The 56994-nt window shown below is 72.9% G+C and carries 51 protein-coding genes (2 of these 51 only partly in view); 25 read left to right on the forward strand and 26 right to left on the reverse strand.

Going from position 1 to position 56994, the window contains the following annotated elements; genetic code table 11:
- Positions 1–125: the start of a hypothetical protein gene (locus tag AB0Q99_RS14555; protein WP_363571532.1), read on the reverse strand. The gene continues 1090 nt to the left of window position 1, outside the view; 125 of the gene's 1215 nt are visible here — the first part of the coding sequence; the start codon lies at positions 123–125; the stop codon falls past the left edge of the window.
- The gene (locus AB0Q99_RS14560; protein ID WP_363571534.1) at positions 118–699 is read right to left on the reverse strand and encodes a DUF4365 domain-containing protein; all 582 of its coding nucleotides are present in this window, start codon (positions 697–699) and stop codon (positions 118–120) included. The genes AB0Q99_RS14555 and AB0Q99_RS14560 overlap by 8 nt, the downstream gene beginning before the upstream one ends.
- Before the next feature lie 314 nt (positions 700–1013).
- On the opposite strand from AB0Q99_RS14560, the gene AB0Q99_RS14565 reads away from it, so the two are divergent.
- Entirely contained in the window at positions 1014–1214 is a 201-nt protein-coding gene (locus AB0Q99_RS14565) for a hypothetical protein (RefSeq protein WP_363571536.1), read from the forward strand.
- A gap of 309 nt (positions 1215–1523) precedes the next feature.
- On the opposite strand, the gene AB0Q99_RS14570 is transcribed toward AB0Q99_RS14565, so the two are convergent.
- Positions 1524–2246, reverse strand: a complete 723-nt coding sequence (locus AB0Q99_RS14570; protein ID WP_363571538.1) for an aquaporin — start codon at positions 2244–2246, stop codon at positions 1524–1526.
- Between the two features lie 186 nt (positions 2247–2432).
- On the opposite strand from AB0Q99_RS14570, the gene AB0Q99_RS14575 reads away from it, so the two are divergent.
- The 6 genes from AB0Q99_RS14575 to AB0Q99_RS14600 all read left to right on the forward strand — a co-directional run bounded on the left by AB0Q99_RS14575 (position 2433) and on the right by AB0Q99_RS14600 (position 9426).
- Positions 2433–3014 carry a hypothetical protein gene (locus AB0Q99_RS14575; protein ID WP_363571681.1) on the forward strand — a complete coding sequence of 194 codons (582 nt, stop codon included), beginning with the start codon at positions 2433–2435 and terminating at the stop codon, positions 3012–3014.
- Between the two features lie 184 nt (positions 3015–3198).
- Positions 3199–3432 (forward strand): hypothetical protein, encoded by a 234-nt coding sequence (locus tag AB0Q99_RS14580; protein ID WP_363571540.1) that lies wholly within the window; start codon positions 3199–3201, stop codon positions 3430–3432.
- Positions 3433–3626: 194 nt separating this feature from the next.
- Positions 3627–4172 (forward strand): methylated-DNA--[protein]-cysteine S-methyltransferase, encoded by a 546-nt coding sequence (locus AB0Q99_RS14585; RefSeq protein ID WP_363571542.1) that lies wholly within the window; start codon positions 3627–3629, stop codon positions 4170–4172.
- Positions 4173–4498: 326 nt separating this feature from the next.
- The gene (locus tag AB0Q99_RS14590) at positions 4499–5920 is read left to right on the forward strand and encodes a family 2B encapsulin nanocompartment shell protein (RefSeq protein WP_363571544.1); all 1422 of its coding nucleotides are present in this window, start codon (positions 4499–4501) and stop codon (positions 5918–5920) included.
- A gap of 199 nt (positions 5921–6119) precedes the next feature.
- Entirely contained in the window at positions 6120–7169 is a 1050-nt protein-coding gene (locus AB0Q99_RS14595; protein WP_363571546.1) for a family 2 encapsulin nanocompartment cargo protein polyprenyl transferase, read from the forward strand.
- Between the two features lie 922 nt (positions 7170–8091).
- Entirely contained in the window at positions 8092–9426 is a 1335-nt protein-coding gene (locus AB0Q99_RS14600; protein ID WP_363571548.1) for a DUF1254 domain-containing protein, read from the forward strand.
- A gap of 42 nt (positions 9427–9468) precedes the next feature.
- On the opposite strand, the gene AB0Q99_RS14605 is transcribed toward AB0Q99_RS14600, so the two are convergent.
- A complete protein-coding gene (locus tag AB0Q99_RS14605) occupies positions 9469–11376 on the reverse strand; it encodes a hypothetical protein (protein WP_363571550.1) in 1908 nt (635 codons plus the stop codon).
- A 150-nt stretch (positions 11377–11526) separates the two neighbouring features.
- Here AB0Q99_RS14605 and radA point away from each other — a divergent pair, with 150 nt between their 5' ends.
- On the forward strand, positions 11527–13038 hold the full coding sequence (gene radA, locus AB0Q99_RS14610; protein ID WP_363571552.1) for a DNA repair protein RadA: 1512 nt from the start codon (positions 11527–11529) through the stop codon (positions 13036–13038).
- 201 nt (positions 13039–13239) lie between these two features.
- Positions 13240–14298: a DNA integrity scanning diadenylate cyclase DisA gene (gene disA / locus AB0Q99_RS14615; RefSeq protein WP_360253112.1), complete on the forward strand. Its 1059-nt coding sequence runs from the start codon at positions 13240–13242 to the stop codon at positions 14296–14298.
- Between the two features lie 197 nt (positions 14299–14495).
- Here the strand turns inward: disA and AB0Q99_RS14620 are convergent, their stop codons facing one another.
- Positions 14496–15380, reverse strand: coding sequence for a hypothetical protein (locus tag AB0Q99_RS14620; protein ID WP_363571554.1), 885 nt, complete (start codon positions 15378–15380; stop codon positions 14496–14498).
- Positions 15381–15648: 268 nt separating this feature from the next.
- Between AB0Q99_RS14620 and AB0Q99_RS14625 the strand changes: the two genes are divergently transcribed.
- Positions 15649–16524, forward strand: coding sequence for an A/G-specific adenine glycosylase (locus AB0Q99_RS14625; RefSeq protein ID WP_363571683.1), 876 nt, complete (start codon positions 15649–15651; stop codon positions 16522–16524).
- Positions 16525–16700: 176 nt separating this feature from the next.
- On the opposite strand, the gene AB0Q99_RS14630 is transcribed toward AB0Q99_RS14625, so the two are convergent.
- Positions 16701–18296: an MDR family MFS transporter gene (locus tag AB0Q99_RS14630; protein WP_363571556.1), complete on the reverse strand. Its 1596-nt coding sequence runs from the start codon at positions 18294–18296 to the stop codon at positions 16701–16703.
- Positions 18297–18519: 223 nt separating this feature from the next.
- Between AB0Q99_RS14630 and AB0Q99_RS14635 the strand changes: the two genes are divergently transcribed.
- Complete coding sequence (locus AB0Q99_RS14635) at positions 18520–19248, forward strand: helix-turn-helix domain-containing protein (RefSeq protein ID WP_363571558.1); 729 nt, start codon at positions 18520–18522, stop codon at positions 19246–19248.
- A gap of 7 nt (positions 19249–19255) precedes the next feature.
- On the opposite strand, the gene AB0Q99_RS14640 is transcribed toward AB0Q99_RS14635, so the two are convergent.
- The 16 genes from AB0Q99_RS14640 to AB0Q99_RS14715 all read right to left on the reverse strand — a co-directional run bounded on the left by AB0Q99_RS14640 (position 19256) and on the right by AB0Q99_RS14715 (position 38807).
- Positions 19256–20188, reverse strand: coding sequence for a M23 family metallopeptidase (locus AB0Q99_RS14640; protein ID WP_363571560.1), 933 nt, complete (start codon positions 20186–20188; stop codon positions 19256–19258).
- A gap of 456 nt (positions 20189–20644) precedes the next feature.
- A complete protein-coding gene (locus tag AB0Q99_RS14645) occupies positions 20645–22993 on the reverse strand; it encodes an immune inhibitor A domain-containing protein (protein ID WP_363571562.1) in 2349 nt (782 codons plus the stop codon).
- A 343-nt stretch (positions 22994–23336) separates the two neighbouring features.
- Positions 23337–25856, reverse strand: coding sequence for an ATP-dependent Clp protease ATP-binding subunit (locus tag AB0Q99_RS14650; protein ID WP_363571564.1), 2520 nt, complete (start codon positions 25854–25856; stop codon positions 23337–23339).
- Between the two features lie 652 nt (positions 25857–26508).
- Positions 26509–26859, reverse strand: coding sequence for an Lsr2 family protein (locus AB0Q99_RS14655; RefSeq protein ID WP_363571566.1), 351 nt, complete (start codon positions 26857–26859; stop codon positions 26509–26511).
- 92 nt (positions 26860–26951) lie between these two features.
- Positions 26952–27488 (reverse strand): amino-acid N-acetyltransferase, encoded by a 537-nt coding sequence (locus tag AB0Q99_RS14660; RefSeq protein WP_363571568.1) that lies wholly within the window; start codon positions 27486–27488, stop codon positions 26952–26954.
- A 9-nt stretch (positions 27489–27497) separates the two neighbouring features.
- Complete coding sequence (locus tag AB0Q99_RS14665) at positions 27498–28013, reverse strand: BlaI/MecI/CopY family transcriptional regulator (protein WP_363571570.1); 516 nt, start codon at positions 28011–28013, stop codon at positions 27498–27500.
- A 303-nt stretch (positions 28014–28316) separates the two neighbouring features.
- Positions 28317–29873 (reverse strand): bifunctional lysylphosphatidylglycerol synthetase/lysine--tRNA ligase LysX, encoded by a 1557-nt coding sequence (lysX, locus tag AB0Q99_RS14670; RefSeq protein ID WP_363571572.1) that lies wholly within the window; start codon positions 29871–29873, stop codon positions 28317–28319.
- Between the two features lie 106 nt (positions 29874–29979).
- Positions 29980–30729 (reverse strand): hypothetical protein, encoded by a 750-nt coding sequence (locus AB0Q99_RS14675; protein ID WP_363571574.1) that lies wholly within the window; start codon positions 30727–30729, stop codon positions 29980–29982.
- A 121-nt stretch (positions 30730–30850) separates the two neighbouring features.
- Positions 30851–31636, reverse strand: a complete 786-nt coding sequence (locus tag AB0Q99_RS14680) for a type III pantothenate kinase (RefSeq protein WP_363571576.1) — start codon at positions 31634–31636, stop codon at positions 30851–30853.
- 46 nt (positions 31637–31682) lie between these two features.
- Positions 31683–32651 (reverse strand): carboxylating nicotinate-nucleotide diphosphorylase, encoded by a 969-nt coding sequence (gene nadC / locus AB0Q99_RS14685; protein WP_363571578.1) that lies wholly within the window; start codon positions 32649–32651, stop codon positions 31683–31685.
- A 4-nt stretch (positions 32652–32655) separates the two neighbouring features.
- Entirely contained in the window at positions 32656–34326 is a 1671-nt protein-coding gene (locus AB0Q99_RS14690) for an L-aspartate oxidase (protein ID WP_363571580.1), read from the reverse strand.
- A 15-nt stretch (positions 34327–34341) separates the two neighbouring features.
- Positions 34342–34791: an aspartate 1-decarboxylase gene (gene panD, locus AB0Q99_RS14695; RefSeq protein ID WP_363571582.1), complete on the reverse strand. Its 450-nt coding sequence runs from the start codon at positions 34789–34791 to the stop codon at positions 34342–34344.
- Positions 34792–34887: 96 nt separating this feature from the next.
- Positions 34888–35793, reverse strand: coding sequence for a pantoate--beta-alanine ligase (gene panC, locus AB0Q99_RS14700; RefSeq protein ID WP_363571584.1), 906 nt, complete (start codon positions 35791–35793; stop codon positions 34888–34890).
- On the reverse strand, positions 35793–36764 hold the full coding sequence (locus AB0Q99_RS14705; protein WP_363571587.1) for a DUF2520 domain-containing protein: 972 nt from the start codon (positions 36762–36764) through the stop codon (positions 35793–35795). Before AB0Q99_RS14705 ends, panC begins: the two co-directional genes overlap by 1 nt.
- Positions 36765–36860: 96 nt before the next feature.
- Entirely contained in the window at positions 36861–37550 is a 690-nt protein-coding gene (locus tag AB0Q99_RS14710; RefSeq protein WP_363571589.1) for a response regulator transcription factor, read from the reverse strand.
- Between the two features lie 27 nt (positions 37551–37577).
- Entirely contained in the window at positions 37578–38807 is a 1230-nt protein-coding gene (locus AB0Q99_RS14715; protein ID WP_363571591.1) for a sensor histidine kinase, read from the reverse strand.
- Between the two features lie 129 nt (positions 38808–38936).
- On the opposite strand from AB0Q99_RS14715, the gene AB0Q99_RS14720 reads away from it, so the two are divergent.
- Both AB0Q99_RS14720 and AB0Q99_RS14725 read left to right on the forward strand, forming a co-directional pair.
- A complete protein-coding gene (locus AB0Q99_RS14720) occupies positions 38937–39929 on the forward strand; it encodes an SAM-dependent methyltransferase (RefSeq protein ID WP_363571593.1) in 993 nt (330 codons plus the stop codon).
- Between the two features lie 37 nt (positions 39930–39966).
- Complete coding sequence (locus AB0Q99_RS14725) at positions 39967–41136, forward strand: NADH-quinone oxidoreductase subunit D (RefSeq protein WP_363571595.1); 1170 nt, start codon at positions 39967–39969, stop codon at positions 41134–41136.
- A 41-nt stretch (positions 41137–41177) separates the two neighbouring features.
- Here the strand turns inward: AB0Q99_RS14725 and AB0Q99_RS14730 are convergent, their stop codons facing one another.
- The gene (locus tag AB0Q99_RS14730; RefSeq protein WP_363571685.1) at positions 41178–42017 is read right to left on the reverse strand and encodes a hypothetical protein; all 840 of its coding nucleotides are present in this window, start codon (positions 42015–42017) and stop codon (positions 41178–41180) included.
- 599 nt (positions 42018–42616) lie between these two features.
- On the opposite strand from AB0Q99_RS14730, the gene AB0Q99_RS14735 reads away from it, so the two are divergent.
- The 5 genes from AB0Q99_RS14735 (at position 42617) to AB0Q99_RS14755 (ending at position 48457) form a co-directional block, all read left to right on the forward strand.
- Positions 42617–43579, forward strand: a complete 963-nt coding sequence (locus AB0Q99_RS14735; RefSeq protein WP_363571597.1) for a Ppx/GppA phosphatase family protein — start codon at positions 42617–42619, stop codon at positions 43577–43579.
- Positions 43580–44162: 583 nt separating this feature from the next.
- Entirely contained in the window at positions 44163–44966 is an 804-nt protein-coding gene (locus tag AB0Q99_RS14740; RefSeq protein ID WP_363571687.1) for a sugar phosphate isomerase/epimerase, read from the forward strand.
- 48 nt (positions 44967–45014) lie between these two features.
- On the forward strand, positions 45015–45788 hold the full coding sequence (locus AB0Q99_RS14745; RefSeq protein WP_363571599.1) for a methyltransferase domain-containing protein: 774 nt from the start codon (positions 45015–45017) through the stop codon (positions 45786–45788).
- A gap of 163 nt (positions 45789–45951) precedes the next feature.
- Positions 45952–47796: a dihydroxy-acid dehydratase gene (gene ilvD, locus AB0Q99_RS14750; protein ID WP_363571601.1), complete on the forward strand. Its 1845-nt coding sequence runs from the start codon at positions 45952–45954 to the stop codon at positions 47794–47796.
- A 100-nt stretch (positions 47797–47896) separates the two neighbouring features.
- Entirely contained in the window at positions 47897–48457 is a 561-nt protein-coding gene (locus tag AB0Q99_RS14755; protein ID WP_363571603.1) for a hypothetical protein, read from the forward strand.
- Between the two features lie 4 nt (positions 48458–48461).
- Here AB0Q99_RS14755 and AB0Q99_RS14760 read toward each other — a convergent pair whose 3' ends face one another.
- Positions 48462–49808: a hypothetical protein gene (locus tag AB0Q99_RS14760; RefSeq protein WP_363571605.1), complete on the reverse strand. Its 1347-nt coding sequence runs from the start codon at positions 49806–49808 to the stop codon at positions 48462–48464.
- Between the two features lie 114 nt (positions 49809–49922).
- On the reverse strand, positions 49923–50372 hold the full coding sequence (locus tag AB0Q99_RS14765) for a hypothetical protein (protein ID WP_363571607.1): 450 nt from the start codon (positions 50370–50372) through the stop codon (positions 49923–49925).
- Positions 50373–50633: 261 nt separating this feature from the next.
- Here AB0Q99_RS14765 and proC point away from each other — a divergent pair, with 261 nt between their 5' ends.
- Complete coding sequence (proC, locus tag AB0Q99_RS14770; protein WP_363571608.1) at positions 50634–51461, forward strand: pyrroline-5-carboxylate reductase; 828 nt, start codon at positions 50634–50636, stop codon at positions 51459–51461.
- A gap of 121 nt (positions 51462–51582) precedes the next feature.
- A complete protein-coding gene (locus AB0Q99_RS14775) occupies positions 51583–52785 on the forward strand; it encodes an MFS transporter (RefSeq protein ID WP_363571610.1) in 1203 nt (400 codons plus the stop codon).
- A 29-nt stretch (positions 52786–52814) separates the two neighbouring features.
- Here AB0Q99_RS14775 and AB0Q99_RS14780 read toward each other — a convergent pair whose 3' ends face one another.
- A complete protein-coding gene (locus AB0Q99_RS14780) occupies positions 52815–53336 on the reverse strand; it encodes a hypothetical protein (RefSeq protein ID WP_363571612.1) in 522 nt (173 codons plus the stop codon).
- Between the two features lie 179 nt (positions 53337–53515).
- On the opposite strand from AB0Q99_RS14780, the gene AB0Q99_RS14785 reads away from it, so the two are divergent.
- The 5 genes from AB0Q99_RS14785 to AB0Q99_RS14805 form a co-directional block, all read left to right on the forward strand.
- Positions 53516–54712, forward strand: coding sequence for an acetoin utilization protein AcuC (locus AB0Q99_RS14785; RefSeq protein ID WP_363571614.1), 1197 nt, complete (start codon positions 53516–53518; stop codon positions 54710–54712).
- Between the two features lie 224 nt (positions 54713–54936).
- Positions 54937–55146 carry a helix-turn-helix domain-containing protein gene (locus tag AB0Q99_RS14790; protein WP_045699258.1) on the forward strand — a complete coding sequence of 70 codons (210 nt, stop codon included), beginning with the start codon at positions 54937–54939 and terminating at the stop codon, positions 55144–55146.
- 190 nt (positions 55147–55336) lie between these two features.
- On the forward strand, positions 55337–55435 hold the full coding sequence (locus AB0Q99_RS14795) for an AURKAIP1/COX24 domain-containing protein (protein ID WP_003948845.1): 99 nt from the start codon (positions 55337–55339) through the stop codon (positions 55433–55435).
- Between the two features lie 150 nt (positions 55436–55585).
- The gene (locus AB0Q99_RS14800; RefSeq protein ID WP_363571689.1) at positions 55586–56698 is read left to right on the forward strand and encodes an NAD-dependent epimerase/dehydratase family protein; all 1113 of its coding nucleotides are present in this window, start codon (positions 55586–55588) and stop codon (positions 56696–56698) included.
- 8 nt (positions 56699–56706) lie between these two features.
- Positions 56707–56994, forward strand: the start of a protein-coding gene (locus AB0Q99_RS14805) for a lysophospholipid acyltransferase family protein (RefSeq protein WP_363571616.1). 720 nt of this gene lie beyond the right edge of the window; only the first 288 of its 1008 coding nucleotides appear in the window; its start codon is at positions 56707–56709; the stop codon falls past the right edge of the window.

Below are 56994 nucleotides of genomic sequence, written 5' to 3' on the forward strand. Positions count from 1 at the left end.
GGCGACAGTCGGAGGAAGATGCCCCGCCGGCCTCCGGCAAGCTTCCAGCCAGAGTCTTCGAGCAGGACGGCGAGCTTCGCTGGGTCAACCCGCTCTACTAGGGCAGAGGAACTGGGCTCAGTCATGAAGCTTCTCCTCTCTATCGACCCGGTCCATGAGCTTGATCAGAGTCGGCGCGTCAAAGATGTCGCTGGTTGACAGTCTGACACTCGGCTTGTCCACCGTCGGGCTGACTGCCACGCCCTCAAGGTGTCTCCAATAGGATGCTCGTCGGATCAGCAGACCCTCGTGAGTAGCCTCGGTCCACTCCGCCTGGTTCTGCGGCATGGTCATCACGATCAAGATCGACTTGTAGTTGCGGCGCGGCTTCGCCAGCTGCTCAAGGTATGCGCGCTTGGAGAACTGGTAGCTGAACCAGCCCTTCGCGGGATCAGGGACCGTCTGGGTAGTGCTCTTGAGCTGGGCCAGGAGGTGTACCTCCTCCTCCAGCGGGGTCATCGGCGGCCGGATGAACCTCACATCCATGCCGAACAGGTCCTTGCCCACCCGCTCAACCAAGCAACCCGCCGTCGCAGCCACGCTAGTGACTAGGCCGATCTGGAGCTCCTCCATCATGCTGGTGAGCGTGCGATCGTCTACGGCCTGGACGTGGCGCTGGCGCGGTTTGGAACCGTTGCTCGCCTCGCTCCCAGCCACCATGGGCACACCTCCAGGCGGCAGCGTAGATCACTGAGGGTCGGCGGCGTGAGCGGTCCGTAGTTTTGGCCATGGTCGAACCGTAGTGCGAGGGACTGACGGAGGTTAGAGTCCCAGGGCGGCCCGTTTCGCATCGCGACCAGTGACCGACCCTGGGACAGCTGCGTGACTACCTGCGCTACGGCCCCGCATGTCGGCGGACAACCACGGACGTCTGGAGACTTTGCTTGGAGGTCAGCGACCGTCTGAGCCCAGACAAAGGGCATTCCCGGTTGCTTCGGGACGAAGAGGCCAGGTCTGATCTGTAGTGTGCGGCCATGATGAGCGAGATGGAGCCGGACGGGCCGTTGAGCGACGCAGAGGCTGAGCAGTTTCGGCAGCTGCTGAAGCGGTACCTGTCCCACGAGCTTGATCAGTGGGAGACCTCGAAGAGCGAAACGCCCTATGGGCCGGCCTACGTGGTTCTGACTCGCGCGCTGCCCGAGGCAGCTCTGCCGGAGCACTTCCTCGACCTGTGAGCGTGCCATAGGCGTGCCAGATCGGGCGGTACGTGGCGGTCAGTTGCGGGCGCTGGCAGCGCGATGGCCGGGAACCGACAGGCCAGCTGAGCCGCAGGTCACGCCGGGTCTCGAACGCCTGTCCTTGTAAAGCGGGGGTCGTCGGTTCGAACCCGACAGGGGGCTCAGGATTCCGGCCCAGGTCAACGGGCCCAGAACGCATGGAGGGCCCCGGACTGATCTCGGTCCGGGGCCCGCTGCATCACCGGGTGACATCAGCCGGTCGTGCGGCGCCGCCTTCCGGAGGTGCAGTCACGCAGTCGCTGCGGCTTACTGGACGGGCGAAGGGGTGGTCCTCGGGAGGACCAGTAGGTGAAGGCCGGCCGCCAGGATGCCGCCCACGAGGGGGGCGACGATGAAAAGCCACACCTGGGTAAGGGCCGTCCCGCCGACGATGAGGGCAGGACCGAGACTGCGGGCAGGGTTCACCGACGTTCCGGTGACCGGAATCCCGATGAGGTGGCACATGGCGAGGGACAACCCGATGGTCAGTCCTGCCACCGTGGCATTCGAGGTCTTGCTCGTCGCGCCGAGGACGACGAAGACGAAGAGAGTGGTCAACACCACCTCGATCAGGAAAGCACCGCCTGCGTTGATGTGAATGCGGCTGGCGGCACCCCAGCCGTCGGCCCCAAGGCCGGTGGTCGAACGGCTGTAGAGGGGTGAGCAGGCGAACGTGCCCCAAAGGAGCAAGGCCCCGAGCATCCCGCCGATGAACTGTGCAGCCCAGTAGCCAGCCGCCTCGAGCAGCTTGATTCGGCCGGTCAACAAGGCTCCGACGGTGACGGCTGGGTTGACGTGACAGCCGGAGATCGGCCCGAGCACGTACGCCAGGGCGAGTAGGACGAGGCCGAACGCGAGTGCGGTGGCGACCACGCCGGCGGCGTAACTGCTCCCCGTTGTGCCGAAGCCGAACGACAGGGTTGCCACCCCGACCGCGACATACACGAGCAGTCCTGTTCCCAACAGTTCTGCAGCCAGCTTCCGGATCATGTTGTCCCTTTCCCGGGCAGCACCAACGACCGCTGCGGTCTGTGAAGTCATGGGCTCGAACCGGCGCCTCTTGTATACGTATGGTTACTCAAACACGGCGGAGAGTAGTCGGCAAGTGCTCTCCCGAGTCGGGAGCATGCTCGGATCTTCTGCTCGGCGACCCGCTACCTGCACGGACAGGGCCTGCTGCACCTCGACCTCAAGCCCTCCAACATCGTGATCGACTGCCGCCGCGCCAAGGTGCTCGACCTCAGCATCGCCCGCCCCCCGGGCCCGGGCACCCCCGGCATCGGCACCGAGGGCTACCTCGCCCCCGAACAGCCACCGGCGGCCCGCTCACGGCGGCCACCGATGTCTGGGGCATCGGCATCACCCTCTACGAGGCCGCGACCGGCGAACTCCCCTTCGGCGGACAGCCGTCGAGCCCCGCACCACCGGTGTCCGCACGCCGCCGCCTGCCCCGCCCGTTCGCCGAGGCGATCGACGCCTGCCTGCACCTCGACCCGGACGCCCGGCCCGAGCTGCCCCACCTGGCGGCGCTACTGGACGGCCTGCTCCCGCTCGGCCGCCGCGCGGTCCCGTCGGGCCCGGGGAATCCACTCCGCGGGGGAGCGACTCCACCGGTGGTGGCGGCCGTCCGTGACCGGCCGGTTCGGGACGGACACCGTGCTGCTGCTCGGGTCGCTCCGGCAATTGGCATCCGGAGCCGTAGTGTTGGGCATACCGGCCGTACGGAACCGCCGCTGGGAGGAGGACCGGGAGACCTGACCAATCCCCTCGGACGGCTCCGGGGCGCACCCCCGGCCTCCGGTGCGGCCCACCGCGCACCGTGCCCGGCCGGCCCCGGAGCGCAACCGGCTGCCCCACCCGCGCACGCATGCCTCCGCGGCGGGCGGGGCGGCCGACCCGGTCGTACCGTGGAGGTGCGGGGGGTGACGGAGGAGGTTGACCAATGCCCGGTTCGCTCACCATCAGCCACCACGAGTCCGCGGTCACCCTGGACCACACGGACGCCGCCCGGCTCGCCACCGTGCTGGCCGAACTGGCGTACCTGCTGGAGATCCCGGGCCCGAACCGGATCAACGACGCGCAGCTCGCCCTCCTCTGCGAGGGCCGCGTCCCGGACCGCGCCGAACTGGCGCACTGGTCCGGGGCACTCGCCACCGAGCTGAAGGGGCGGCTCTGACCGAGTCCGACCCAGCCCGGACCGGGGCCGGCGCCGACCGGCTCAGGTCCGGGGTGCGGCACGCCCCGACCGGGGTCCACCGCGCCCGCGCCCGGGCCCCCGACCGCCCGCCGTACGATGGCGCGCGGGGCGGGGACGTCCTCCGGGTGCCGGGGTGGTCGGCGGCCGGTCCGGCGGAGGGTGGGGGCCCGAGCGTGCCGCAGTCCTGGTCGATGTCCTGGCTGACCGTGCCGACGCCGCTGCCCAGCGGCCCGATGCACATCGCGGTGACGTCGCTCGGGGTGGCGGCGGCGGGTTACGGCGGACGCGACGGTGAGGCGCCGCCGTGCGCCGACGAGTCGAAGATCACCGCCGTCACCGAGCGGATCGGCGCCTACCTGGCGGGCCGCAGCCGCGAGTTGGGCCTGCCGATCGACTGGAGCCTGAGCTCCGGGCCGCACCGCGCCGTCCTGCAGACGCTCTGGCGCGAGGTGCCGTACGGGCGGACCGTCACGTACGGCGAACTGGCCGCCCGCAGCGGGGTGTTCGAGGACGTCACGGAGCCCGGCCTGGCCGCTCGGACGGTCGGGCAGATGATGGCCGCCAACCCCGTCGCCCTGCTGGTGCCCTGCCACCGGGTGGTGGCGGCGGACGGGATCGGCGGCTTCGGCGGCGGTCGGGTCGGGATCGAGGTGAAGCGCTGGCTGCTCACCCTGGAAGGGGTGTTGGAGCCGAGGCTCGACTGGGACGGGCCGCTGTAGTCGCTGCCGCGGCTGCTGTCGCCGGACGTGGCCGGACATCCCGGCCGTCGCCAGTCCCGGCCGGACCGACCGGGTGCGGCCTTGTCAAGGGGAGGCGCGGGCGAGGGGGGCGATGGGGGAAGATGGGGTGCCGGATTTCCGATCCGTTCGAATGGGTAGTCGAATGAATATCGATCAGGTGCTCTATTCGTACTATTTGTTCGGTTATTCCAAACCACTCGAATGAGTGATTGCGGGCTGTCCTCGAATGGGCCCACCATGAAGCTGCAACACGAATGCGCAAGGCGACACTTCATCGGGTACCGGGTATGCGAAGGGCTCCCCTCATGTCGACCGAAACCAATGCCGGTATTCCTGCGCCCGGCGCGCAGGCGGAGATCCGGCAGCAGCAGAGTCTGAGCACGGCGGGCGCGCGGAACCTCGCCACGACCACCAAGTCCGCGCCGCAGATGCAGGGCATCAGCCCGCGCTGGCTGCTCAGGAAACTGCCCTGGGTGCAGGTGTCCGGCGGCACGTACCGGGTCAACCGCCGACTGCGCTACTCGGTCGGCCGCGGCCGGGTGAGCTTCGTCAAGACCGGCGCCGAGGTGCGGATCGTCCCGCCGTCGCTCGCCGAGGTGCCGGTGCTGCGTGGTTTCCAGGACGAGGCCGTGCTGGAGGAGCTGGCCGCGCGCTTCGTGCAGCGGGAGTTCGACGCCGGGGACGTCCTGGTCGAGGCCGGCACGCCGATCAGCGAAGTCTTCCTGATCGCGCACGGCAAGCTCGACCGGATGGGCACCGGCAAGTACGGCGAGGAGGCGGTGGTCGGCACCCTCGCCGACGGCGACCACCTCGGCGACGAGGCGCTCCGGCAGGAGGACGGCACCTGGCCGTACACGGTCCGCGCCGCGACCTCCGGCACCGTGATGGCGCTGTCCTGGCCCTCCTTCCAGGAGCTGCACGACCGCTCCGAGGCGCTGCAGCTGCAGGTCATCGAGTACCTGAACGGCTTCCAACAGGCGCAGAACAAGCACGGCGAGGCCGCGATCGACCTCTCCTCCGGCCACGCGGGCGAGTACGAGCTGCCCGGCGCCTTCGTGGACTACGAGCTCAAGCCGCGCGAGTACGAGCTGAGCGTCGCGCAGACCATCCTCAAGGTCCACAGCCGCGTCGCCGACCTCTACAACCAGCCGATGAACCAGACCGAGCACCAGCTGCGACTGACCATCGAGGCCCTGCGCGAGCGCCAGGAGCACGAGCTCGTCAACAACCCCGAGTTCGGCCTGCTGGAGAACGCCGCGTACGACCAGCGGATCCAGACCCACTCCGGCCCGCCCACCCCGGACGACCTGGACGAACTGCTCAGCCGCCGCCGCGGCACCAAGATGTTCCTGGCCCACCCCAAGGCCATCGCCGCCTTCGGCCGGGAGCTCAACAAGCGCGGGATCAACCCGGGCACGGTCGAGGTCGAGGGCCGGCACATCCTGTCCTGGCGCGGGGTGCCGGTCTTCCCGTGCAACAAGATCCCGATCATCGGCGGGCACACCAGCTCGATCATCGCGATGCGCGTCGGCGAGGACAACCAGGGTGTCATCGGGTTGCACCAGACCGGAATTCCGGATGAATACCAGCCGAGCCTGTCGGTGCGGTTCATGGGAATCGACGACAAGGCGATCATTTCCTACCTGGTGAGCGCCTACTACTCCGCCGCGATCCTGGTGCCGGACGCGGTCGGCGTCCTGGAGAACGTGGACATCGCACAGCGCTGACGTCCCGGTGGGGCCGCTCGGAGATCCACGCCGTCCGGCCGGAGGTGCCCTCCGCACCCCGGCCGGCGGCGGGTTCCGGCGCGCCCGGGGCCCCGTTCGGCCGCCAGGACACCGTCCGACCGCCCGACACCCACAGCGCGACCCCGGCCCGCCCGTGCCGGGTCATTCCATGACAGGCGCCACGAAGGGGGAGACATCCATGACCAGTTCCACGGTGGAACGGGACCACAGAGAGGGGCACGAGGCGGCCGACATCCTCGCCCGCGCCCGCGCACTGGTCGACCCGGTCATGCGGGCCGCGGTCGACTCGCTGCCCGGCACGATGCGCAAGGTCGCCGGCTACCACTTCGGCTGGTGGGAGGCGGACGGCACGCCCGCCGCGGCCCCCGCCGGCAAGGCGATCCGGCCGGCCATGGTCCTCGCCGCCACCCAGGCGCTGGGCGGTACGCCCGGCGAGGCCGCCGCCGCGGCGGCCGCGGTGGAGCTGGTGCACAACTTCACCCTGCTCCACGACGACGTCATCGACCGGGACGACACCCGGCGCCACCGGCCCACCGCCTGGCGGGTGTTCGGCACCACCGAGGCCATCCTGGCCGGGGACGCCATGCACTCCCTCGCCCTGCGCCTGCTCGCCGAGGACACCCACCCGGCCGCCCACGGTTCGATCCGCCGGCTCGCCGACTGCGTGGTCGAGCTCTGCGAGGGCCAGCAGATCGACTGCGCCTTCGAGCAGCGCAACGACGTCTCGCTGCCCGAGTGCCTGGCGATGGCGGAGGCCAAGACCGGCGCCCTGCTCGGCGCCGCCTGCGCGATGGGCGCCCTGTACGGCGGTGCGTCCGAGGAGACGGCACAGGCCATGGACTGCTTCGGCCGGGAGATCGGCCTGGCGTTCCAGCTGATCGACGACCTGATCGGCATCTGGGGGGACCCTGCGGTGACCGGCAAGCCGGTCGGCGCGGACCTGGTCGCCCGGAAGAAGTCGCTGCCGGTGGTCGCGGCGCTGGGCTCCGGCACGGCCGAGGGTCGACGGCTGGCCGAGCTGTACGCGATCGAACGCCGATTGAGCGCCGAGGAGTTGGCGCAGTGCGCGGCGGCCGTCGAGGGGGCCGGCGGGCGTGGCTGGGCGCAGGGGCAGTCCTGCGAGCGGATGGCCGCGGCGATGGCGCAGCTCGCCGCCGCCGTACCGGAGCCGTCCGCGGCCGACGAACTGCTGGCGCTCGCCGAACTGGTCACCCGCCGGACGCACTGAGGACATAGGCGCGGCACGGAGGGCACGCGGCGGCGCCGTGCGGGAGTGGGAAGTCGGACCGGCCGACTTCCCACTCAGCCGACTTCCCGCTCGATCGGCTCACCTGAGTCCGACTTGCCCGCAGCGGGCCAACAGCCGCTGTTCCTCGGCGGGTTGGATGTCCTGACGCGCCTCCACTCCCGGCCGGTGTCGGCGAGCCAGGCTCCCGCCAACCCGGGCAGATCCGGTGCCCAGGGCGGGAGTTCGCTCCACGACTCGACCCGGTCCGGTCTCGCCGCGCACAGCGGCCCGCCGCGCGCCATCCGCGCCGGCTGCCAGGGCAGTCGGCCGCCGGTCTCGTACGGCCCGATGAGCAGCCCGCTGTCGAGGAGCGGCGACCGCCTGGCGCCGGAACCCTCCGGTACCGCCCGCGCGCAGCCGGCCTTCAGAACACGCGTGAACGGGCCGGCCGGGCGGGGTGTCGGCCGGGCAGGCGTGCCGTGGGGAGTCCTCGCCGATCACCCGGGCGGGCCAGTCGGCGAAGGCGCGCCCCGGAGGCGGCGGCGGGTGTAGTGGCCCCGGCCCGCTCGCGCCCCCTCGCGCCCCCTCGCGCCCCCTCGCGCAGGAGCCGCGCGCCGAGGGCGCCGCCTGGGCCGGCTGCTGGGGGGCGGAGCTGTCGACGACGGCGTCCCGGCCGCGGCCGCCGACCAGTCGGGCCAGGCCCTCGGCACCGTCGCGGTCGCCCCGGACGGCCCCGACATGCCGCCCCCTCCGGGCCCACTTAGCATCCGATCTATGCGGGTCTGTCAAGAATTGCCAATGTCTGTGCAGATCTGTACTCATCCGACCGGATCCGTCGGCAGGAGAGCGACAGCATGGTCAACCCGGCACGCCCCCGCCCTGACCGACGCCCCCGCCTGACCGACCGTACGAAGGACCCCCGATGAACCAGCCCGAGCTGGAGGCCCTGGCCGCCGACGCGTACGTCTACGGCTACCCGCTGGTCGCCGCTCTCACCATGGCCGAGCGCTTCATCAAGGGCGGCCTGGGCACCCTGCCGGCGGCGCCGTTCAACCACTTCAGCCACGCCACCCGGCTGGCCGGCCCGGGCGACGAGTTCGTCTCGGTCAACAACGACACGATCTACTCGATCGCCCAGCTCGACCTCTCCGAGGGCCCGCAGGTGCTGCGGGTCCCGGACACCGCGGGCTCCTACTACGTGCTGCAGTTCATCGACGCCTGGACGGACAACGTCGCCTACCTCGGCCGCCGCGCCACCGGTACCGGCGCGCAGACCTGGCTGATCGTCCCGCCCGGCTGGCACGGCACCCCGCCGGACCCGGAGCGGGTGATCGAGCTGCCGACCACCGTCGGCACCGTGGTCGGCCGCTTCGCCTGCAGCGGCCCGGACGACCTGCCCCGGGTCCGGGAGCTGCAGTCCGCCCTCGGCCTGGAACCGCTGGAGTCCGGCGGCCTGGTCGCCGGACTGCCCGAGCCCGACCCGGACGTCCCCGAGCGGCTGGCCTTCTTCGAACGCCTGCGGGTGTGGATGCAGGCCTTCCCCCCGGCCACCGCGGACATCGAGTACCAGCGCCGCTTCGCCCCGCTCGGCCTGCTGGACGACGGCGCCTCGCCGTACCGCACCGCCGTCCCCGAGTGGACGCTCACCCTGGCCAAGGGCCTGGCGGCCGGCCGCGAACGGGTGGAGGACGCCACCCGCCCGCCCGAGGACCACCCGCTCGGCGAATGGCGCTCCGCGCTCCACCTCTTCGACTACAACACCGACCACCTCGGACCCGGCACCCTGGACGACCCCGAGTGGCGCATCCCCGACCGCCGCGCCGCCTACCTCAGCCGGGCCGCCGCCGCCCGGGCCGGCCTCTGGGGCAACCACTCCTACGAGGCCTCGTACGCGATGACCTACGACGACGCCGACGGCCGCCCCCTCACCGGTGCCAACAGCTACACCCTGCGCTTCGACCAACTGCCCCCGGCCGAGGCCTTCTGGTCCGTCACGATGTACTCCGTCCCGGACTACTACCTGGTGGAGAACCCGATCGACCGCTACTCGATCGGCGACCGCACCCCCGGCCTGGTCTACGGCGACGACGGCTCCCTCACCGTGACCCTCCAGCACGACCCCCCCGAGGACCCGGTCGCCGCCGCCAACTGGCTCCCCACCCCGCCCGGCGAATTCCGCCCGATCATCCGCCTCTACCAGCCGAAGGCCCGGGTCCTGGACGGCTCGTACCAGGTCCCCCCGATCCACCGGACCTGACGCACGCCCGAGGGCCGAGGTCGGGTGGATCGGCCGACCGGGTCAGTGCCCCCGGCGCGCGGTCGGCGACGCCGAGGGCGCCCCCGTTCCCGGCCCCGACCCCGTCGGACGCGGCGAGGCACTGCCCGTCGGGGCCGCCGTGGGCGTGCCGGACGGCGGTGCCGACGACGGCGAACCCGACGGCGACGGCCCGCCCGACCGTGAAGGCGAGCCCGAGGGCGAGGGCGCCCCCGTGGCGGTCGGCGAAGGAGCGGTCGGCGAAGGGGTGGTCGGCGAGGGCGCGCCCGTCGGCGGGGCGGAGGCCGTCGGGGACGGGTCGGCCGGGGCGGAGGTCGAGCCGCCCCGGGTGTGCGGGCCGCCCTCCAGGGTGACCACCGCCTGTGAGGGCGGCAGCGCGATCCGGGCGGTCCAGTGCGTGGTCGGTGCGAGGTCCTCGTCCACGGTGACGGTCACGGTGATCCGCTGGCCGGGTGCGAGGGTGCCGGAGTCGCGGCTGAGCCGGAGCCAGCCGGCGTCCGTCACCGTGCGCCAGCGGATCTCCGTGGTACCGGAGTTGGTGAGGGTGAGGACGGTACGGCTGCCGTACTCCCCGGCCTCGACGGTGAGCAGTCCGGCGGGGGCCGGTTCGGGCGCTCCCGGTGCGGAGACCGGTTCGACCACGGGGGCCGGGGCGGCGACCAGGGTCGGGCTGCCGAGCGGGGTGGCGCCGTGCGCCGGGACGGGGATCACGGCGCCTTGGAAGGTCAGTCGAGGAAGGCCAGGAAGCAACGTTTCTGCACCGTTCACCCCGCCCACCCCGCCGGCACCGCCCGTCCCCGCCAGCTCCAGGCCCGGCACCCCCGGCGCCGCCGACCCGGCCGGGCTTCCGGCCCCGGGCCACGGCGGTCGCCGCCCGGTCGCCCGACCGGCCTCGTCCACCCGCACCGTCGACACCGAGGCCGTCGACCCCGATCCGCCGCCGCCCCGGTGCCCGGCCCAGAGCGCGATCACCGGCGCCGCCAGGACGGCCGCGAGCACCCCGGTGGTCACCACCCGCCGACGGAGCGCCAGCCCGCGCCCCGCGTCCGGCACCCGGTGCCGGGGAAAGCCGCCCTGGTCGAACCGCAGCCCCGGCTCGGCCGCCACCGCGGCGCGGACACCCGCGAGACCCACGACACCCACGACACCCGCAAGACCCACACCGCCCACACCACCCGCCGGAGCCCTCAGCAGCGGCAGCCCGGACAGCCCCGCCGCCCCCTCGGCCGCCTCGCCCGCGACCCGCTCCGCCGTCCCCCGGCAGGTCGGGCAGTCGACCACGTGCTGCACCAGCTCCCGCCGCAGCGCCGGGCCGAGCACCCAGTCCCGCCAGGACTCCGCCCCGGCCCCGCCGAGCCGGTCCAGCTCCGGGCAGCTGCCCACGCCGAGCACCAGCAGCGCCGCCCTGGTCCGGGCCACCTCGGCCTCGGCGCCGGCCAGCAGCTCACGGGTCCGCCCGAACGGCAGGCCCAGCACCGCCGCCACCTCCAGCGGGGTCAGCCGGTGCCGGACGGACAGCTCCAGCGCCTCGCGCTGCTCGGGGTCGGTGCCGGCCGCCTCGGGCCAGGCGAGCGAGGCCAGTTCGCGCCGCCGCCGGGCCGCCTCGGCCTCGCCGGGCTCCGCCCCGGACGCCCGCCCGGCCTCGAACCCACCCGCAGCCCCGACACCCCCGCCAACGCCCCCGTCCGCGAGTCGCCGCAGGCAGCAGTACCGGGCCAGCGAGAACAGCCAGGCTCGCACCAGTCCGGCCTCGGCCAGCCGGGCGCCGTGCCGCTGCGCCAGCTCACGGACCTCGCGCAGGGCAGCGGCGGCGGCGTCGTGCTCGCACAGCACCGAGAGGCAGTAGGTGAACAGGCCGTCCACCTGCCGGTCGTACGCCGCGAGCACGGCGTCGGCCTGCGGCCCGACCGGCCCAACAGTTCGCGTTGTCACCCGACCGACGGTAGAGACCCCGGACGGCCGGTCCCCGTCATTCGCCGCGTATGTACTTCTTTCGGGTAACAACATCGCCCATCTGTGTGGACGCGCGGCGAGCCGGGTGGCGGACCGCCGCTGTCGTACCCAGGCGCTACCGTGGGCCGCATGCCTCCGCGTTCCAAGACCACCGCCAAGCCGCGTCCGGCGTACCGCTGCACCGAATGCGGCAACCAGCTGCCCAAGTGGGTCGGCCGCTGCCCGGAGTGCAACGCCTGGGGGACGGTCGAGGAGTACGGCGCGGTGCCGATCCGGACGACGGCCGCCGGCCCGGTCAGCGCGCCCGCCCGCCCGATCGCCCAGGTGGACGGCCAGGTCGCGACGGCCCGCTCGACGGGCGTCCCGGAGCTGGACCGGGTGCTCGGCGGCGGGCTGGTCCCCGGCGCGGTGGTGCTGCTGGCCGGCGAGCCAGGCGTCGGCAAGTCCACCCTGCTGCTGGACGTCGCGGCCAAGGCGGCCACCGACCGGCACCGCACGCTCTACGTCACCGGCGAGGAGTCGGCCGGCCAGGTCCGGCTGCGCGCGGACCGGATCAACGCCCTCTCCGAGCACCTCTACCTCGCCGCCGAGTCCGACCTGGGCGCGGTGCTGGGGCACATCGAGGCGGTCAACCCCGGCCTGCTGATCCTGGACTCGGTGCAGACCATCGCCTCCGCCGAACTGGACGGCGCCCCCGGCGGCCCGGCCCAGGTCCGCGAGGTGGCGGGCGCGCTGATCCGGGCCTCCAAGGAGCGCGGCATGGCCACGCTGCTGGTCGGCCACGTCACCAAGGACGGCCAGATCGCCGGCCCGCGCCTGCTGGAGCACCTGGTGGACGTGGTGCTCAGCTTCGAGGGGGACCGGCACGCTCGGCTGCGCCTCATCCGCGGGGTCAAGAACCGCTACGGCGCGACCGACGAGGTGGGCTGCTTCGAGCTGCACGACGAGGGGATCGTCGGCCTGGCCGACCCGTCCGGCCTCTTCCTGACCAGGCGTGACAAGCCCGTCCCGGGCACCTGCCTCACCGTCACGCTGGAGGGCAAGCGCCCGCTGGTCGCCGAGGTGCAGGCGCTGATGGTGGATTCGCAGATCCCCTCGCCGCGCCGCACCACCTCGGGCCTGGAGTCGCCCCGGATCGCGATGATCCTGGCCGTCGTCGAGCGGCACGGCGGGGTGAAGCTCGGCAAGCAGGACATCTACACCGCCACGGTGGGCGGGGTGAAGCTGAGCGAGCCGTCCGCCGACCTCGCGGTCGCGCTCGCGGTGGCCAGCTCCTCCACCGACACCCCGCTGCCCAGCAACCTGGTGGCGATCGGCGAGGTCGGCCTGGCGGGCGAGGTGCGGCGGGTGACGGGTGTGCAGCGCCGGCTCGCCGAGGCGCACCGGCTGGGCTTCACCCACGCCCTGGTCCCGCCGGACCCGGGCAAGGTGCCGCCGGGCATGAAGGTGGTCGAGGTGGCCGACATCGGCGAGGCGCTGCGGGCCATCCCGGGCCGGCGCCGGCCGGCCGCCAAGCCGCGCGGCGAGGCCCGTGCTGAGGCACCGTCGGCGCCGCCGGCCCCGCGCACCCCCCGGGTCGCGGCACACCCGGAGGAGCTGATGGCGGGCTGGGAGCCGCTCGACTCCGACGAACTGCGCTGACCCAAGCCCTGCCGAAGCCGCACGCAGTTAGACTTTCCCCAGTCTCATTGGCCAGAAGGCAGTACCGAGCGGTACTGAGCGACAGAGCAACAGACCGCGGACCGGCGCACGGCACGAGGCGCGCGGCACGGGGTCGACCGGAGGAGTCACGTGGCAGCCAGCGACCGGGGGGCGGACAAGGCCTCCCGTGAGGAGGCCCTGCTGCGGGCCTCCCTCACCGCCATCGCCCCCGGCACGGCGTTGCGTGACGGCCTGGAGCGGGTCCTGCGGGCCAACACCGGCGGCCTGATCGTGCTGGGCTTCGACAAGACGGTCGAGCCCATCTGTACCGGCGGCTTCGTCCTGGACGTCGAGTTCACCGCCACCCGGCTGCGCGAGCTGTGCAAGCTCGACGGCGCGGTGGTGCTCGACAAGGACATCACCAAGATCGTCCGGGCCGGCGTGCACCTGATGCCGGACTCCACCATCCCGACCGACGAGACCGGCACCCGCCACCGCACCGCCGAGCGGGTCAACCGGCAGACCGGCTTCCCGGTGGTCGCGGTCTCGCACTCGATGCGGCTGATCGCGATGTACGTCAACGGCACCCGCCGGGTGCTGGAGGACTCCACCACGGTGCTGTCCCGCGCCAACCAGGCGCTGGCCACTCTGGAGCGCTACAAGCTGCGCCTGGACGAGGTGGCCGGCACGCTCTCCGCGCTGGAGATCGAGGACCTGGTGACGGTCCGGGACGTCACGGCCGTGGCCCAGCGGCTGGAGATGGTCCGGCTGATCGCCACCGAGATCGCCGGCTACGTGCTGGAGCTCGGCATCGACGGCCGTCTGCTCTCGCTGCAGCTGGACGAGCTGATCGCGGGCGTGGAGCCGGAGCGCGAACTGGTCGCCCGGGACTACTTCCCGGAGCGGGCCGCCAAGAAGGGCCGGACGGTCAACGAGGTGTTGGCCGACCTGGAGGCGCTCACCCACGCCGAACTGCTGGACCTGCAGACCGTCGCCAAGGCGCTCGGCTACTCGGGCTCGCCGGAGTCGCTGGACTCCGCCGTCTCGCCGCGCGGCTACCGCCTGCTGGCGAAGATCCCGCGTCTGCCCAACACGGTGATAGAGCGCCTGGTCGAGCACTTCGGCGGCCTGCAGAAGCTGCTCGCCGCGAGCATCGACGACCTGCAGACGGTCGAGGGCGTCGGCGAGACCCGGGCCCGCTCGGTCCGCGAGGGGCTGTCCCGCCTCGCCGAGTCGTCCATCCTGGAGCGCTACGTCTGACCCGACGCGCGAACGTCGGACGGCCCCCGGGGAAACGCTTCCCCAGGGGCCGTTCCGCGTTCCGACCACAGGGCACCAGGCCCGACACCGCGGCCGGTCCGGAGCGTCGCGGCCGGTCCGGAGCCGCGCGGCCCGGAACGCCGGAGCCCCCGGTCGCCGCGCGGCGACCAGGGGCTCCGGGAGGAGTCGACCGACCCTCAGTTGTCCAGCCGGATCGAGGCCCGCGCGGAGACCTTGTCCCCGGAGAGCCCGGTCAGCTCGGCGAGCACCACGTACGTGCCGTTCGCCGGCGGCGGCAGGTCGGTGGTCGCGCACTGCGGCTTGCTGCGGCTGCGGTCCCAGGTGAAGGTCTCGGTCTGGCTGCCGCTCGCGGCCAGCTGCACCCAGATGCTGCCCCTGTCGGCCGGGCAGTCGCCGGAGGACCAGACCCGGTCGCCGTTGCTGGCGCTGACGGTGATCGCGGAGGCGACCCGGCCCAGGTCCACCCGGCAGTTGGCGCCGGAGGAGTTCTTGACCGTCAGGGCGAGCCGCGGCTTGTCCTTGGGCTGGTACGAGTTCTGGGTGCCGGCCAGTTCCAGGGCGACCTGCGAGGAGGCGCAGACCGGAAGCGCCATGATCTCGGGGGTGTTGAACGCCGGAGTGCCACCGCCGGAGCCGCTGGAACCACCCGAGCCGCCGGTGCCACCCGCCGCACCGCCACCGGTGCCGCCGCCCGAGCCGCCGGAGCCGCCCGCGGGGGCCGGGTTGGCCCCGCCGGTGCCGCCGCCGCTGAGGTTGACCTCGGTGCCGCCACCGCCGGCCACCGGGCCGCCGCCGGAGCCGCCCCCCGAACCGCCGCCCGGGCGCGCCGCAGGGCCGCTCGGCGAGGCGCCCGGCGTGATGGCCTGGGCCGGGGTCTGGCTCTGGGTCGGAACGGCCTGGGCGGCCTTGCTCGCTGAGCCGCCGTCACCGCCTCCGCCCTGATCGGTCATCAGCCAGGCGATCAGGGCGACGACCGCCGCGACGGCGGCGAGCACGACGACGCGCCGACGCCAGTAGATCGAGGCCGGCAGCGGTCCCACGGGTTGACGCAGAGAGGGCACGACCAAACTCTACGAGACTGCGTGTGGCGATTGACTCACCAACACCGCACAGTCGTCCCTTCCTTCACATGATCCGCCATTTGATCCGTTCGAGGGAGCCCCGAAGGGCTGATTTTCCGGGACATCCTTCGGGAATCCGGAGTTCGATCTTCCACTTCGGTCGGGTCGGTGGGCATGGGAGGATCGAAGGGCCATGACTGCTGCCCTCACCGACACCGCCGCCACCACCCCCGCGACCGCGACCGCCGCCGCCGACGTCCGGCTGCCGATGCCCCTGCCGCTGTTCCACGCCACCGTCCTGGACTGGTACGAGGCGGCCAAGCGAGACCTGCCCTGGCGGACCCCCGACGCGACGCCCTGGGCGGTCATGGTGAGCGAGTTCATGCTCCAGCAGACCCCCGTCAAGCGCGTGCTGCCCGCCTGGGAGGCCTGGCTGACCCGCTGGCCGACCCCGGCCGACCTCGCCGCCGACGCACCCGGCGAGGCGGTCCGGATGTGGGGCCGACTGGGCTACCCGCGCCGCGCGCTGCGGTTGCACGCGGCCGCGGTGGCGATCACCGAGGAGCACGGCGGCGAGGTTCCGGACGACCACGCCACGCTGCTCTCGCTGCCCGGGGTGGGGGAGTACACCGCCGCCGCGGTCGCCTCCTTCGCCTTCCGCCAGCGGCACGTGGTACTGGACACCAACGTCCGACGGGTCTTCGCCCGCGCGGTGACCGGCGTCGAGTACCCGGCCCAGGCCACCACCGCCGCCGAGCGCCGCACCGCCACCGGGCTGCTGCCCGACGACGCCGAGACGGCCGCCACCTGGGCCGTCGGCGTGATGGAGCTCGGCGCACTGGTCTGCACCGCGCGCGGCCCGGAGTGCGGGAAGTGCCCGCTGTTCGCCGGCTGCGCCTGGCAGCGGGCCGGCCGCCCGCCGTACGAGGGCCCGGCGCGCCGTGGCCAGACCTACGAGGGGACGGACCGCCAGGTGCGCGGCAAGCTGCTCGCGGTGCTGCGCGAAGCGCACGGCGAGGTCGCGCAGGCCCGGCTGGACGCGGTCTGGCCGGACGCCGTGCAGCGCGCCCGGGCGCTCGACGGCCTGGTCGCGGACGGCCTGGTCGAGCCGGTCGAGCAGGGCGTCTACCGCCTGCCCCGGTAGCGACCGCTCGGCGCCCCCGACGGCCCGGCACCCACGGAAGCACGGCGCCCCCGACGGCCCGGCACCCACGGAAGCACGGCGCGCCCGACGGCCCGGCGCCCACGACACCCCGGACACCGCGGCGCCCCCGGAAGGAAGACCTCCCGGGGGCGCCGCGGTCGTGCGGAGCGGGGCCGTCAGACGGCCGCCGCCTCCAGCGAGGCCTCGGCCGGCTGCTCGCCCTTGCCCGTCCCGCGCAGCGGCACCTCGTGCAGGAACACCGCGGCGGCGATCGCGATCACGGCCACCCCGGCGCCCCACAGGAAGACGGTGTGCATGCCGTTGGACACCGCGTGGTGGTAGGCGTCCTGGATGTTCTCGGGCAGCTTGCGCAGGGCGGCCGGGCTCATCTGGCCCGGGTCCTTGACCCCGCCGCCCGCGCCGGCCTGCTCGCCGAGCCGCTCCTTCATGGTGTCGGTCACCCGGTTGTTGAACAGCGCGCCGAACAGCGCGACACCGAAGGAACCGCCGATGGTGCGGAACAGGGTGGCGGTGGAGCTGGCCACGCCCATGTCCTTGAGCTCGACGCTGTTCTGCGCGACCAGCATGGTGATCTGCATCAGGAAGCCCATGCCGGCGCCGAGCACGACCATCCAGCAGGCCGAGGTGAAGCTGCTGGTCCCGGTGCCCATGGTGGAGAGCAGGATCATGCCGCCGGTCATCACGATGGTGCCGATGATCGGGTAGATCCGGTACTTGCCGGTCTTGGTGACGGCCTGGCCGACCACCAGCGAGACCACCAGCATGCCGAACATCATCGGCATCAGCAGCAGGCCGGAGTTGGTCGCCGAGGCGCCCTGGACGATCTGCTGGTACAGCGGCAGGAAGACGGTCGAGCCGAACATCACGAAGCCGACGATGAAGCCGATGACCGAGACCAGGGTGAAGTTCCGGTTCTTGAACAGGGTCAGCGGCAGCATCGGCTCCTCGACCCGCTGCTCCACGTAGCAGAAGGCGATCAGCGAGGCGGCGGCGAGCGCGGCCAGGCCGAGGATCTCCTTGGAGCCCCAGGCGTACTGCTGGCCGCCCCAGGTGGTGATCAGCACCAGCGAGGTGATGCCGGCGGTGAGCAGGACGGCGCCCAGGTAGTCGATCTTGGCGGTGCTGCGGACCTTCGGCAGCTTCAGCGTGACGATGACCACGGCCAGCGCGACCACGCCGAGCGGCAGGTTGATGTAGAAGGTCCAGTGCCAGCTCAGGTGGTCGGTGATGAAGCCGCCGACCAGCGGGCCGCCGATGGTGGCGAGGGCCATCACCGCGGCGAACATGCCCTGGTACTTGCCGCGGTCCCGCGGCGGGACCAGCGCGCCCATGATCGACATGACACCGACCATCAGACCGCCGGCGCCCAGGCCCTGCAGGGCGCGGAAGCCGATCAGCTCGTTCATGCTCTGCGACAGGCCGGACAGCGCCGAGCCCACCAGGAAGATCACGATCGAGGTGAGGAAGGTGCCCTTGCGGCCGTACATGTCGCCGAGCTTGCCCCAGATCGGGGTCGAGGCGGCGGTCGCCAGGGTGTAGGCGGTGACCACCCAGGACAGGTGCTCGGCGCCGCCGAGGTCACCGACGATGGTCGGCATCGCGGTGCCGACGATCAGGTTGTCGAGCATCGCCAGCAGCATGGTGATGACCAGGCCGAACATCACGAGGCGGATCTCGCGGGGTGACCGCGGCTGCTCCTCCTCGGCCGTCTTGTCCTCCGGTACCGGGCCGGCGGTCTTGGACTGTGACATGAGGTGGGGTCTCCCGGAGGGGTGGTTCGGACGGAGCGTCGGGCCGTGCGGCGGCTCACTTACTTGTCGCCCGGCTAGTTTATCGATCGTCGGCACGGTAAGTTGTCCACTAGCCGGTCGTCAAGCCAGTTTTCACACCGGCCGCCCGGGCAGGGAGAATGGTGCCCGGGGCGGACGCCACCGGGAGTCCGCAGCAGTCACCGACGCAGTCATGAGGCAGGCCATGGGCACTCCGCACAGCCCCCGCAGCGACACCCGGGCTCGCATCATCGAGGTGTCGCTGGAGCTCTTCTCCGAGCAGGGCTACGAGCAGACCTCACTGCGCGAGATCGCCGACCGCCTGGGCGTGACCAAGGCCGCGCTCTACTACCACTTCAAGACCAAGGACGACATCGTCCTGGGCATCGTCGAGCGGATGGCCGCGCCGATCGACGAGACCATCGAGTGGGGCCGCAAGCAGACCTGGAGCCCGGAGATGCGCGACGGGCTGATCCGCCGCTTCGCGGACGGCATGGCCGAGCGGGCCCCGCTGCTGCGCTTCTTCCACGAGAACCAGCCCGCGCTGCGCGAGTCCCCGGCCGGCCTGGCCTTCCGGGACCGCATGATCACCATGATGCAGCTGGTGCACGGGCCGGACGCGGGCTTCCCGGACCGGCTGCGGGCCGCGATGGCGCTGTTCACCGTCCACTCGGCGCTGTTCCTGCTCAAGCAGGACAGCGCGGACTGCCGCCACGTCGAGAACGTCTGGGGCGAGCCGCTGGAGACGGCGACCACGCTGCACGAGGCGATCGGGGCGGCCCGGGACATCGCGCTGGAGATCGGCGGCCGGATCAGCCACCCGGCGCCGCCCGCGCCGCCGGCCCCGCCCGCGCCGGCCCCTCCCGCGCCTCCCGCACCGCCCGCCGGGGCGCCCGCCCCAGCACCGCCCGCCCCGGCCCCCGCCCGGTCGTGAGGGACGCTCAGAAGTCCTTGACGCCGTGCCCCGCGAGGTACGCGATCGGGTTGACCACCGCGCCGTAGCGGTTGCTGGTGCGGATCTCGAAGTGCAGGTGCGGCCCGGTCGAGTTGCCGGTGCTCCCGGACAGCCCGATCCGCTGACCGGCCGACACCTGCTGGCCCGCCGAGACCGCGAGCGAGGACATGTGCGCGTACTGGGCGAAGTGCCCGTCCGCGAGCCGCAGGACGACCTCCTTGCCGTACGCGCCGTCCCAGCCGGCCGACACCACGGTCGCGTTGCCGACCGCCAGCAGCGGCGTGCCCGGGGAGACCGCGAAGTCCACCCCGGTGTGGTACCCGGCCGCGTAGTCGCGGTTGGCCACCCCGTACGGATTGCTGGTCGGCGCGTTCGGCACCGGCGCCGACCACTCGGGCGCGGGTGCCGGTGCGGGGGCGGGCGCGGGTTCCGGCGCCGGCCCGGCCGCAGCCGCGGGCTCGGGCTCCGCGGCCGGGGCGGGCGGCTCGACCGGCAGCAGGTTGGCCGCCACCGCCACGGACTGCTGGGCCGTGCCGGCGTCCTCCGGCAGCTTGTACGGGCTCGGCCCGGACACCTGGACCAGCCCCGCGCTGGGCACCTCCGCCCGCGGCGCGGTGAAGGCCGAACTGCCCGGCGTGGTGGGCAGCACGGTCTGCGCCGAGGCGCTGCCGGGGACGGTCACCAGCAGCACCCCGGCGAGCAGCGCCACGGCCGCCCCGGCCGAGGCCAGCGCGTGGTCGTGCTCGGCCCGCTGACGGCTGCCCGGCAGGGTGGTGTGCCGGGGCGTGCCGAGCGTGCGCAGCGGCGCGGCATGGGTGCGGACGGCGTGGCCGAGCCGGGGCTGCCAGGCCGCGGCCTGGGCCGCCGTACGGGCGGCGAGCCGGCGCAGGGCCGGCCCCACGGACGGGACGTCGGACATCGGTGGCCGTACCTCACGGGTCGTAAGAGGGCAGCACGGAGGACCCGTTCGGGTACGTGCTGAGCGGGGGACCACTCAGGTGTAACCGTCGCGGGGCGGACGCCCAAACGGTGTGACGTACTACCCGGTGTCGTCGAGGCGGCGCCCGGCGTCCGGTCCGGCGGGGCGACGATCACGGGATCGGTCGTCCACGCCCGCTCCGGCGCGGCCCGCCGGTCGGCCCGGCCCACTACTACCGCCGGTCGTACCGGGCCGCGGGCCTGTGACCAGGACCACGCGCGGGCGGGGTTTGACGGGCCCGAACCGCCCCCGCCCGAACGGCTGGACGGCCGCCGGGCCCGAAGCGCTGCCGGACCCGGGACGAAAGCGTCCGGCCCGCCCCCGCGCGGTGCGGGGACGGGCCGGACGTGGAGTTGTCAGAGCTGCCTGGTCACAGGCCGATCGCTACGGGCTCGATCAGTTGTCGACCGGACGGACCCGGATCCAGGTCTCCAGGTAGTTCGAGGACTCGTTCTCGACCTCGATGCTGGTGCCGGTCTTCGGCACGTCGACACCGGCGTACGGGTTGTCCTTGGACCACCACGACTTCAGGTCGTTGAACTCGTCGACACCCTTCGACTTCGGGACGACGGTCTCGACACCGGCCTTGTGCAGGGTCAGCGCGGGGACGCGGCGCGAGCCGAAGGTGGAGTCGAAGCCCTGCATGCGCGGACGCATCAGGGTGCCGTCGCTCCACTTGATCGGGGTCGGGTGCGAGTCGACCGGCAGGATCAGGCCGTGGCCCGGGTGGGCGCTGACGTTGTTGTCGGTCTGCGACTCGTCCCAGTACCAGATCAGCAGGCCGGGCTGGTACGAGTAGTGCTCGACCCAGTTCGGCTTGTCGGCGAAGCCGAAGTTGTACGGGCCGGTCTTCAGGGTCTGGTCGAAGGAGACGTACTGCCGGTTCTCCGCGATGTAGTACTGCGCGTAGTCCTTGGTGTACGAGCCGGCGAAGCGGGAGAACCCGTCGGCCGCCCAGCCGTTGTCACCCTTCTCGACGTCGTCGCTGAACACGGTGGCGCCGTCGGCGACGACCGCGATGTTGTCCAGCGTCAGGCCGCGGTAGTGCAGGCCGCCGTCGGTGGTGTTGTGGTAGCGGAACTTGATCTGCTTGCCCGCGTAGGCGTCCAGGTTGAAGGACAGGTCGCCCCAGGTGGCGGCCAGGCCGCTCACGGCCGGACGGTTGTTCTCGCGGGGGAGCGGGGTGCCGTTCCAGGTGCCGTCCACGACGGTCCAGGTCTTGCCACCGTCGGTGGAGACCTCGCCGAAGGCGTAGTCGAAGTCCGGCTCCAGCTCGTACCAGGCCTTGGCGTTGATGCCGGCCTTGGCCTTGCCGGTCAGGTCGATGTCACGGGTGAGCGTGACGTTCAGGTTGTCGGCGCTGCCGCTCCACCACTCACCGGTGCCGCCGAACGGCTTGTTGATCTCGGTGGTGATGCTCTTCTTCGGCAGGTCGACGATCAGACCCTGCGGGAGGTCGGAGTTGTACTCCACCGGGCCGATGTGGTGCGTCGACTCGGTGCCCGCCTTGGCGTGATCGGCCTTCAGCCAGCCGAGCTTGTACTTGCTCCAGGCGTCGAGGTCGTTCGGCATGTCGCCGATGCTGTTCTTGCCCTCGCCCAGCCAGGAACCGGAGGACATCAGCGACCAGAAGCCGACCGAGTTGTCGATGCCCTTGCCGGCGGTGTCGTAGAGGTCCGGCAGACCGAGGTCGTGGCCGTACTCGTGGGCGAAGACGCCGAGGCCGCCGTTCTCCGGCTGCATCGTGTAGTCGCCGATCCAGAGGCCGGAGTTGCCGACCTGCACGCCGCCGAGCTTGTTGCCGTCGGGGCCGGCGGTGCCGGTCAGGTTGCCGTAGACGTACGAGCGGTGCGCCCACAGGGCCTTGCTGCCCTGCTTGCCGCCACCGGCCGACTTGTCCTCACCGGCGTGCACGATCTGGAAGTGGTCGATGTACCCGTCGGGCTGGTTGAAGTTCCCGTCGTGGTGCGAACCGTAACGGTCCCACTGGTCGTACTGGGCCAGGGTCGCCTTGATCTGGGCCTCGGTCTGACCCTTGGCCTGCTGGTCCTTGTACCAGATGTCCACGGCGTCGCGGATCAGGTCCTGGGCGCTGGCGCAGACGTTGGAGCCGCAGTAGTCGGAGCCGTAACGGGCCTCGTTCCACGGCACCCGGACCCAGTCCGAGACCACGCCGTCGACCGAGTAGCGGCCCGAGGACTGCTTCTCGTAGTAGGTCTTCAGCGAGGGCTTGTCCTTGGAGAAGTACAGGTCCTGGTAGTGCTGCTGGTTGTAGTCGGCCTGCCACGCGGTCGAGTTGTTGGTGGCCGGGTCCGGCTTCGCGATCTCGTTGTGCTTCGGACCGGCCTCGCCGCCGTACTTGACCTTGCCGTCCGGCGTCTTGGTGGTGTTGTCCACCTGGTCGCCGAAGTCGACCAGGATGGTGAAGATCTTGTCCGTGCGCTCGCGGGCGAGCTCCACGTACTTGTCCTTGCCGAGCTTCACGCTGGTGCTGCCGTTGTGCTGCTCGACCTGGGCGGTGCCGTTGAGCAGCTTCTCGGTGGCGGCCTTCTGCTCGGCCTCCACCTTCGCGGTCAGCGGGCCCGGGATGTTGTGCTCGGTGTTCTGCTGGACCGCGTCAGCCGGGTCCTTCGGCACGGGGGCCGAGCCGGCCGCGACGGCGGTGGACGGGAACAGGCCCGCGCCGAGCGTGACTATGACCGCTGCGGCGGTGGTAGCCGCAGCGGCCCTCCTGGTGTTCTTCAACGTTGTGACGTCCTCCCCGACCGGGGCCAGCTCTTGGCTAAAGCCCGGCAAACCAAAATGAAAGACAGGTGGACGTCATTTGATACAAGCGTGCATAAAAAAGATAGACCTTGACCATGACATGGCCACGGCGCTATGCTCCGCGACTCCCCATCAGCTGACCGTCTGTCAACCGTATGGTGATTAAACCTGACTGAGAAATAGGCCGCACCCGTACCAACCAGGGCGGAAGCCATCCGCTCCGTCAGGCTGCGGCACCCGGTCCGGCGGGGTGGAACGCACCGAGCCCCCGGCGTGAACGCCGGGGGCTCGGTTGCTGTGAAGTTGTCTGTTAAAAGTTGGGTTACTTCGTCAGGTCCGGACCGGACGAGGCGACCGCGGCCGGGGTGTCCGCGACGGCCGACTTCTCCTCGCCGCGGAAGGTGAACTTGGCGTCCTTGCCCTCACCGTCGACGTCGACGACGACGATGTGGCCGGCCCGCAGCTCGCCGAAGAGGATCTTCTCGGAGAGGTGGTCCTCGATCTCGCGCTGGATGGTGCGGCGCAGCGGACGGGCACCCAGGATCGGGTCGTAGCCGCGCTTGGCCAGCAGCTTCTTGGCCTCGACGCTGAGCTCCAGGCCCATGTCCTTGTCCTTGAGCCGCTCGTCCACCTTGTCGATCATGAGGTCGACGATCTGGATGATGTCGTCCTCGGACAGCTGGTGGAACACCACGATGTCGTCGACGCGGTTCAGGAACTCGGGGCGGAAGTGCTGCTTGAGCTCCTCGCCGACCTTCGCCTTCATCCGCTCGTACCCGGTCTGGGTGTCACCCGTGGCCGCGAAGCCCAGGTTGAAGCCCTTGGAGATGTCCCGGGTGCCGAGGTTGGTCGTCATGATGATGACGGTGTTCTTGAAGTCGACCACGCGGCCCTGGGAGTCGGTCAGGCGACCGTCCTCCAGGATCTGCAGCAGCGAGTTGAAGATGTCCGGGTGGGCCTTCTCGACCTCGTCGAAGAGGACGACCGAGAACGGCTTGCGGCGGACCTTCTCGGTCAGCTGGCCGCCCTCCTCGTAGCCCACGTAGCCGGGCGGGGAGCCGAACAGCCGGGAGACGGTGTGCTTCTCGGAGAACTCGGACATGTCGAGCGCGATCAGCGCGTCCTCGTCGCCGAAGAGGAACTCCGCCAGCGTCTTGGACAGTTCGGTCTTACCGACGCCGGACGGGCCGGCGAAGATGAACGAACCGCCGGGGCGCTTCGGGTCCTTGAGGCCCGCACGGGTGCGCCGGATGGCCTGGGAGAGCGCCTTGATGGCGTCCTTCTGGCCGATGACGCGCTTGTGCAGCTCGTCCTCCATGCGCAGCAGGCGCGAGGTCTCCTCCTCGGTCAGCTTGAAGACCGGGATGCCGGTGGCGGTGGCCAGGACCTCGGCGATGAGCTCCTCGTTCACCTCCGCGACGACGTCCATGTCGCCGGCCTTCCACTCCTTCTCGCGCTTGGCCTTGGCCTGCAGGAGCTGCTTCTCGTCGTCGCGCAGGGACGCGGCCTTCTCGAAGTCCTGCGCGTCGATCGCGCTCTCCTTCTCGCGGCGCACGTCGGCGATCTTCTCGTCGAACTCGCGCAGGTCCGGCGGCGCGGTCATCCGGCGGATGCGCATCCGGGAGCCGGCCTCGTCGATCAGGTCGATGGCCTTGTCCGGCAGGAAGCGGTCCGAGATGTACCGGTCGGCCAGGGTGGCGGCGGCGACCAGGGCGGCGTCCGTGATGGAGACCCGGTGGTGGGCCTCGTAGCGGTCGCGCAGACCCTTGAGGATCTCGATGGTGTGCGGCAGCGAGGGCTCCGCGACCTGGATCGGCTGGAAGCGGCGCTCCAGCGCGGCGTCCTTCTCCAGGTGCTTGCGGTACTCGTCCAGCGTGGTGGCACCGATGGTCTGCAGCTCGCCGCGGGCCAGCATCGGCTTGAGGATGCTGGCGGCGTCGATGGCGCCCTCGGCGGCGCCCGCGCCGACCAGGGTGTGCAGCTCGTCGATGAACAGGATGATGTCGCCGCGGGTGCGGATCTCCTTGAGCACCTTCTTCAGGCGCTCCTCGAAGTCACCGCGGTAGCGCGAGCCGGCCACCAGGGCGCCCAGGTCCAGCGTGTAGAGCTGCTTGTCCTTGAGCGTCTCCGGGACCTCGCCCTTGACGATCGCCTGCGCCAGGCCCTCGACCACGGCGGTCTTGCCGACGCCGGGCTCACCGATCAGCACCGGGTTGTTCTTGGTGCGGCGGGACAGCACCTGCATGACCCGCTCGATCTCCTTCTCGCGCCCGATGACCGGGTCGAGCTTGGCCTCGCGGGCGGCCTGGGTGAGGTTGCGGCCGAACTGGTCCAGGACCAGCGAGGTCGACGGGGTGCCCTCGGCGGGCCCGCCGGCCGTGGCCGACTCCTTGCCGCTGCCGGCCTGGTAGCCGGAGAGCAGCTGGATGACCTGCTGGCGCACCCGGTTGAGGTCGGCGCCCAGCTTCACCAGGACCTGGGCGGCGACGCCCTCGCCCTCGCGGATCAGGCCGAGCAGGATGTGCTCGGTGCCGATGTAGTTGTGGCCGAGCTGAAGGGCCTCCCGGAGCGACAGCTCCAGGACCTTCTTCGCCCGGGGGGTGAAGGGAATGTGACCGGACGGGGCCTGCTGGCCCTGGCCGATGATCTCCTCGACCTGCTGGCGAACGGCCTCAAGAGAAATCCCGAGGCTCTCCAGGGCCTTGGCGGCGACGCCCTCGCCCTCGTGGATCAGACCCAGGAGGATGTGCTCGGTGCCGATGTAGTTGTGGTTGAGCATCCGGGCTTCTTCCTGAGCCAGGACGACAACCCGCCGCGCGCGGTCGGTGAACCTCTCGAACATCGTTTATCGCTCCTCAGAGCGGTCGGGCAGTTCGGGGTCCGTCCCCGCCCTGTCCTTCCGCATGCTAGTCCCGCTCAGCGGCGCGGCCCACGGATTCACTCCCCGGTAGAGGAGCGAGATGCTGCGCGACCAGCCGACACCAATCCCAACCTGGTGCTGGGAATCGGTGTTCCCACTGGTGGGCCGGATGCACCGGAATCCGCTACGCCATCGGCGAACAAGCGCCGCCGGGGCGCGGTCGGACCCGCTCCGGCCGGTCGTGCATACTGCCCCTGGGCGGGTCGTAGAACCCGTCCACCTGCATTCATACCCGGTATCGGGGCGGTTCTCGCGCAGTTTCCGCGGTGGCGGTGTTCGCCTGGCGAGAAGTCGGGCCGTGGTGACGGTGGTTCAACGGCGGCCCGGGTGGTCGGTACGCCATCCCGGTGGTGTCCGCGTTACCGCTTCGCCCCTACAGCGTTGCACAGCTCGTGATTGTTCCGCCGCCCGAGCCCGTGCCCAGGACACCCCCCGGTGCCGGTGGCGCCGGTGCCGTCCGGGCATGCGCCGCGGGGCGCGGAGGAGGCTCCTCCGCGCCCCGCGCGTGTGTCGTCGGTGCCGTGCGCGGCAGCCGGGGCCCCGCACCCGCTCCGGCGTGCCGGCGGCGCCGGGATCAGGACGCGTTGGCCTTGTCGTAGGCCTCGCGGACGGTGCTCGGCACGCGGCCGCGGTCGTTGACCTCCATGCCCTGCTCCTTGGCCCACGCGCGGACCTTCGCGGTGTCCGGAGCGCTGCCCGAGGGGCGCTGGGCCGCGGTGCGGCCCGGACGACGGGCTCCGGCGAGCCGGCCGCTCTGCTTGCGGCCCTTCTCCACGTACGGCGCCAGCAGGCCGCGGAGCTTGTCCGCGTTGGCGCTCTTCAGGTCGATCTCGTAGGCAACGCCGTCGAGCGCGAACGTCACCGTCTCGTCCGCCGAACCACCGTCGAGATCGTCTTCAAGAATGACCTGCACCCTCTGTGCCACGGGCTTCCCTTTCCGCTAAACGACCCATTGCCTAAGGAAAGGAAAGCGCCTTTCTCCGGAAAACACAAACCCTTGACCCCGGGCGGAGCCGGTCAGAGGTGCAGCAGCATGCGCGAGTTGCCCAGTGTGTTGGGCTTCACCCGCTCCAGGTCAAGGAACTCGGCGACGCCTTCATCGTACGAGCGGAGAAGTTCTTCATAGACATCCGTAGCGATCGCCGCCGGGTCTGTCGTACCATCATCGGTTTCCTGGAGCTCCCCGATCTCGACGAAACCGTGTTTCGCGAAGAAGGCGACCTCGAACGTCAAGCAGAAAATCCGACGGACGCCGAGCCAGCGGGCGGTCTGCACCAGCTTCTCCAGCAGCAGGTGCCCGATCCCGAAGCCCTGGCAGACCGGGTCGACCGCGAGCGTCCGGACCTCGGCGAGGTCCTCCCACATCACGTGCAGGGCGCCGCAGGCCACCACCGTGCCGGTGTCGTCCCGTTCCGCGACCCAGAACTCCTGGACGGATTCGAACAGTGTGACCGTGGGCTTGTCCAGCAGAATCCCGTCGCGCGAGTAGGCGTCGATGAGCCTGCGTACTGCCCGCACGTCCGTGGTCCGTGCGCGGCGGATGGTGACGTCCATGGCGGGACGTTATCGTGTCGCCCCCGGTGCGGTCCCACCGGTATCCGCTCCGCCGGTATCGGGGCCGTCGCTATCCTGGCCGACGGTATCGGGTCCGCGGGTATCCGGGCCACCGGTATCCGGGCCGTCCGCCGCCGCGGAATCCGCCCCGGCCGGATCGGGCGGGAACAGAGCGGCGACCCGCAACGCGTCCCGGAGCGCCTCGCGCTGCTCGGGCGACATCAGCCCGAAGAAGTGCACCAGGGCCGCCGCCGGATTGTCACTGGTGGCCCAGGCGTCGTTCATCAGAGCCGCCGTGTACGCCTCACGCGAGGAGACCGGTTCATATCGATAGGCCCGGCCGACCCGCTCGCGGCGCAGCCAGCCCTTTCTGTGGAGCTTGTCCAGGACGGTCATCACCGTGGTGTACGCGATTTCGCGTTCCGACCGCAGATCCAGGAGAACCTCGCGAACCGTCACCGGTCGGTTCCACTGCCACACCCGGGTCATGATGGCGTTCTCAAGTTCGCCGAGTTGCCGGACCATAGTGCGGCCAGGATAGGGAGTGAACGGGGCAAATCTTGTGAAGTGCGCCAAACCGGCGCGCCGCCACCCCCGGGAATCGGGAATGGCGGCGCGCCGGTCGTTCGGGGCGGCTGACGGCGTCAGTCGCGGGCCCGCTCACGGGTCGCCCGGGGCCCGGGGTCGTCCGGAGCCCCGGGGGATCAGTCGATGTCTTCCTTGGCCCTCTGCTGCCCGCCCTGGCTGCGGATGATGGCCCGCACCAGGAACCCGAAGCCGATCGCCATGACCAGCGGCGGCACGATCGCGCTGACGTAGTCCATCAGGTCACTCCTCCTCGGTCTTCTCCGCCACGGCGGCGGCGGCCTTCGGCTCCGGCTTCACCAGCGGGAAGAGCACGGTCTCCCGGATGTTCTTGCCGGTCAGCAGCATGATCAGGCGGTCCACGCCGAGGCCGAGGCCACCGGTCGGGGGCATCGCGTACTCCAGGGCGCGCAGGAAGTCCTCGTCCACCTGCATCGCCTCGACGTCGCCGCCGGCCGCCAGCAGGGACTGGGCGGTGAGGCGGGCGCGCTGCTCGACCGGGTCGACCAGCTCGGAGTAGGCGGTGCCGATCTCGGTGCCGAAGATCACCAGGTCCCACTTCTCGGCCACGCCCGGGACGGAGCGGTGCTGGCGGGTCAGCGGGGAGACCTCGGTCGGGTAGTCCTTGATGAAGGTCGGCCGGACGGCGTTCTCCTCCAGCAGGCGCTCGACCATCTCCAGCACGATCTGGCCGTGGCCCCACTCCTTCTCGAACGGGATGCCGTGCTCGGTGGCCAGCTTGCGCAGCTCCTCGACGCCGGTCTCCGGGGTGACCTCGGTGCCCAGGCGGGCGGAGATGCCCGGGTAGACGCTGACCTCCTCCCAGGGCTCGGCCAGGTCGATCTCGTGCTCGACGCCGTGCGCGTCCACGCCCTTGATCACCGTGGTGCCCAGCGCGTCCCGGGCCGCGTTGACGATCGTCTCGCGGATCAGCTCGGCCTGGGTGTCGTAGTCGCCGTAGGCCTCGTACGACTCCAGCGAGGTGAACTCCGGGTTGTGGGTGGAGTCCGCGCCCTCGTTGCGGAAGTTGCGGTTGATCTCGAAGACCTTCTCGGCGCCGCCGACCACCAGCCGCTTGAGGTACAGCTCGGGGGCGATGCGCATGAAGAGGTCGATGTCGTACGCGTTGATGTGCGTCTTGAACGGACGCGCGTTGGCGCCGCCGTGCACCGGCTGCAGCATCGGGGTCTCGACCTCGATGTAGCCGCGGTCCTCGTAGGTGCGGCGGATCGAGCGGACCACGCGGCTGCGCAGGTGCAGGATCTCGCGGGCCTCGGGGTTGACGATCAGGTCCACGTAGCGCTGGCGGACCCGGGCCTCCGGGTCGGTCAGGCCCTTGTGCTTGTCCGGCAGCGGGCGCAGGCACTTGGCGGTGAGCTCCCAGCGGTCCACCATCACGGACAGCTCGCCGCGCTTGGAGGTGATCACCTCGCCCTCGACGCCGACCTGGTCGCCGAGGTCGATGTCGGACTTCCAGGCCGCCAGCCGCTCCGCGCCCAGCTTGTCCAGGGAGAACATCACCTGCAGGTCGCCAGTGCCGTCCCGCAGGGTGGCGAAGCAGAGCTTGCCGCCGGTGCGGGAGAGGATCACCCGGCCGGTGACGCCGACCCGCTCACCGGTCGCGGTGTCCGGTTCCAGGTCCGGGTGCTTGGTGCGCAGGTCCGCGATGGTGCTGGTGCGGGGGAATCCGACCGGGTACGGGTCGACCCCGGCCGCCCGGAGCCGGTCCAGCTTCTCGCGCCGGACGCGCATCTGCTCGGGAAGGTCGTCGGTCGCGGGGACAAGGCTCTGATCGCTCACCCCACAAGGGTAGCCAGCCGCACACGGTGCTCCGCGCCGGGCTTGGCAGGAACGACGAAGGGGGAGACCGCGGCGGCGGTCTCCCCCTTCCGGGCGGGCGGGCGGCTCAGCCGGTGCCGGTGGCGAGCTCGATCTCCTCGGGGGCCTCGTCGGCGGGCGGGGCGGGCCGCGCCGGGGGCTTGGGGCGGCGCCCGAAGAGCTCGGCAGGGGTGGGCATCCGGTGCGGGCGGGGCGGGGTCTTCGCGGCGGCGGGCTCGGCGGGCTGCTCCGGGCGGGAGTCGGTGCTGCTCATGGTGGTCCGTCCTCCTACAGGGGTGGGGTGACTGCTCGGGGGTGCGGCGGGGCTCGGCACGGCCACCAGGTGGCGCGGCTGGCCGGTGGCGAGGGCGAGGCGTTCGCGGACGGCGGCCTCGGCCAGCGCGTGGCAGCGCCCGGCCAGCCGCGAGCGGCGCGACCGCTCGCCGTGGCCGCAGGGCTGACGGATCAGCCCGCGCAGTGCGGTGAGGTCCTCGGGCCCGGGCAGGTACCCGTCCGACACCGCCTCCTCCAGTCGTTCCAGGTAGCCGGGCGCACTGCCGGGCAGGGCGGAGCGGTAGCGGCCGAGGTCGGCGAGCAGGAAGGCGCGCAGTCGGCCGCCCTCCTGGACGGCCTCGTCGATCGCCTCGGTCAGACGCAGCGCGTCCTGGACGTCCTCCGCCCACAGCTCGGCGCCCGGCCCGGCGAGCGCCGGCCGGTCGGGCCGCTGGAGGTGGACGGGGACGGCGGGGTGCAGGGCTTGGGCGAGGGCTCGGCGCAGCACGCGGACTTCGTCGGCGCTGAAGGCCATGCCGCCGCGCGATCCGTGTGGCGTAGGCATGGGTTGACACTACGTGAGGAATATCCGATTTGTCGGTAACGTCGCGCGGAATTCCGCACGGTCGGCCCGCCCTCCCGCTCCCCGCCCGGCGTGCCGCCGGAGCCCGCCCGCCGGGCGCCGGTCAGCTCGGGCGGTTGCGTTCGTAGACCAGGCGCAGGCCGATCAGGGTGAGCCAGGGTTCGTGGACGTCGATCGTGGTGGCCTCGCCGAGGACCAGCGGCGCCAGGCCGCCGGTGGCGATCACCTGGACGTCGTCCGGGTCCTTGGCGAGTTCGCGGGCCATCCGCTCGACCAGGCCGTCGACCTGGCCGGCGAAGCCGTAGAGGATGCCGGACTGCATGCCCTCGACGGTGTTCTTGCCGATCACGTTGCGCGGGCGGGCCAACTCGATCTTGCGCAGCTGGGCGCCGCGGACGCCGAGGGCCTCGACGGAGATCTCGATGCCGGGGGCGATCGCGCCGCCGACGTAGTCGCCGCGGGCGTTGACGGCGTCGAAGGTGGTCGCGGTGCCGAAGTCGACCACGATGCACGGGCCGCCGTACAAGTGGTTGGCGGCCAGCGCGTTGACGATCCGGTCGGCGCCGACCTCCTTGGGATTGTCCATCAGGACGTGCACCCCGGTCTTCACGCCGGGCTCCACGATCACCGCGGGGACGTCGCCGTAGTAGCGGCGGGTCACCTCGCGGAGCTCGTGGAGCACGGCGGGAACGGACGAGCAGATCGCCAGGCCCTCCACCGAGGCCTCCCGGACCGCGGTGTGGTTGCCCATCAACCCCTGGAGCAGCACCGCCAGTTCATCGGCCGTGCGGCGCGGATCGGTGGAGATCCGCCAGTGTTCCACCACTTCCTCGCCGTCGAACAGGCCGAGTGTGGTCTGGGTGTTGCCGACGTCGATGGTGAGGAGCATGGGGGGCTTTCTGCGAGTCGGGACAGGTCTGCTCTCGACCTGACGGTCAGGCGCGCAGGTCCAGGCCGATGTCCAGGATCGGCGAGGAGTGCGTGAGCGCGCCCACGGCCAGGTAGTCGACACCAGTCTGGGCGACCTCGCGCGCGCTGACCAGGGTCAGTCCGCCGGAGGCCTCCAGCTTCGCCCGGCCGGCCACCAGGGCGACGGCCTCCTTCAGCTGCCCGACGGTGAAGTTGTCCAGCAGGATCAGGTCGGCCCCGGCCTCCAGGACCGGCGCGATCTGCTCCAGCTCGTCCACCTCGACCTCGACCGGCAGCTCCGGGTAGGCGGCCCGGACGGCCCGGAAGGCCTCGGCCACGCCGCCGGCCGCGACCACGTGGTTGTCCTTCACCAGGGCGGCGTCGGACAGTGCCATCCGGTGGTTGGCGCCGCCGCCGCAGCGGACCGCGAACTTCTCCAGCGCGCGCAGGCCCGGGGTGGTCTTGCGGGTGTCCCGGACCACCGCGCCGGTGCCCTCCAGGGCGTCCGCCCAGGCGCGGGTCGCGGTGGCGATGCCGGACAGGTGGCAGAGCAGGTTGAGCGCGCTGCGCTCGGCGGTCAGCAGGTCGCGGGTGCGGGAGCGGACCGAGAGCAGCACCTGGCCGGCCTCCACCCGGTCACCGTCCTCGACGTGCCGCTCGACCTCGAACTCCTCCTCGCAGACCAGCGAGACGACCGCCTCGGCGACCCGCAGGCCGGCCACCACGCCCGCCTGGCGGGCGGTGAAGTCGGCGGTGGCGACGGCGTCGGCGGGCACGGTGGCCACCGAGGTGACGTCCTCGCCGCCGGCCAGGTCCTCGGCCAGCGCCAGGGTCGCGATGTCCTCGACCTCGACCGGGTCCAGCCCGGCCTGCTCCAGCAGCTCGGCCAGCTGGGGGTCCAGACCGGTCTCGTAGCCCTCGCCGTCCCCGCAGGCGCAGCCGTCGCCACAGCCGCCCAGGTCGGCCAGGGGGAGTTCCTCGTGGGAGTGGGTCATGGTTCTACTGCTCCTCAGGGGTGCTGACGGGACCGCCGGTGGCGGCGAGGGTGGTGATCAGGTGGCGTCGCCAGTGGGCGTCGTCGCGCTCGGGGTGGTCCTCGCGCCAGTGGCAGCCGCGGGTCTCCTCGCGCTGCGCGGCGGCCGCGACCAGCGCGGTGGCGACCAGCAGCAGGTTGGCGGCCTCCCAGGTCTCCACCCGGGGGTCGGCCGGCTTCTCCTCCGCGACGTGCGCGTACGCCTGCTCGGCGAGCAGGGCGAGCCCGGCCGCGGTGCCGGCCATCGAGGCGGCCGAGCGCAGCACGCCCGCGCCGCGCGACATCAGCCGCTGGATCTCGGCGCGCGCCTCGGACGGCGGCAGCGGGACGGGGTGGGCGGCCCGCGCGGCGGCGACGTCCACGGTGCGCTCGGGCAGCTCGCCGGCCAGGTGCCGCCCGGTCAGGTCGGCCGCGATCCGCTCGGCGAAGACCAGGCCCTCCAGCAGCGAGTTGGAGGCCAGCCGGTTGGCGCCGTGCACCCCGGTGCAGGCGACCTCGCCGCAGGCGTACAGGCCGGGGACGCTGGTGCGGCCGTGCCCGTCGGTGCGGATGCCGCCGGAGGCGTAGTGCGCGGCCGGGGCGATCGGGATCGGCTCGGTGACCGGGTCGATCCCGTGCGTGCGGCAGGTCGCCAGGATGGTCGGGAAGCGCCGCTCCCACATCTCGGCGCCGAAGTGCCGCCCGTCCAGGTACATGTGCTCGGCGCCCTGCTCCTGCATGCGCCGGGTGATCGCCTTGGCCACGATGTCGCGCGGGGCCAGTTCGGCCAGCTCGTGCTGCCCGAGCATGAAGCGGACGCCGTCGGCGTCCACCAGGTGCGCGCCCTCGCCGCGGACGGCCTCGGAGACCAGCGGCTGCTGGCCCTCGGCCTCCGGGCCGAGCCAGAGCACGGTGGGGTGGAACTGGACGAACTCCAGGTCGGTGACGGCGGCGCCGGCCCGCAGTGCGAGCGCCACGCCGTCGCCGGTGGAGACCGCCGGGTTGGTGGTGGCGGAGAAGACCTGGCCCATGCCGCCGGTGGCGAGCACCACCGCGCGGGCCCGGACGGCGCCGACGCCGTCGCGCTGGCCCTCGCCCATCACGTGCAGGGTGAGCCCGGCGGCGCGGCCCTCGGCGTCGGTGAGCAGGTCGAGCACGAGCGCGTGCTCGATCAGCTCGATCTCCGGGTCGGAGCGGACGGCGTCGACCAGGGCGCGCGATATCTCGGCGCCGGTGGCGTCCCCGCCCGCGTGCGCGATCCGGCGGCGGTGGTGGCCGCCCTCGCGGGTGAGCAGGATCTCGCCGTCCGCGCCGCGGTCGAAGGCCGCGCCGACCGCGATCAGCCGGCGGACGGCGCCCGGGCCCTCGGTGACCAGGGTGCGCACGGCCTCCTCGTCACAGAGTCCGGCGCCGGCCACCAGGGTGTCGTCCAGGTGCTGCTCGGGGGTGTCCCCCTCGCCCAGGGCGGCCGCGATGCCGCCCTGGGCCCAGCGGGTGGAGCCGTCGTCCAGCATCGCCTTGGTGACCACCATGGCCCGCAGGCCGGCCTTGCGGACGTTGAGCGCGACGGTGAGGCCGGCCACGCCGGAGCCGACCACGACCACGTCGGTGGTGGCGGTCCAGCCGGGGGCCGGGGCGGTGAGGCGGTGCGTGGACATGGGTCGGTGGCTCCTTCAGCGCGAGACGGCGTCGGCCGCGCCGTTGTCGCCACGGTACGCCGCGTCGCCGCGCAGCAGTCCGGTGCCCTCCCGGGCCTCGGCCGGGTCCCCGCCCAGGCCGGTGATCCGGTTCCGCTCGTCCACGAAGACGATCTTCGGCTCGTAGCCCTTGGCCTCGGCCGTGTCCATCTGCCCGTAGGCGATGAGTATGACCAGGTCGCCGGGGTGGACCAGGCGGGCGGCGGCGCCGTTGATGCCGATCACGCCGGTGCCGCGCGGGCCGGCGATGGTGTACGTCTCCAGCCGGGCGCCGTTGTTGATGTCGACGATGTGGACCAGCTCGCCGGGGAGCAGGTCGGCGGCGTCGAGCAGGTCCTCGTCCACCGTGACGGAGCCGACGTAGTGCAGGTCGGCCTGGGTCACGGTGGCCCGGTGGATCTTGGACTTGAGCATGGTGCGGAGCATGGGGTCACGCCTCCTGTGAGTGCCTGCCTGAGGGCTGAGCTACCGAGCTTCAGCGGGTTCTTCGGCGGGTTCTGCGGCGGGTGCCGCAGCGGGGTTTCAGCGGACGATGACGCGGACGTTGTCGATCAGGCGGGTCGAGCCCACCGTCGCGGCGACGGCCAGCACCGCCTCGCCCTGGAAGTCGTCCGCCGCCTCCGAGAAGGCGTGCGGGTCGATCAGGGCGAGGTAGTCGAGGGTGACGCCCTCGGCGCCGTCCAGGACGGCCGAGGCGGCTTCGCGGACGGCCTTCGGGCCCTGCGCGGCGGCGTCCCGGCCGGCGAACAGGGCCTCGGACAGGGACAGGGCGCGGGTGCGCTCCTCCGCCGAGAGGTAGCGGTTGCGCGAGGACAGCGCCAGGCCGTCCTCCTCGCGGGCGGTCGGCACGCCGACGATCTCGACGTCGAAGTCCAGGTCGGCCACCATCCGCTGGATGAGCGCCAGCTGCTGGGCGTCCTTCTCGCCGAAGAAGGCGAAGTCCGGGTCGGTGATGTGCAGCAGCTTGGCGACCACGGTCAGCACGCCGTCGAAGTGGCCGGGGCGGGTGGCACCCTCGAAGCGCTCGCCCATCGGGCCGGCCACCAGGCGCACCTGCGGCTCGCCGTTCGGGTAGACCTCCTCGACGGACGGCGCGAAGACCACGTCGGCGCCGTTCTCCTCGGCCAGCTTCACGTCGTCGTCGAGGCTGCGGGGGTAGCGCTCCAGGTCCTCGCCCGGCCCGAACTGCAGCGGGTTGACGAAGACCGTGACCGCGACCCGGCCGTCCCGGCCGACCTGCTTGCGGGCGGCCCGGATCAGCGCGGCGTGGCCCTCGTGCAGCGCGCCCATGGTCATCACGACGGCGTTGTCGACGGGCTGCTCGTCCGGCCAGAAGGCGGCCTCGAAGTCGTCCACGGTGCGGGTGACGACGGCCCGGTGGACCTTCGGCGTCCGCTGGGGCTTGTTCGGCTGCTTGCCGCGTGCCATCAGGGCGTCTCCTCGTTCAGTACGTCCAGCAGCGCCGCCGCTGACGTTTCGTCGATCGTTCCGTTGGCGAGCGCCCGCTGCGCGGTGGCGCGGGCCATCGCGCGGTACGCCGCCGGGATGTCGGGGGACACCGTACTGAGCTGCGCCAGGTGGCGTCGCACGGTGCCCGTGTCGCCCCGGGCGACCGGGCCGGTGAGGGCCGCGTCGCCGGAGCGCAGGCTGTTGTCCAGGGCGGCGCCCAGCAGCGGGCCGAGCATCCGGCCGGGCTCGGCCACGCCGGCCGTGCGCAGCAGCTCCATCGCCTGGGCGACCAGGGTGACCAGGTGGTTCGCGCCGTGCGCGAGGGCGGTGTGGTAGCGCGGGCGGACCTCCTCGGGCACCCACTCGGGCTCGCCGCCCATTTCCACCACCAGCGCCTCGGCGACCGGCCGCAGCTCCTCGGGGGCGGTCACCCCGAACGGGCAGCCGGCCAGCCGGGCCAGGTCGACCGAGGTGCCGGTGAAGGTCATCGCCGGGTGCAGGGCCAGCGGCAGCGCCCCGGCCCGGGTGGCGGGCTCCAGGACGGCGACGCCGTGCGCGCCGGAGGTGTGCACCAGCAGCTGGCCCGGACGGACGGCGCCGGTGGCGGCCAGCCCGGCCACCAGGTCGGCCAGCGCGTCGTCCGGGACGGTCAGCAGGACCAGGTCGGCGGCGGCCAGCACCTGCGGCGGGGTGACGATCCGCACGCCCGGCAGCAGCGCCTCGGCACGGCGGCGGGAGGTCGCGGACACCCCGGAGGCGGCGACCACGGTGTGCCCGGCGAGCTGCAGCGCGGCGCCCAGCGCCGGGCCGACCCGGCCGGTGCCGACCACGCCGACGGCGAGCCGGGCCGGGCGGTTGCCGGGATCACCGGGATCCCCGAAGGCAGCGTCGCCGAGGCCGTCGGCGAACGGGGCGAACTCGCCGGAGTCGGCGAAGTCGGACGGATCCACGCATCCACCCTTGTCCTGAATGACCGTTCCGGTCCGCTCGTCGGGTACCGGACGTACGGCCCCAGTCTACGGTCGGCGCCCGGACGCCATGACGGCTCAGTCGGTGGCCCCGGCCCGGATCAGCCCGGCCTCGTACGCCAGCACCACGGCCTGGACCCGGTCGCGCAGACCGAGCTTGGCCAGGATCCGGCCGACGTGGGTCTTCACGGTCGCCTCGGAGAGCACCAGCCGGGCCGCGATCTCGCCGTTCGACAGGCCCTGGGCGACCAGCAGGAACACCTCGCGCTCGCGCTCGGTCAGCGGGCCGAGCACGTTCGAGCCGGGCGCGCTCTGCGGGGTGGGCAGCACCTCGGCGAAGCGGTCGATCATCCGGCGGGTGGTGGTCGGGGCGACCACCGCGTCCCCGCCGTGCACCGCGCGGATCGCGGCCACCAGCTCGGTCGGCGGGACGTCCTTGAGCAGGAAGCCGCTGGCGCCGGCCTTGAGCGCGGCGAAGGCGTACTCGTCCAGGTCGAAGGTGGTGAGGATCAGCACGTGCGGGGCGTTCGGCAGCGGGCTGCCGTCCTCGGCCAGGCAGATCCGGCGGGTCGTCTGCACACCGTCCAGGCGCGGCATCCGGACGTCCATCAGGATCACGTCCACCTCGGTGTGCCGCAGCTTCTCCAGGGCCTGCGCACCGTCGCCCGCCTCGGCGGCGATCTCGATGTCGCCCTGCGACTGCAGGATCATCCGGAATCCGGTGCGCAGCAGTTCCTGGTCGTCGACGAGCATCACGCGGATGGTCAAGGTGGCTCCTAGAGAGGGGGCGGGAGGTCAGTGTGCGGCCTTGAGCGGCAGGACGGCGCGGATCCGGAAGCCGCCGCCGGGGCGGGGGCCCACGTCGAGGCTGCCGCTGACCATGCCGACCCGCTCGCGCATGCCGATCAGGCCGTGGCCGAGGCCGTCCGTGCCGCCGGAGGCCAGCTCTTCGTCGGTGCTGCCGCGCCCGTCGTCCTCCACCAGCACGGCCAGCTCGCGCTCGCCGAAGTCGACCGCGACCCGGGCGTGCACGTCGGGGCCGCCGTGCTTGCGGACGTTGGTGAGCGCCTCCTGGACGATCCGGTAGACGGTCAGCTCGACACCGCGCGGCAGCTCGCGGGGATGCCCGGAGGTCGCGTAGTCCACCTGCAGCCCGGCCGTGCGGACCTGCTCCAGCAGCTCCGGCAGCTCCTCCACGCCCGGCTGCGGCACGTACTCCTCGGCGGTGTCGGAGGTGCGCAGCACGCCCAGCAGGCGGCGCATCTCGACCAGTGCCTGGCGGCCGGTGGAGGCGATCGTGCCGAGCGCCTCCTTGGCCTGCTGCGGGGAGTTGTCGAGGACGTACGCTGCGCCGTCGGCCTGGACGATCATCACCGAGACGTTGTGCGCGACCACGTCGTGCAGCTCACGGGCGATCCGGGCCCGCTCGGCCGCGACCGCCACCTTGGCCTGGGCGTCCCGCTCGCGCTCCAGCCGGGCGGCGCGGTCCTCCAGTTCGGTCAGGTAGGCGCGGCGCACCCGGGTCAGCCGGCCCCAGGCCCAGCACAGGATGAACGGCGTGGTCATCAGCAGCGTGATCAGAGCTGCTTCGCCGAAGCCGTACGGGCGGGAGACGTAGTGGCCGGAGCTCTCGTGGACCGTCTTCATCGGGTGCATCTGCCAGAACAGCAGCGGCCCGGCGGACAGCCCGGCGGTCAGCGCCAGCCGGGAGGTCCACTTCTGGCCGAAGGCGGCCCCGGTGTAAGCGAAGACCAGGTACGCGATCGAGGAGCCGCCCGGTTCGACGTCGGCCAGCACCTGGCTGACGCCGAGGCCGGTGGCGGCGGCCACGGTGACGTCGGGGTAGCGCCGGCGGAAGACCATCAGCGCGGGCAGCACCAGCGCGACCAGGACGTCGGCGTCGAAGCGCCAGCCCTCGTCGGGGAGGTTGTCGTTCGGCACCAGGCCGATGAGGAGCACGATCGCCGCCCAGGCGGAGTCGACCACCATGGGGTGACGGCGGAGCCAGGCGTTGAGTCGATGCACGTGTCCAGCGTAGGCAGTCGCTCCGCGTGCCCAGGTCCGCCGGTAGGGCGATCCGTCCTACTCCGTAGGTCGGAGACGCGCCGGTCCGGATGGGGAGGGTGCTCCGACCGGCGGGTAGCGTCCCGCCCCATGACTTGGATGCGGTGGGCGCCCGCCATGGAACAGGCCCTGTACGACCCGGAGCGGGGCTTCTACCGCAGGCCGGAGGGCCCCGCCGGGCACTTCCGCACCTCCGTGCACGCCTCGCCGAGGTTCGCCCGTGCGGTGGCCCGGCTGCTCCTCGACGTTGACGCGGCCCTCGGTCGTCCGGAGGAGCTGGCCTTCGTCGACGTCGGGGCCGGGCGGGGGGAACTGCTCACCGGCGTGCTGGCCGAGCTGCCCGCCGGGGTGCTGGCGCGGCTGCGCCCGTACGGCGTGGAGATCGCGCGGCGCCCGGCCGGGCTCCCGGCCGCGGTCCGGTGGACGGACGAGCCGCCGCGCGGCGTGACCGGGCTGCTGTTCGCCAACGAGTGGCTGGACAACGTGCCGCTGGACGCCGGCGAGGTGGACGAGGACGGGGTGCTGCGCTACGTCGAGGTGGACACCGCGACCGGCGCGCTGCGCCCGGGCGCGGCGGTGTCGGCGGCGGACGCGGCCTGGGCCGGGCGGTGGTGGCCGGTCGCGGAGCCCGGGGAGACGGTGGAGTTCGGCGGGCCCCGGGACGCCGCCTGGGCGGGGGCCGTCGCCGGGCTGGAGCGAGGCCTGGCCGTGGCGGTCGACTACGGGCACACGGCGGAGCGGCGGCCGCCCTTCGCCACCTTCACCGGCTTCCGGGACGGCCGGGAGGTGGCCCCGGTGCCGGACGGCTCCTGCGACGTCACCGCGCACGTGGCCCTGGACGCCGTCGCCGTGCCCGGTCTCCACAGCCTGTGGACGACGCAGCGCGAGGCCCTGCGCGCGCTCGGGGTGAGCGGCGGCCGCCCGCCGCTCGCCCTGGCCTCCACCGATCCGGTGGGCTACCTGCGGGCGCTGAGCGGGGCGGGGGAGGGCGCCGAGCTGACCGACCCGGGCGGGCTGGGCGGGTTCGGGTGGCTGCTGCAGACCGTCGGCATGCCACCCCTTGAGATCTTCGAGGGGCTCTGAGCTCGGAGTCCCTGCCGGGATGGCAGACTCTGGGGGCATGAGGGAGACGACGGTCGGCATCGGGGCGGGAGCCGAGAACTTCACCGGCGGGGCGGGCACCACCGACATGGTGCTCAACATCGGCCCGCAGCACCCGGCCACCCACGGCGTCCTGCGCCTGCGCCTGCTGCTCGACGGCGAGCGCATCGTCACCGCCGAGCCGGTGATCGGCTACATGCACCGGGGCGCGGAGAAGCTGTTCGAGGCCCGTGACTACCGGCAGATCATCATGCTGGCCAACCGGCACGACTGGCTCTCCGCCTTCTCCAACGAACTCGGCGTCGTCCTCGGCGTCGAGCGGATGCTCGGCATGGAGGTCCCCGAGCGGGCGGTGTGGATCCGCACCCTGCTCGCCGAGCTCAACCGGGTGCTCAACCACCTGATGTTCCTCGGCTCCTACCCGCTGGAGCTGGGCGGGATCACCCCGATCTTCCACGCCTTCACCGGCCGCGAGGACCTCCAGCACGTCCTGGAGGAGGCCTCCGGCGGCCGGATGCACTACATGTTCAACCGGGTGGGCGGCCTCAAGGAGGACCTCCCGGCCGGCTGGCTCGGCCGCGTCCGCGCCGCCGTCGCCACCGTCCGCTCGCAGCTGCCGGTGTTCGAGGACCTGGTCCTCGGCAACGAGATCTTCCGTGTCCGCACGGCCGGCGTCGGCGTCCTCACCCGGGCGCAGGCCGAGGCGTACGGGGTCAGCGGCCCGATCGCCCGGGCCAGCGGCCTCGACCTCGACCTGCGCCGCGACGAGCCCTACCTCGCGTACGGCTCCGAGGAACTGCGGCAGGTCCTCACCGTGGTCACCCGCGAGGAGGGCGACTGCCTGGCCCGCTTCGAGTGCCTGCTGGAGCAGACCGTCAACGCGCTGGACCTCGCCGACGCCTGCCTCGACAAGCTCGCCACCCTGCCGCCCGGCCCGGTCAACCAGCGGCTGCCCAAGGTGCTCAAGGCACCCGAGGGCAGCACCTACGCGTGGACCGAGAACCCGCTCGGGATCAACGGGTACTACCTGGTCTCGCGCGGCGACAAGACGCCGTGGCGGCTCAAGTTGCGCTCGGCGTCCTTCAACAACATCCAGGCGCTGACCGAGCTGCTGCCCGGGACGCTGGTGGCGGACATGGTGGCGATCCTGGGGTCGATGTTCTTCGTGGTCGGGGACATCGACAAGTAAGGGTTCCGGGCCCTGCCCGGGTGGGGCCCACCCGGGTGGGGTCAGCCCTTCTTCCCGGGCTTCCCGGGCTTGCCGGGCTTGGCGGGGTCGGCCGGGTGCGGGGCGATCCTGCGGTCGCCCTTGGTGGCGATCCGCTCCTCGCACAGCCGGGCCAGCACGCCGTAGGCCGCCTCGCCCATCAGCTCGGTGAGCTCGGGGCGGTAGCTGACGTACACCGCGTCCGCGCCCTGGTGGGCCGCCGGGGCGCCGGTGCACCACCAGTGAAGGTCGTGGCCGCCCGGGCCCCAGCCGCGGCGGTCGTACTCGCCGATCGAGACCTGGAGGTAGCGGGTGTCGTCCGGGCGGTCGATCCAGTCGTAGGTGCGGCGGATCGGCAGCTGCCAGCAGACGTCCGGCTTGGTCTCCAGCGGCTCGCGGCCCTCCCGGAGCGCGAGCGCGTGCAGGGCGCAGCCGGCGCCGCCCGCGAAGTCCGGGCTGTTCACGAAGATGCAGGCGCCGTTGACCCGGCGGGTCTGGCGGTCGCCGTCCTCGTCCAGCATGGTGATGCCGCCGTCGGAGACGAGCCGGCCCTTGGCGTCGGTGCCCTGCGGGAAGTTCTCCCACAGCTCGGGCGTCAGCCGCGCCGCGTGGCCCAGGACGCGCTTCTCGTCGTCCTCGTCCGAGTAGTGGGCGCCCAGCGTGCAGCAGCCGTCCGACTCGCCGCGGCCCTCGCGGATGCCGTGGCAGCCCTGGCCGAAGACGCAGGACCAGCGGGAGGTCAGCCAGGTGAGGTCGCAGCGGAAGACCTGCTCCTCGTCGGCGGGGTCGGCGAACTCGACCCAGGCGCGCGGGAAGTCGAGCGCGACCTCGTCGCGCGGGATCTCGCGGCGCAGGGTCGGCATCGCGAGGTCGACGGGGGCGGGGGAGGCCTCGGGCTTCGCCTTGGCCTTCTTCTTGGACGTTTCTGCTGGTGCCACCCGGCAAGGGTAGAGCTTCCGCGCGGGTGGTGACGGGGGCGAGGTGGGTGGCGGCGGTCCGGGTCGGCGCGCGGGGCGGTGGCCGATCCGTCACGGGGAGGTACGGGGCGGCGCGGGGGAGGCACCGGGACGGCGGGCGGCGGCGCCGGGGCGCCCGGCCGGCCGGGCGGGCGGCGCGTCCGCGGGCCGGGGGAACTGCGCGGCGCGGGAGCGGAGTTCGTGCGGCTCGGCGGCGGGCCGGCGCGGGCCGTCGCCGCCGGGTGCGGTCCGGCGCGCGGCGAACTCGTCGGCGGGCCAAAGGGGTTGGCCGGCCGGGTCGGGAGGGCCGGAGCCGGGCCGCCCGCGCTCGGCCGCGGCGGGGTGGCGCTCGCCGGCCCGCACACCGCCGACCGCGGCGGGAACGCCGGGCCCTCCGCGGGGGCCGTCCGTGCCCCGGGCCGGCCCTCGGCCCCGCCCGCCCCGGACCAGCGTGTGACCGCCGCAACCCCTTTCGCCCCGGCCCGGATCGCGTAGCGTGGAGAGTTATGCGACTCGGTGTGCTCGACGTAGGTTCCAACACGGTCCACTTCCTCGTGGTGGACGCCCACCCGGGCGCCGCTCCGCTGCCCGCCTACTCCCACAAGGCCGAACTGCGCCTGGCCGAGCTGCTGGACGCGGAGGGCGCGATAAGCGGGGCCGGTGTCGAGCGGCTGGTCGGCCACGTCGCCTCCTCGCTGCGGGTCGCCGAGGACAAGGGCGTCGTCGACATCCTGCCGTTCGCGACCTCGGCCGTGCGCGAGGCCGCCAACGGCGAGGAGGTGCTGCGTCGGGTGGCGGCCGAGACCGGCGTCGAGCTGCAGGTGCTCTCCGGTCAGGACGAGGCCCGGCTCACCTTCCTGGCCGTCCGCCGTTGGTTCGGCTGGTCGTCCGGCCGGCTGCTCAACCTGGACATCGGCGGCGGCTCGCTGGAGATCGCCTGCGGCCTGGACGAGCAGCCGGACGTCGCCTGTTCGCTGCCGCTGGGCGCCGGGCGGCTGACCGCCCGCTGGCTGCCCGGGGACGTCGCCGACCCGGACGGGCTGCGCGAGCTGAGACGCCACATCCGGGCCGAGATGGGCACCGTGGTCGGCGAGGTCTCCCGGCTCGGGCCGCCGCAGCACGCGGTCGCCACCTCCAAGACCTTCAAGCAGCTGGCCCGGATGACCGGCGCGGCCCCCGCCGACGCCGGCCCGTACGCCGACCGCCGGCTCACCCGCAGCGGGCTCGCCGCCTGGCTGCCCCGGCTGTCCGCGATGACCGTCGCGGAGCGCGCGCAGATCCCCGGCGTCTCCGAGGGCCGGGCCAAGCAGCTGCTGGCCGGCGCGCTGGTCGCCGACGCCGCGATGGACCTGTTCGGCCTGGACGAGCTGGACGTCTGCCCGTGGGCGCTGCGCGAGGGCATCATCCTGCGCCGCCTGGACACCATGGACAGCCCCGCCGACCGGCGCCGACCGGCGCTCACGCCGTAGAACGGCGTCCCGTTCGGAGCGCGCTCCGCTTACGCTGTCTCCCGTGGTGCAACCAGCGGGCGAGGATGGGACGCGGGAGGGCCGCGCTCCCGGGGACGGGCGGTCGCGGCCGGACGGCCCGCGCCGTCGGCCCGGCCCGGCGGTCGAGGGCGCCACCGCCGCGCAGGCCGCCGAGGACGCCAGGGCCGCCGAGGCCGTCCGGGCGGCCCGACGCACCGAGAAGAAGGCCGCCGAGGACGAGGCCGCGGCGAAGCAGGCGGCCCCCGAGCGGCCGCCGACGGAGCAGGCCACGGACCGGGCGGCCGCCAAGGCCGCCGAGAAGCCCGCTGCCAAGGCCTCCGGGAAGGCCTCCGGGAAGCCCGCCGCCAAGGCCGCGAGGACGGCCGCGGAGCCCGTCCGCGCCGCCGCCCCCCGCCGGTCCGCCGCCAAGGCCGCGCCGAAGGAGACCCGCACCGCCCGGGCCGCCGGCGCCGCGAAGGCCGCCGTCCAGTCGGTGCGCTCGGTCAAGGCCGCCCGCCGGGAGGCCGCCCGCCCGCCGCTGCTGCGCACCACCGACCGGCTGGTGCTGCCCCGGCACCCGGCCCTGCACGTCCCCGAGACCAAGGTGGTCCTGTCCACTGCCTCGGTGTACCCGGCGAGCACCGCCGTCGCCTTCGAGCTGGCGGCCAAGCTCGGCTACGACGGGGTCGAGGTGATGGTCTGGAACGACCCGGTCAGTCAGGACGTCGAGGCCCTGCGCCGGCTCTCCGACGCCCACCGGATGCCGATCCTGGCCGTGCACGCGCCCTGTCTGCTGATCACCCAGCGGGTGTGGACCACCGATCCGTGGACCAAGCTGGTCCGGGCCCGGGCGGCGGCCGAGAAGCTCGGCGCGAGCGCGGTCGTCGTCCACCCGCCGTTCCGCTGGCAGCGCCAGTACGCCCGGGAGTTCGTCGAGGGCATCAACCGGATGGCGGGCGAGACCGACGTCCGTTTCGCCGTCGAGAACATGTACCCGTGGCGCTACCGCGACCGCGAGGTGCTGGCGTACGCGCCCGGCTGGGACGTCACCGACGAGGAGTACCGGCACTTCACCATCGACCTCTCGCACGTCGCCACCTCCCGGATCGACGCCTTCGGCATGGTCGAGCGGATGGGCGACCGGCTCGCGCACGTGCACCTGGCCGACGGCAGCGGCTCCGGCAAGGACGAGCACCTGATCCCCGGCCGCGGCAAGCAGCCCTGCGCCGAGCTGCTGGAGCACCTGGCCCGGACCGGCTTCGACGGCCACGTGGTGCTGGAGGTCAACACCCGCCGCTCCGTGTCGCCCGCCGAACGCGAGGCCGATCTGGCCGAGGCGCTGGCCTTCACCCGCTTGCACCTGGCCACCCCCTCGCACGTACGCTGAGCCGTACGGGCCCGCTACGGGTGCGAACTTCCGTACGGAGGCGGGGACATGGCGGAGGACCAGGACTACCGTGCGGCGGCGGCCCGGAGCTTCGGCGCGGTGGCCGACGAGTACCACCGGGCCCGACCCGGCTACCCCGACGGGCTGTTCGACGCGGTGGAGCGGCTCTGGGGCCGCGGCCTCCGGGGCTCCCGGGTGCTGGACGTCGGCGCGGGCACCGGCATCGCCACCCGGCTGCTGGCCGCCCGGGGCGCGGACGTCGTCGCCGTCGAGCCCAGCGCCGGCATGGCCGCCCGGTTCGTGGCCTCCTCGCCCGCGCTGCCGCTGGTCCGCGGCACCGGTGACGACCTGCCCTTCCGCGACGACTCCGCCGACCTGATCACCTACGCCCAGGCCTTCCACTGGACCCGTCCCGAGCGGTCGGTCCCCGAGGCGGTCCGGGTGCTGCGGCCCGGCGGTGCCATCGCCACCTGGTGGAACGTGCTCGACGAAACCCTGCCGTGGGTCCGCGCCCGCGACCGCCGGCTGACCGCCATCCTGCCCGCCCGCTACCGCGGCTACGGCGGGATCGGCGGCCACACCGGCCACTTCGCGCCGGCCGGCCTGGCGGTCGACCGGGCGGTGCTGCGCTGGGAGCGGCGGGTCACCGTCGACCACGTGCTGACCGACCTCACCTCGCGCTCGTACCTGGCCCCGCTGAGCCCCGAGGAGCGCGCGCCGGTGCTGGCCGCCGAGCGGGAGGCCATGCTCGCCGAGTTCCCGGACGGCACCGTGGTCGAGCCGTACGTCCTGGACCTCACCGTGGCCACCACCGGGGAGTGACCGCGCGGGCGCGGAGCCACCCCGCCTGACGGCCCGCCGCCTGACCGCATCGCGGACGGCGCGTCCGCCGGCCGGACGGCGGGCGTAGGCTCGGTAGCCACAGCGGCCCCCGCACCCTCCCACCGGCGGGGCGCCGGCGAGAGCCCCGAAGGAGTGGAGCACAGTGCCCGAGCTGAGGTCCCGTACGGTCACCCACGGTCGCAACATGGCAGGCGCCCGGGCGCTTCTCCGGGCGGCCGGCGTAGCCCGCGAGGACTTCGGCAAGCCGATCATCGCGGTGGCCAACTCCTTCACCGAGTTCGTCCCGGGCCACACCCACCTCCAGCCGGTCGGCCGGATCGTCTCCGAGGCGATCAAGCAGGCGGGCGGCATCCCGCGCGAGTTCAACACCATCGCCGTGGACGACGGCATCGCCATGGGCCACGGCGGCATGCTCTACTCGCTGCCCTCGCGCGACCTGATCGCCGACTCGGTCGAGTACATGGTCAACGCGCACTGCGCCGACGCCCTGATCTGCATCTCCAACTGCGACAAGATCACCCCGGGCATGCTGATGGCCGCGCTGCGCCTGAACATCCCGACCGTGTTCGTCTCCGGCGGCCCGATGGAGGCCGGCAAGGCCACCCTGGTCGACGGCACCGTGCGCAAGCTCGACCTGGTCGACGCGATCTCGCAGGCCGTCAACGAGAACGTCTCCGACGAGGACATCGCGATCATCGAGGAGAACGCCTGCCCCACCTGCGGCTCGTGTTCCGGCATGTTCACCGCCAACTCGATGAACTGCCTGACCGAGGCCATCGGCCTCTCGCTGCCCGGCAACGGCTCGGTGCTCGCCACCCACACCGCCCGCCGGGCGCTGTACGAGAAGGCCGGCCGGACGGTCGTCGAGATCGCCGACCGCCACTACGGCGGTGACGACGCCTCGGTGCTGCCCCGCGCGATCGCCACCCGGGCCGCCTTCGAGAACGCCATGGCCCTGGACATCGCCATGGGCGGCTCGACCAACACCATCCTGCACCTGCTCGCCGCCGCCCAGGAGGCCGAGCTGGACTTCGACCAGCGGGCCATCGACGCGGTCTCCCGCAGGGTCCCCTGCCTGTCCAAGGTCGCGCCCAACGGCTCGTACTACATGGAGGACGTCCACCGGGCCGGTGGCATCCCGGCCATCCTCGGCGAGCTGTACCGCGGCGGGCTGCTCAACGAGGACGTCCACACCGTCCACTCCGACTCGCTCGCCGAGTGGCTCAAGACCTGGGACGTGCGCGGCGGCTCGCCGTCCGCCGAGGCCGTCGAGCTGTGGCACGCCGCCCCCGGCTGCGTCCGCTCCGCCGAGGCCTTCTCCCAGTCCGAGCGCTGGGACTCGCTGGACACCGACGCCGCCAAGGGCTGCATCCGCAGCGTCGAGCACGCCTACTCCGTCGAGGGCGGCCTGGCCGTGCTGTACGGCAACCTCGCCGAGGACGGCTGCATCGTGAAGACCGCCGGCGTGGACGAGTCGATCTGGACCTTCAGCGGTCCGGCCGTCGTGGTCGAGTCCCAGGAGGACGCGGTCGAGGCGATCCTCGCCAAGCGGGTCAAGGAGGGCGACGTCGTCGTCATCCGCTACGAGGGTCCCAAGGGCGGCCCGGGCATGCAGGAGATGCTCTACCCGACCTCCTTCCTCAAGGGCCGGGGCCTCGGCAAGGCCTGCGCGCTGGTCACCGACGGCCGCTTCTCCGGCGGCACCTCGGGCCTGTCCATCGGCCACGCCTCCCCGGAGGCGGCCTCCGGGGGCACCATCGCGCTGGTCGAGGACGGCGACACCATCGCCATCGACATCCCCGGCCGGACGATCTCGCTGGAGGTCCCGGACGAGGTCCTCGCCGAGCGCCGCCGCGCCCTGGAGGCCTCGGGCGGCTACCGCCCGAAGAACCGCGACCGCCAGGTCAGCCAGGCCCTGCGGGCCTACGCCGCGATGGCCACCTCCGCGGACAAGGGCGCGGTCCGCGACGTGACCAAGCTCGGCTGAACCCGGGCCCGACCGAACCCGGGCCCGGAAACGGAGGAGCCGTCCCGCAGGCCGGGACGGCTCCTCCGCCGTGTGCGGCGGTCGGGTGATAATCGACGGCGTGAGCGAGCAGCCCCCCACCCCCGCGCCCGAAGCCCCCGGTGCCCCCGAGCCGGAGCCGATCCGCTGGTTCGGCACCAGCTGGCTGAACCGGGACGGCGGCTACTGGCCGCGCCGGGTCGGCGTGTCCGTCGGCGCCCTGGTGGCGACCGCCGCCGTGGTGCTGCTGCTGCGCTTCGGCGTCGAGGGCATCGCCCTCTCCGACAACGCCACCTTCCTCAACGGGCTGCTGACCGTCGCCATCGCGATCTGCTCGATGATGTCCGCCCTGCGCACCTGGAAGGTGCTCACCGAGGGCAAGGACCGGCTGACCGGCTGGATGGCCGAGGACACGTCGCTCGGAGCGGTCTGGCTGATCGGCGGCGCCGGCGCCCTGGCCGCCTATTTCGCCCGCAGCCTGGTCGAGGCCCCCGGCGAGGGGGTGCGGCGCGCCTCGTACGAGCGGGCCGTCGCCCAGTACGAGAAGCGCCGGGCGGGCCGCAGCGGCCGGCCCGACGCCAGGACGCCGGGCCGGCCGGCGTCGGGCCGTACGACGCCGGGCCGGGCCAAGCGCAAGCGCTGACCGGTCAGTTGCGGCTGACCGTGCCGCACCCCTCGGCTTGCTCGACGTCCTTGCTGCGGTCGTACGGGTCGACGGCCGGCCCGGTCGGCCGGGAGCCGGGGGTGTCCTGCTGCAACGCCGCGAACTGGTCGAACTGCGGGTGGAAGAAGCCGTCGTAGACGTCGCAGGCCGAGTTGGCGGGGCTCGTCTGGCTCTTGTCGTAGACGACCTTCTTCGGCTGGACCTGGTAGCGGCCCGGGTCGTAGAACCGGAACGTGTCCACCCGCCGCACGATCGTGCGGGTGGTCCAGGTGTCCCCGGCCACGTCGTCCGTCGGCACGAGCAGGCCCACCGGCTTGGCCGTGCCGCCGCCCTGCGGCGCGGCCGACTTCGTCGGCTGCGGGGCGCGGGTCGCCGGCTGGGGCGATCCGGCCCGTTTGGCGGCCTCCGGGCCCGGGCGCAGCGGGTACACGAAGCTGAAGTCGGTGTGGATCAGGACGCCCTTGTCCCCGTCGCCCTCGAAGGTCATCCGGCCCTGGACCTTGACCGTGTCGCCCACCGCGATCGCTTCGCGCGGGTCGAACCGGCTGAAGAAGTCGGTCGGGTCGTTCTCCTTGGACGGGTGCTCCAGCGCCGACTTCGCGCCGTCCTGGTCATGCCGCTCCAGCAGGGCCAGCGCGGCGTCCGGCCGGCCGCCCGCGATCACCTGCGGGTCGAGGTTGGCGGCGATCAGGTAGTCCTTGACGGACTGCAGCTGGGCGGCCACCTGGGCGGCGGAGAAGACGCCGGTGGCCTGAGCCTCGGGGAGGACGAAGGCCTCGGCGCCGGTCGGCCAGCCCTCGGCGGGGGAGCCGGCCCAGGGGTGGGCGACGGTCGGCTGCTGCTCGTCGACCTTCGGCGGCGCACTGGTCGGCTTGGCCGTCTCGGGGGCGACGGTCGGCACGGGGGTGTGCGCGGCGAAGAGGCCGCCGACGTGGTCCGCGTACCAGCCGCGCAGCCCGTCGGTGTTCAACGCCGCGAGCAGCACGGCGGCGGTCAGCACGGTGTAGACCGGAGCGCGCCACGCGCGGCGGCGCGGGACGGCGTTGCCCCAGGCGTCGAACTCCAGGGGTTCGGGCTTGCGGCCGGAGCGGCGCGCGGGCGCCGGGCCGTCGTGCACCGGGCGGTTGCCGCCCGGGTCGGCCGGCGGGGTGTGCTTCCACCGGGCGGCGAGGGTGCGTCCGCTCCGCTCCTCGGCGGCGGCGTCCCGGACGAGCGCGTCGTCCGGGGCGAGGTCGGTGAACGGGTCCTTCCCGCCCGTCCCGGACGGGTCGGACCCGCCCGGTCGGTCGCCCCCGGCGGGGCGAGGTCGCGGATCTTCGGCTATCGGCATCGCGCCAGTATGACGACGGGGTGTGACGATGCGTCGATCGGGGGCACGCTACGTGGTGAACCCGTGCTCGTCGGGTGGCGCTTCACCCCGGTTCGTCCGGAACCGCGCCGGTGCTCAGGACTTGCCCCGGGCCTGCTTCACCGACCCCACCACCCCGGCGATCGCCAGCAGGAGGCCGGCGGGCAGCAGCGAGATGAAGAAGGCGCCGAAGAGGCCGGAGTCGCCGAGGAACAGCTGCGCCAGGGTGTTCAGCGCGAGCAGCCCGCCGGCCGCCGGGAGCGCCGACTGCCACGGGTGGTCGTTCGCCCAGCGGCGCAGTCGTCGGTCGGCGGTGTCGCGGCGCAGCTGTCCGCCGACGGTGCCGACCAGGAAGAAGAAGAACAGGGCCCAGCCGGCCGGTCCGGCCAGCATGCTCAGCGACCAGCCGCCGGAGATCGCCTCGATCCCCAGGGCGGTCGCCCCCACCACCGCACCGACCCCCGCGGCGGTCCGCCACGGGCCCACGGTCGCCGAGGCGACGGCGAGTTGCCGGTTCTCACGTCGGGACATTTCGTCGTGTGCCATGGTTCAACGGTGCGCCCGCCCGGGGCCGGAGGCCATAGGGGAACCCCCTGGTTTTCTCCCTAGGGGCCGAATGCCCGGCCGGGTCGGGCACGAACGTGCCGAAGCCCCCCGCCGAGGCCCCCGCCCCGACCCCCGCCGAGGCCCCCGCCCCGGCCCTCGGCCCGGCCCCGCCCCGACCTCCGCGACCACGGACCGGACGGTCCCGCCGGGCGCCGTCGCACGGTGCGAGGATGGCCGCAGTAGCGAGCCGAGGAGCGGACCATGGGCAGCAGCGCAGCACACGCACAGAAGATCGCCTTCCTGGGCACCGGCAAGATCGGTGAGGCCCTGCTCTCCGGCCTGCTGCGGGCCGGCAAGGACCCGGCGGACGTCCTGGTGACCGCCCGCCGCCCCGAGCGCGCGGCCGAACTCGCCGCCCGGTACGGCGTGGTGGCGGTCTCCAACGCCGAGGCCGCCAAGCTCGCGGACACCCTGATCCTCGCGGTCAAGCCGCAGGACATGGGCACCCTGCTGGAGGAGCTGGCCCCGCACGTCGGCGCGGACCGGCTGGTGATCTCGGCCGCGGCCGGCGTCCCGACCGCCTGGTTCGAGGAGCGGCTGGCGGCGGGCACCCCGGTGGTCCGGGTGATGCCCAACACGCCGGTCCTGGTGGACGAGGGGATGAGCGTGATCTCGGCCGGCTCGTGCGCCACCGAGGAACACCTGGCGCGCACCGAGGAGATCTTCAGCTCGGTCGGCAAGGCGCTGCGGCTGCCCGAGTCCCAGCAGGACGCGGCCACTGCGCTCTCCGGCTCCGGCCCGGCCTACTTCTACTTCCTGGTCGAGGCGATGACCGACGCCGGGATCCTGCTGGGCCTGCCCCGGCAGGTGGCGCACGACCTGATCGTGCAGTCCGCGATCGGCGCCTCGGTGATGCTGCGCGACTCCGGCGAGCACCCGGTGAAGCTGCGCGAGGCGGTCACCTCTCCGGCCGGCACCACCATCTCGGCCATCCGCGAGCTGGAGAACCACGGGGTGCGGGCCGCGCTGCTGGGCGCGCTGGAGGCGGCCCGGGACCGCTCCCGGGAGCTGGCCTCCGGCGGGAAGTAGCCCGCCGGGCAGAAGTCCCTGCGCGACCCCTCCCGCAATCGCGGCGCACCGCCTACGCTCTCGCCAACATCGTCCTACCGGCCGGTAGCGAGGTCGCCAGGAGGCCCGTGTGGAGGTCCGTATGAGTGCCGCGCCGTCCGTGCTCCCGCCCGGCCTGAGGGCCGGGCGGGCCGCGCTCGCCGTCAGCTTCCTGCTCCAGGGCACCACCTTCGCGCTGCTGGTCACCTGCATCCCGGAGATCCAGCACCGGTACGGGCTGAGCGACGGGCTGCTGCCGGTCTTCCTGGCCGCCGTGCCGATCCTGGCCGGGGTCGGTTCGATCACCTCCGAGCAGCTGGTGCGGCGCACCGGCGCGCGGGCCGTGCTGCGGGTGGTCCAGCCCGCCGTCTGCCTCAGCCTGGCGGCCGCCGGGCTCGGGGGAGCGCTGTGGCAACTCGCCCTCGCCCTGGGGGCGTTCGGCCTGCTGGTGGGGGCGCTGGACGCCAGTATGAACATGCTCGGGGTGGGCCTGCAGCACCGCTACGGCCGCTCGATCATGATCGGCTTCCACGCCGCGTTCAGCCTCGGCGGCATCGTCGGCGCGGCCCTGGCCGGCCTCGGCTCGCACTACGACCTCGGACTGCCGGTGTTGTTCGGCACCGCCGCCGCGGTGATCGCCCCGCTCGCGGTGCTCACCGGCACCTTCTTCGCCGGGCCCGCCGACCTCGGCGACGCCGTCCGGGAGGCCGCCGAGGCCGCCGCCCGGGCCGTCCCCTGGCGGCCGCTGCTGCCGCTCTGCCTGGCGATGGCCTTCGCGTACATCGCCGACGCCTCGGTCTCCAACTACAGCGTCAAGTACCTCACCGACGGCCTGGGCAGTCGCGAGGACCTCGCCAAGCTCTCCTACCTCGGCTACATGGTCGCGATGCTGCTCGGCCGGGCCCTGGGCGACCGGGCGGTGCAGCGCTTCGGCGCCGTCCCGGTGGTCCGCGCCGGTGCCGCGCTGGCCGCGCTGGGCTTCGGGACGGCCGCGGTGGCGCCCACCGCCTGGGCGGGCATCGCCGGGTTCACCGTGCTCGGCTTCGGCATCTGCGCGATCATCCCGCAGGTGTTCGCGGCCGGCGGCCGGCTGTTCCCGGCCGACTCGGACGCCGCGGTGGCCCGGCTCAACCTCTTCAACTACGTGGGTTTCCTGCTCGGTTCGCCGCTGGTCGGCGCGATCGCCGACGCGAGCTCGTACCGCTGGGCGCTGCTCGCCCCGATGCTGCTGGTGCTCGCCGTCCTGCCGCTGGCCGACCGCTTCGCCCCGGCACCGGTGGTCGTGCCCGCCCCCGCCGCCGCGTAGCGACGGCGGGGGCGGGCGGGCGGAGGGTGTCAGCCGATCAGGGTCTGCAGCTCGGGCAGGCCGTTGGGCCAGAGCTGGTCCTGGGTGAAGGTCGGAGCGCCCGCCGGGCCGTACTCGACGTAGACGTACGGGGCCCAGTTGAGCGTGTACTGGCCGGTCCACGCCGGGGTCGCGGTGATCTGGACGGTGACCGTGACGGTACGGGTGGCGCCCGGTGCGATCGGCGCCGTGAAGTGCCAGTGGGCGTTGTTGCCGCCGAAGGCGCAGTCCGTGTTGTCGCCGCCGCAGCCGATCACGGTGAACGCGCCGACCTGCTGGTTGGCGGGCCAGATCGGCTGGATGAACTCGTAGGCGAAGGAGATGTCGGTGGTCTCGTTGTTGGTGAGCGAGAGGGTGAGGGTCAGCTGGTCACCCGGATTCGCCGTCGACTTGTTGACGGCGAATGCGGTGCCGTTGACCGCGGCGGAGGCCGGCTGGGTGGCAAAGAGCAGGCCAAGTCCCAGTATTGCAGCGAGAATTACCCCAAGGCGTTGCACGCTGAATGGCTTCATGGCGGAGAGGATATGTACTCGCCAAGCTTCTGTCTGTACCGCCTCGACAAATCCCCTCCACAGCTGCCCCACAGCCACACCACACCTGCCGTACCCCACCCGCGCGACCAGCGGCGGGCCGCCCTCCCGGGCGCGCCCTGGCGGCGGCCCGGCGACCGCCACCCGCTACGGTGGAGGCCATGCCCGAAGCCGAGCGTGACACCCCCTGCGGCCTGCACCTCTTCTGGGACGAGGCCGTCACCGCCTACGACTTCGGCCCCGGCCACCCGATGGACCCGACCCGGCTGGCGCTCACCATGCGCCTGGTCGAGGCCCTGGGGCTGAACGGCGGTCCGGGGGTGACCGTCCGGTCCGCGCCGCCCGCCGGCGAGTCCACCCTGCGGCTGGTGCACACCCGGGAGTACGTCGAGGCGGTCAAGCACGCCGCCGCCCACCCCGAACTGACCGACCCCCGGCACGGCCTCGGCACCGACGACAACTGGGCCTTCCCCGCCGTCCATTCGGCCTCCGCGCTGATCGCCGGCCTGTCGGTGGCCGCCGCCGAGGCGGTCTGGCGCGGCGAGACCCCGCACGCCGTGAACTTCGCCGGCGGCCTGCACCACGCCATGCCCGGCAAGGCCTCCGGGTTCTGTGTGTACAACGATCCCGCGCTGGCCATCGCCCGGCTGCTCGAACTCGGCGCCGAGCGGGTCGCCTACGTCGACGTGGACGTCCACCACGGCGACGGCGTCCAGGAGGCCTTCTGGAACGACCCCCGGGTCCTGACGGTCTCCCTGCACGAGCACCCCGCCACGCTCTTCCCGCAGACCGGCTGGCCGATGGAGACCGGCGGCCCGGACGCCCCCGGATCCGCCGCCAACCTGCCGCTGCCGGCCGGGACCGGCGACGCCGGCTGGCTGCGCGCCTTCCACGCCCTGGTGCCCGACCTGCTCGCCGCCTTCCGGCCGCAGGTCCTGGTCACCCAGCACGGCGCCGACACCCACCTGGAGGACCCGCTCGCCCACCTCGCCGTCACCGTGGACGCCCAGCGGCTGATCGCCGAGGAGCTGCACGACCTCGCCCACCGGCACGCCGGCGGCCGCTGGGTGGCCACCGGCGGGGGCGGCTACGCGGTGGTCGACGTCGTCCCGCGCAGCTGGACCCACCTGGTCGCCACCGCCGCCGGACGGCCCGTCGACCCGGCCACCGAGACCCCGGAGTCCTGGCGCGCCGAGGTCTACCGCCGCACCCGCGGCCCGGCCCCGCTGCGGATGACCGACGGCGCCCGCCCGGCCTGGCGCGACTTCGACGCGGGTTACGATCCGGCCGACCGGCTCGATCAGGCCATCCTCGCCAGCCGCCGCGCGGTGTTCCCCCACCACGGCCTGCTGGCCTGAACCCGCCGCCCCCGCCGGGTCCCGCCGGGGCGTGCGTACGGCGGGCGGTGCCATCCGCCGAGCGGCTACGTACTGCAACGGTCCTATCTCTCACCGTACGAGGACTGCACTTCCCCTCTTCCCACTGGTACCACCCATAACTACTCTGGGGATACACGTGTGCCGGTGGAGTCACCGGAGGGGAAGCCGGTGCCTTGCACACGGGTAAGGGTCGGGTGATGGTCATGAGTTCCGTGGAGCGTCCCCTGCAGGAAGTCGTCTTCCTGACCGTGGCGGAGGTCGCCGCGGTCATGCGGGTGTCCAAGATGACGGTGTACCGGCTGGTGCACAGCGGAGAACTGCCGGCCATCCGGGTCGGACGGTCCTTCCGGGTGCCCCAGCAGGCGGTGCACGAGTACCTCAAGGAGTCCTACGTGCGGCTCGAGAGCGCGTAGGGCAAGGGTCGGCGGGGCCGGGTCCGCAGCCGCGGGTCCGGCCCCGTTCGCCCCGGATTTCCCGCGAGTTTCCCGATTGCGGGAAGCACGATTACGGCCCTGGCGCCCCGGACGGTAGGCTAGGCCCTCACGTCAGTCGTATGGACTCCGTCTCTCACGGACGAGAGTCTCAGTGAGCGAGGGTTGTTCCGTGGGCTCTGTCATCAAGAAGCGTCGCAAGCGTATGGCCAAGAAGAAGCACCGCAAGCTTCTGAAGCGGACCCGCGTTCAGCGTCGCAACAAGAAGTAAGCGCCCCCGGCCGCGCCCAGCGCGCCCAGCGCTTCCACCGCCCGCCCAGGCCCTCGTGGCCCGGGCGGGCGGTGTCGTTTCACGGCCCGGCACGGGGGCGCGGTACGGTGCACGCAGGGCCGCTGGGGTCGATGGAATGGGGTGCACACCGTGGGCGTGGTCGTGCTCGTCACCGGGGTGGCACGCCATCTCGGTGCCCGCTTCGCCGCCGAGGTCCGCCGTCGTCCGGGCGTGGACCTGGTCGTCGGCGTGGACGTGCAGCCGCCCGGGGCGCCACCCGCGGAGCCGGCCGGTCCGGCCGCCCCGTACCGCTTCCACCAGCTCGACCTGCGCCGCCCGGCGCTGGCCCGGGTGCTCGCCGAGCACCAGGTGGACACCGTCGTGCACCTCAGCGTCAGCGCCACCGGCCTGGGCTCCACCAACCGCTCCGCGGTGAAGGAGTCCAACGTCATCGGCACCATGCAGCTGCTCGGCGCCTGCCAGAAGGCTCCCGCGGTGCGCCGGCTGGTGGTGAAGTCCACCACCGGCGTGTACGGCTCCGCGCCCCGCGACCCGGCGGTGTTCAGCGAGCGGATCCAGCCGAAGACCCCGCCCGGCGGCGGCTTCGCCAAGGATGCGGCGGAGGTCGAGGGCTACGTCCGCGGCTTCGCCCGGCGCCGCCCGGACGTCGCGGTGACGGTGCTGCGCTTCGCCAACATCGTCGGCCCGAACGCGGACACCCCGCTCAGCGAGTACTTCGCGCTGCCCGTGCTGCCGACCGTCCTCGGCTACGACCCGCGGCTGCAGTTCGTCCACGAGGACGACGCCGTCGCCGTGCTCTGCCGGGCCGCCGGCGAGCCCGAGCCGGGCACCGTCAACACCGGCACCTTCAACGTGGCGGGGGAGGGCGTCCTACTGCTCTCCCAGTGCGCCCGCCGGCTCGGCCGGCCCACCCTGCCGCTGCTGCTGCCCGCGGTCAGCTGGATGGCCGTGCTGGCCCGGCAGACCCGGCTGGTGGACGTCTCGCCGGAGCAGCTGCGGCTGCTCACCCACGGCCGGGTGGTGGACACCGCCCGGCTGCGCGAGACCTTCGGCTACCGTCCGGTGTTCAGCACCCCCGAGGCCTTCGCCGACTTCGCCGCCGCCCAGGGCCCCGGCCTGCTGCCGCCCGAGCGGCTGGCCGCCGTCACCGACCGGCTGGCCGCCCTGCTCGGCCCGGAGGGGGCGGCCCCCGCCGCCGCACCGGGCGCCCTGCCGAACCGCCCCCGCCGACCGAGGAGCTGAAACCCGCCATGAACGCCGCAGCCGAGAACGCGCCGGGCCGGGCCAAGGTCATCCCGATCGAGTCCGCCCCCAGCTGGACCGGGCCCGAGGGCCCCGGCCTGGCCGACCGGCTCGCCGGCGCCGTCGGCGGGGCGCTGTCCGGGCCGCTCGGCCCGACGGCCACCCGGCTGTTCGGCAAGGGCTGGGAGGGCCGCGCCGCCGAGCGGCTGGCCTTCCTGCGCCGCCGGGTCACCGGCGACTACGAGGTGGACGAGTTCGGCTTCGACCGGGAGCTCACCGAGGAGGTGCTGCTCGCG

The sequence above is a fragment of the Kitasatospora sp. NPDC086791 genome (assembly GCF_040685975.1).
Taxonomy (GTDB): Bacteria; Actinomycetota; Actinomycetes; order Streptomycetales; family Streptomycetaceae; genus Kitasatospora.

Excerpts from the sequence above, each read along its gene's own strand:
- AB0Q99_RS14570 (WP_363571538.1), bottom strand. The coding sequence starts at position 2,246 with ATGATCCGGAAGCTGGCTGCAGAACTGTTGGGAACAGGACTGCTCGTG.
- AB0Q99_RS14760 (WP_363571605.1), bottom strand. The coding sequence starts at position 49,808 with ATGCCGATAGCCGAAGATCCGCGACCTCGCCCCGCCGGGGGCGACCGA.
- AB0Q99_RS14665 (WP_363571570.1), bottom strand. The coding sequence starts at position 28,013 with ATGGTCCGGCAACTCGGCGAACTTGAGAACGCCATCATGACCCGGGTG.
- AB0Q99_RS14735 (WP_363571597.1), top strand. The coding sequence starts at position 42,617 with ATGCGACTCGGTGTGCTCGACGTAGGTTCCAACACGGTCCACTTCCTC.
- AB0Q99_RS14560 (WP_363571534.1), bottom strand. The coding sequence starts at position 699 with ATGGTGGCTGGGAGCGAGGCGAGCAACGGTTCCAAACCGCGCCAGCGC.
- panD (WP_363571582.1), bottom strand. The coding sequence starts at position 34,791 with ATGCTCCGCACCATGCTCAAGTCCAAGATCCACCGGGCCACCGTGACC.
- AB0Q99_RS14595 (WP_363571546.1), top strand. The coding sequence starts at position 6,120 with ATGACCAGTTCCACGGTGGAACGGGACCACAGAGAGGGGCACGAGGCG.
- AB0Q99_RS14680 (WP_363571576.1), bottom strand. The coding sequence starts at position 31,636 with ATGCTCCTCACCATCGACGTCGGCAACACCCAGACCACACTCGGCCTG.
- AB0Q99_RS14640 (WP_363571560.1), bottom strand. The coding sequence starts at position 20,188 with ATGTCCGACGTCCCGTCCGTGGGGCCGGCCCTGCGCCGGCTCGCCGCC.
- proC (WP_363571608.1), top strand. The coding sequence starts at position 50,634 with ATGGGCAGCAGCGCAGCACACGCACAGAAGATCGCCTTCCTGGGCACC.
- nadC (WP_363571578.1), bottom strand. The coding sequence starts at position 32,651 with ATGACCCACTCCCACGAGGAACTCCCCCTGGCCGACCTGGGCGGCTGT.
- AB0Q99_RS14725 (WP_363571595.1), top strand. The coding sequence starts at position 39,967 with ATGAGGGAGACGACGGTCGGCATCGGGGCGGGAGCCGAGAACTTCACC.
- AB0Q99_RS14630 (WP_363571556.1), bottom strand. The coding sequence starts at position 18,296 with ATGTCACAGTCCAAGACCGCCGGCCCGGTACCGGAGGACAAGACGGCC.
- AB0Q99_RS14720 (WP_363571593.1), top strand. The coding sequence starts at position 38,937 with ATGACTTGGATGCGGTGGGCGCCCGCCATGGAACAGGCCCTGTACGAC.
- AB0Q99_RS14775 (WP_363571610.1), top strand. The coding sequence starts at position 51,583 with ATGAGTGCCGCGCCGTCCGTGCTCCCGCCCGGCCTGAGGGCCGGGCGG.
- AB0Q99_RS14780 (WP_363571612.1), bottom strand. The coding sequence starts at position 53,336 with ATGAAGCCATTCAGCGTGCAACGCCTTGGGGTAATTCTCGCTGCAATA.
- AB0Q99_RS14690 (WP_363571580.1), bottom strand. The coding sequence starts at position 34,326 with ATGTCCACGCACCGCCTCACCGCCCCGGCCCCCGGCTGGACCGCCACC.
- AB0Q99_RS14730 (WP_363571685.1), bottom strand. The coding sequence starts at position 42,017 with ATGCCGACCCTGCGCCGCGAGATCCCGCGCGACGAGGTCGCGCTCGAC.
- AB0Q99_RS14650 (WP_363571564.1), bottom strand. The coding sequence starts at position 25,856 with ATGTTCGAGAGGTTCACCGACCGCGCGCGGCGGGTTGTCGTCCTGGCT.
- AB0Q99_RS14600 (WP_363571548.1), top strand. The coding sequence starts at position 8,092 with ATGAACCAGCCCGAGCTGGAGGCCCTGGCCGCCGACGCGTACGTCTAC.
- radA (WP_363571552.1), top strand. The coding sequence starts at position 11,527 with ATGCCTCCGCGTTCCAAGACCACCGCCAAGCCGCGTCCGGCGTACCGC.
- AB0Q99_RS14765 (WP_363571607.1), bottom strand. The coding sequence starts at position 50,372 with ATGGCACACGACGAAATGTCCCGACGTGAGAACCGGCAACTCGCCGTC.
- AB0Q99_RS14745 (WP_363571599.1), top strand. The coding sequence starts at position 45,015 with ATGGCGGAGGACCAGGACTACCGTGCGGCGGCGGCCCGGAGCTTCGGC.
- AB0Q99_RS14565 (WP_363571536.1), top strand. The coding sequence starts at position 1,014 with ATGATGAGCGAGATGGAGCCGGACGGGCCGTTGAGCGACGCAGAGGCT.
- AB0Q99_RS14590 (WP_363571544.1), top strand. The coding sequence starts at position 4,499 with ATGTCGACCGAAACCAATGCCGGTATTCCTGCGCCCGGCGCGCAGGCG.
- AB0Q99_RS14635 (WP_363571558.1), top strand. The coding sequence starts at position 18,520 with ATGGGCACTCCGCACAGCCCCCGCAGCGACACCCGGGCTCGCATCATC.
- AB0Q99_RS14790 (WP_045699258.1), top strand. The coding sequence starts at position 54,937 with ATGAGTTCCGTGGAGCGTCCCCTGCAGGAAGTCGTCTTCCTGACCGTG.
- AB0Q99_RS14660 (WP_363571568.1), bottom strand. The coding sequence starts at position 27,488 with ATGGACGTCACCATCCGCCGCGCACGGACCACGGACGTGCGGGCAGTA.
- AB0Q99_RS14625 (WP_363571683.1), top strand. The coding sequence starts at position 15,649 with ATGCCCCTGCCGCTGTTCCACGCCACCGTCCTGGACTGGTACGAGGCG.
- AB0Q99_RS14785 (WP_363571614.1), top strand. The coding sequence starts at position 53,516 with ATGCCCGAAGCCGAGCGTGACACCCCCTGCGGCCTGCACCTCTTCTGG.
- AB0Q99_RS14580 (WP_363571540.1), top strand. The coding sequence starts at position 3,199 with ATGCCCGGTTCGCTCACCATCAGCCACCACGAGTCCGCGGTCACCCTG.
- AB0Q99_RS14675 (WP_363571574.1), bottom strand. The coding sequence starts at position 30,729 with ATGCCTACGCCACACGGATCGCGCGGCGGCATGGCCTTCAGCGCCGAC.
- panC (WP_363571584.1), bottom strand. The coding sequence starts at position 35,793 with ATGGCACGCGGCAAGCAGCCGAACAAGCCCCAGCGGACGCCGAAGGTC.